Here is a 56,619-nt window from a genome sequence, read left to right on the forward strand (position 1 = left end):
CTGGGTCGCAAAGCCTGAAATTCAACCTCGACTCCCAAGGAAAACCAAGCATGTTGAAAAAGACTCTCGCCGCTCTGGCCATCGGTTCCGCCCTGCTGTCCGCCAACGTCATGGCCGCTGACTACGTTGTCGATAAACAAGGCCAGCACGCCTTCGTTGACTTCAAGATCAGCCACTTGGGTTACAGCTACATCACCGGTACTTTCAAGGACATCGACGGTACGTTCAGCTTTGACGCTGCCAAGCCTGAAGACAGCAAGATCGAGTTCAACGTGAACACCGCCAGCGTCTTCACCAACAACGCTGAGCGCGACAAGCACATCTCCAGCAAAGACTTCCTGAAAGTGGCTGATTTCCCCAAGGCTACGTTCAAGTCCACCAGCGTTAAATCCACCGGCAAAAATGCCGACGGTAAAGCCACTGCTGACGTGACCGGCGACCTGACGATTGCTGGCGTGACCAAGCCAGTCGTGGTCAAGGCCACTTTCCTGGGTGAAGGCAAGGATCCATGGGGCGGCTACCGTGCCGGCTTCGAAGGCACTACCAGCATCAAACGTACTGATTTCGGCAAGATGATGGACCTGGGTCCACAGTCCGACGCCGTTGAGCTGTACGTCACCTTTGAAGGTGTGAAAGCGAAATAATTTTTCGCCCCTGACACAAAAAACGCCCGCTGCTTTTCAGAGCACGGGCGTTTTTTATTGCCGGGCACACATCCATTGTGGGAGCGAGCCTGCTCGCGAAAAACCTATAGGCGCCGCTGGGCATCTGGTTTAACGCGTTATCGTTCACGACCATCGCGGGCAAGCCCGCTTCCACAGGGATTGTTTTTGTCCCATAAAAATTGCCCCGGCTCTTTCGAGTCGGGGCATTTTTATTTCGGCGATAAATCAGCGATTGCGGGTCAGCAATGCCGGTTTTTCTCCGCGAGGACGGCTTGGCAGTTGATCCAGTTGCTCAGGTGTCGGGAAGCGATCAGCCTTCGACTCCTTGTGCATGATCTTCGGCGCCGGGCCACGCGGGTTCTGCACGGCCGGCTCCGAACGAGGCTGGTCGTCGCGGGCCGGACGGCGGTTGCGCGAGTCTTCGCGACGGGCCTGGCCGTCACGAGGTGCACCATTGCGTGGGCCGCTGCGTTTGGCCGGTGGCGTGCCGGTGCTGGCGCCATCGCTGCTGCGCGGACCGTTCTGGCGACCTTGTGGCTTGCCGCCACGTGGTGCGCCCGAACCGGCTGCCGTGCCTTGTGCCGGAGCACCCGGACGGCGGCCACGGCCCTGGGCCGGCTTCTGCTGTGGCACGTAGTCGACGCGGTTACCGAAGTTATCGATATCGTCGTCCAGGAACTCGTCCGGGGCACGATCAGCAGCGGCACGTGGCGGCTGGCTTGGCTGACGCTGTTCGCGGGCCGGCGTGCCTTCGCGTGGCTTTTGCTCGCGGGCCGGGCGCTCGCCGCGACCGGAGGCCGCTGGTTTTTCCTTGCCTTTGTCCTTGCCCTTGTCCTTGCGGCCGCCACCGCCGCCGTTCGGGCCATCGCCGCGCGGGCCACGTGGATTGCGCGGGTTACGCACATCCGGACGCTCGCGAACTTCAGGCTTCTCGGCTTCCACGGCGCTCGAATCGAAGCCCATCAGATCGCCGTCGGCGATTTTCTGCTTGGTCATGCGTTCGATGCTTTTGAGCAGCTTCTCTTCGTCCGGTGCCACCAGCGAGATCGCTTCACCCGAACGACCGGCACGGCCAGTCCGGCCGATACGGTGCACGTAGTCTTCGTCGACGTTCGGCAGTTCGAAGTTGACCACGTGTGGCAATTGGTCGATGTCCAGGCCGCGGGCGGCGATGTCGGTGGCGACCAGGATGCGTACGTCACCGGCCTTGAAGTCGGCCAGGGCTTTGGTGCGGGCGTTCTGGCTCTTGTTGCCGTGGATCGCGACGGCGCTCAGGCCGTGTTTGTCCAGGTACTCGGCCAGACGGTTGGCACCGTGCTTGGTGCGGGTGAACACCAGCACTTGTTCCCAGGCACCGGCGGTAATCAGGTGCGCCAGCAGGGAACGTTTGTGATTGGCCGGCAGGCGGAACACGCGTTGCTCGATGCGCTCGACCGTGGTGTTCGGCGGCGTGACTTCGATGCGTTCCGGGTTATGCAGCAACTTGCCGGCGAGGTCGGTGATGTCCTTGGAGAAGGTTGCCGAGAACAGCAGGTTCTGCCGCTTGGCCGGCAGGCGGGCCAGGACCTTTTTCACGTCGTGGACGAAGCCCATGTCGAGCATGCGGTCGGCTTCGTCCAGCACGAGGATTTCCACGTGGGACAGATCGACGCTGCCTTGGCCGGCGAGGTCGAGCAGGCGGCCGGGGCAGGCCACCAGTACGTCTACACCGCGGGACATGGCCTGAACCTGCGGGTTCATGCCGACGCCGCCGAAGATGCAGGCGCTGACGAATTTCAGGTCACGTGCGTAGACCTTGAAACTTTCGTGCACTTGCGCGGCGAGCTCGCGAGTAGGGGTCAGGACCAGTACGCGCGGTTGACGCGGGCCATGACGCTGGGATTTGTCCGGATGACCGTTGGGGAACAACCGCTCCAGGATCGGAAGGGCGAAACCGCCGGTTTTACCCGTACCTGTCTGTGCCGCGACCATCAGGTCGCGACCTTGCAACACGGCGGGAATGGCCCGCTGTTGCACCGGAGTAGGCTCGGTATAGCCCGCTGCCTCGATGGCGCGGACTAAAGCCTCGGAGAGACCGAGGGAAGCAAAGGACATGAGTAATCCTGTTTTAGTTAGGGCTTGGCCCAATGGGAGTCTTGCCTGGCGCGAATGGCGTTTAAGAGGAACGCAATCCCGTCCGGTCCTACTGGGTTTCGAAAGCTCGTCAGGAGCGCTCGCGCGGGCCGCAAAGCTGCGCTGTAGCGGGGTCGAGATGCCTTGAACGATTCCGAGCGTCCGGGCGTGAGCCTGGCGGGAAGGCCGGAGTATAACAGAGCAATCACTGCGCGCCGCTTTCCTGCTGCTCAACGGTTTTTACCGTAGTGGCGGTGGGGCCCGGCGGGTTCACCACGGTGGCCGGGTCGGCACCGTATCGGGCGCTTAGCTCTGCGTAGGCCGGCTCACGCTTGAAGCGCTTGAGTTCAGCGCCGAAGCGTTGCACCAGCAAGTCCATGCCAGCATTGCGTCGCACTGCCAGGAATTGGCTCTGCTGGCTGATGACGGTCGGGTTTTCGGTGATTTGGTCGCGGATGTGCAGTTCGTCGAGCAGGTGCTGGCCGACCCGGCGATCGGTGATCAGCAGGTCGATGCGCCCGCGCACCAGTTTGCCGAAGTTGGCTTCATGACTCGGCGCCGGTTCACGGGTGAACAGTGTCGATTCCCTGAAGTCCTGGCTGTACAGGTAGCCCGGTGAGGTGCCGATGGTCAGGCCGCGCAGTTCGTCGAGCGTGCGAAAGGGGTGCGGTCGTTCGTTGGCGTAGAACATCACGAACTGCACTTCGGAGAGCGGTTCGCTGGGGTAGAGCAGGGTCGCGTCGCGTTCATCGCTGTGGAAAATGTCCAGCGCGCCATCGGCCTGGCCGGTTTCAAGCATCGACAGGCAGCGTTTCCACGGCAGGAATTGCCACTCGACTTCGATACCCAGGCGCTTGAAGACGATTGCCGTGGTTTCGTAGTCCAGCCCCAGGGATTTACCGTTCTCCTCATAGACGTAAGGAGCCCAGGGTTCCGTGACAATGCGCAATTTCTCGCCCCGGGCGGCAAAGCTCAGGCAAGTGAAAACAAGCACGGCGAATAACTGTGTGATCAAAGGCATAGGTTTGAGATTACGACGAGAAACGGGAAAGAGCCAGAAACTGGGTCCAGAAGCTCTATCTCCATGTGTTGCGCATCAACAAATGTGCTGTGAAAAGCAAAAAATCGCCGCCTGCGAAGGTGCCTGCAGAAACGTCGGTTTCCATGCAGGCGCCTTTGCGGGCGGCGATCTTTTGGTCTTGCTTTGATCGCTTTTAGCGCGGCAACTTCAGATTGTTCCACACCGCCAGGCTCGCTTCGGCCTGATTCAGTGTGTAGAAGTGCAGCCCTGGCGCACCACCTTGCAGCAGGCGTTCGCACATCTCGGTGATGACTTGCTCACCAAAGCGTTGAATGCTCTGGGTGTCATCGCCGTAGGCTTCCAGTTGCTTGCGGATCCAGCGCGGAATTTCCGCACCGCAGGCGTCGGAGAAGCGTGCGAGTTTGCTGTAGTTGGTGATCGGCATGATCCCCGGCACGATCGGGATGTTCACGCCCAGTGCCCGTACACGCTCGACAAAATAGAAGTAGCTGTCGGCGTTGAAGAAGTACTGGGTGATTGCGCTGTCGGCGCCGGCTTTGGCCTTGCGGACGAAGTTGGCGATATCGTCTTCGAAATTGCGCGCTTGCGGGTGCATCTCCGGGTAAGCGGCCACTTCGATGTGGAAGTGATCACCGGTCTCTTCACGAATGAATTCAACCAGGTCATTGGCATGGCGCAATTCGCCGCTGGCCATGCCCATGCCCGAAGGCAGGTCACCACGCAGGGCAACGATACGTTTGATGCCGGCAGCCTTGTACTGGCTCAACAGGCCGCGCAAGTCATCCTTGCTGTCGCCCACGCAAGACAGGTGCGGCGCGGCAGGTACTTTGACTTCGCTTTCGAGCTGCAGCACGGTGTTGAGGGTGCGATCACGGGTCGAACCGCCAGCGCCGTAGGTGCAGGAGAAGAAATCGGGGTTATAGGTTGCCAACTGGCGGGCAGTGGCGAGCAGCTTTTCATGCCCAGCGTCGGTCTTCGTAGGGAAGAACTCGAAGCTGTAGCGACGGTCTTGGGACATGGAGGGGGCCTCCAGCTGCAAGTTGCAAGTTGCAAGCTACAAGAGGGCGTAGCGCCGACTCTCGTCGTTGAAACCCGCAACTAACGGCTGCGTAATAGCGATGAAGAAGCGAGCAACAAGCCTCAAACCTCAAGTAAACGAACCGCTTTTACTTGCCGCTTGAAGCTTGCCACTTGCAGCTGCTGTCAGTAGCGATAAGCGTGTGGCTTGAACGGACCTTCGACGGTCACGCCGATGTAGTCGGCCTGGGTCTTGGTCAGTTGAGTCACCACGCCGCCGAAGCCACGGACCATTTCCAGGGCCACTTCTTCGTCGAGTTTCTTCGGCAGTACTTCAACGGTCAGGCGCTCGGCTTTCTGGGCTGGCGACAGGTCGGCGTACTTTTGACCGAACAGGAAGATCTGAGCCAGAACCTGGTTGGCGAACGAGCCGTCCATGATGCGGCTTGGGTGGCCAGTGGCGTTGCCCAGGTTAACCAGACGGCCTTCGGCCAGCAGGATCAGGTAGTCATCGTTCTGCGGATCGAAGCTGCCGGCACCGGTACGGTGGATCTTGTGTACCTGTGGCTTCACTTCTTCCCATGCCCAGTTCTTGCGCATGAAAGCGGTGTCGATTTCGTTGTCGAAGTGGCCGATGTTGCAGACAACAGCGCGCTTCTTCAGGGCTTTGAGCATGTTCGAGTCGCAAACATTAACGTTGCCGGTGGTGGTCACGATCAGGTCGATCTTGCCCAGCAGTGCCTTGTCGATGCTGGCTTCGGTGCCGTTGTTGATCCCGTCGATGAACGGCGAAACCACTTCGAAACCGTCCATGCAGGCTTGCATGGCGCAGATCGGGTCGACTTCGGATACTTTAACGATCATGCCTTCCTGACGCAGGGACTGAGCCGAGCCCTTGCCCACGTCACCGTAACCGATGACCAGCGCTTGCTTGCCGGACAGCAGGTGGTCGGTACCGCGCTTGATCGCATCGTTCAGGCTGTGACGGCAGCCGTACTTGTTGTCGTTCTTGCTCTTGGTGACCGAGTCGTTGACGTTGATGGCCGGGATTTTCAGCTCGCCCTTGGCCAGCATGTCCAGCAGGCGGTGTACGCCGGTGGTGGTTTCTTCGGTCACGCCGTGGACGCGATCCAGAACCTGCGGGTATTTCTTGTGCAGCAGCTCGGTCAGGTCGCCGCCGTCGTCGAGGATCATGTTGGCATCCCAAGGCGCGCCATCCTTGAGGATGGTTTGCTCCAGGCACCACTCGTACTCTTCTTCGGTTTCGCCTTTCCAGGCGAAAACCGGAATGCCGGCAGCGGCGATGGACGCAGCGGCCTGGTCTTGAGTCGAGAAAATGTTGCAGGACGACCAGCGTACTTCGGCACCCAGGGCAACCAGGGTTTCGATCAGCACGGCAGTCTGAATGGTCATGTGGATGCAGCCGAGGATCTTCGCGCCCTTGAGCGGTTGCTCTTCGGAGTACTTGCGGCGCAGACCCATCAGGGCTGGCATTTCGGATTCGGCGATGATGGTTTCGCGACGGCCCCAGGCTGCCAGGGACATGTCGGCCACTTTGTAATCGGTAAAATCTGCAGGCGTGATAACAGCGCTCATGAAGAGCCTCCATTCGTAATGTATGCGAATGGGCGCCGTTGTGCGTTTAGTGTCTGGCCGATGACAGCCAAGCAACGCCCCATCCGAGCCTGACAGGTTGAACCTGCTGCAGCGCCCCTCGGACAGGTGGCGGGAAAACGGTACCAGGTTGAGGTTACCGTTTTGAAACGGGGGCGATTATAGCGGGCTATGCTGATCTTCCAAAGTCTTTCTGTTGGTCAATGTCCGAACGGTAATCGAGACCATAGTCGATGGTTAATAGAGCTCTAGCCCGGGGTCTGCCAAGATAGCGCCCATCATTCGGCAAGACGCTCAGGAGTGAATATGAATTTCCACACCCGCAAATGGGTTAAACCAGAAGACCTCAACCCCAATGGCACCCTGTTCGGCGGTAGCCTGTTGCGCTGGATCGACGAAGAGGCGGCGATTTACGCCATCGTCCAGTTGGGCAACCAGCGCGTCGTCACCAAGTACATTTCAGAAATCAACTTCGTCAGCGCCTCGCGCCAGGGCGACATCATTGAACTGGGCATCACCGCCACCGAATTCGGTCGCACCTCGATTACCCTGACCTGTGAAGTGCGCAACAAGATCACCCGCAAAAGCATCCTCACCGTTGAAAAAATGGTGTTTGTGAACCTCGGTGAAGACGGTCTGCCGGCGCCCCACGGCCGCACCGAGATCAAGTACGTCAAAGACCAGTTCAAGGAAGATGAATTGGTTACGAAGTGACATCGGCGTTGGCTTCATCGCGAGCGGGCTCGCTCCCACAAGGCGCGTGTTGCACCTGTGGGCGCGAGCTTGCTCGCGAAAGCGGTTGTGCCGTCACCGAAGATTTACCCGCCTACTGAACAGCCGTGAGCCACGGGGGTCGTAGCTAAAAGCCCCCCACGGTGACCATGTCATGATCACGCCAACAGACGGCAAGACCCCCGACCTCTCGGCGAAAGAACAGCACGAGGTCGAAAAAAACCAGCCACCGCGCGCGGCGGTGCTGCACGAAATCATCCGCACCCAGGGCGATCAGGAGCTTGAGCGCAGCATCGCCGCGCTGTGGTGGTCGGCGCTGGCCGCCGGCCTGACCATGGGCCTTTCCCTGATGGGTATGGGCTTGCTCAATTCCCGGCTGCCAGAGGGTGAAGGCTTCAAGGTGATTGCCAGTTTCGGTTACTGCGCGGGTTTTCTCGCGGTGATCCTCGCCCGTCAACAGTTGTTCACGGAAAACACCCTGACCGCCGTATTGCCGATCATGAGCAAGCCCACGCTGGCCAACTTCGGTCGCTTGCTCAGGCTGTGGACGGTGGTGCTGGTCGGCAATCTGTGCGGCACCTTGCTGGTGGCCTACGTCATGCTGAAGCTGCCGATCTTCGACAGCAAAACCGATTTGGCCTTTCTCGACATCGGGCGCAAGGTCATGGAGAACGATGCCGGCCAGATGTTCGCCAAGGGCATCGTCTCCGGCTGGATGATCGCCACCATGGTCTGGATGATTCCATCCATGGAGAGCGCCAAGATGTGGATCATCATCCTCATCACCTACCTCATGGCGCTGGGGGATTTCACCCACATCGTGGTCGGTTCGGCCGAGGTTTCCTACCTGGTGTTCGCTGGTGAATTGCCGTGGAAGGATTTCTGGCTGGTGTTCGCCGGGCCGACGCTGGCGGGGAATATCATCGGTGGCAGCTTCATCTTCGCGCTGATCAGTCATGCGCAAATTCGTAGCGAAGGTGATGCACCAAAGGAAGCGGCGGACCGAGACCGGAAGTCCGATCCGCATGAGCTCGAAAAGTGATCAGCCCCGCAAGGCGTTGGTTTAGCCGGTTACGTTGACGGCGGCGGTATCGCGCCGTTGCAGATAGATGAAATACAGCGCTGTCAGTACGGTCAAGCCGCTGACCAGCGCGCCCGTCCAGGGCAGGTCGGCCAGGTCGGCACCGCTGGCCACCACCAGGCCGCCGATCCAGGCGCCCGCTGCGTTGCCGAGATTGAATGCGCTCTGATTCAGGGTCGAGCCCAGGTTTGGTGCCTCATGGGCCTGGTCGATGATCAGCAATTGCAGGATCGGGCACAGGGCGAAGGCAAAGATTCCCCACAGCACCAGCGTGATGGCGGCCGGGATCACCGAGTGGCTGGTCTGGCTGAATGCAGCCAATACCACCACCACGGCCAGCGCCATGCCGACCAGTGACGGCAGCAGGCGGCTGTCGGCCAGGCGCCCGCCGAGCATGCTGCCGGCGGTCAATCCTACGCCGAACAACAGCAGCATGATGGTCACGCCGTGGGGGCTGACGCCGGTGATGTCCTGCAGGATCGGCGCAATGTAGGTGAACACGCTGAACAGACTGGTCGATGCCAACACGCTCATGCCCAGCGCCAGCAGCACGTTGGTTTTGCCCAATACCTTGAATTCGCTGGCCAGGTTGGCTTTGTCCATGGCGATGTTCTTTGGCAGCCACACCCACTGAGCAATCGCGGCGATCACGCCGATCACCGACACCGCCCAGAAGGTCGATCGCCAGCCGGCATATTGACCGAGCGCCGTGCCCAGTGGCACGCCGAGCACGTTGGCCAGGGTCAGGCCGGTGAACATCATGGCAATCGCCTGGGCCCGTTTGTTCGGCGCCACCAGTCCGGCGGCCACCACTGAGCCGATGCCGAAGAATGCACCGTGACAGAGCGCCGTAATCACTCGCGCGGCCATCAGCGTGGCGTAGTTCGGCGCCAGCGCGCAAAGCATGTTGCCCAGAATGAACATCAGCGTCATGCCCAGCAGCGTGGCCTTGCGCGGCATGTTCGCCGTGCCGACGGCGAGGATTGGCGCACCGAACACTACGCCCAGTGCATAGCCGGTGATCAGCAATCCGGCATGAGGAATGCTCACGGCCAGATCGCGGGCGACGTCGGGCAACAGCCCCATGATGACGAATTCGGTGGTGCCGATGCCGAACGCGGCAACAGCGAGGGCCAGCAAAGCGAGTGGCATGCGCAAGGTCTCTGTCGGTAGTCTTGACGCTGTGATCAGGCATACGCGTGCCAACGTCCGTTCTCGACGAGAGCGGGCAGGGGCAGATTTTATTGGAATTGGTCTGTGCGCAACTGAGTGCGGCGTGGTCGCTTGCAGTATAAACAGCCGCTGACCTATGGCGAATCAATTATCCGCCCGAATACGGTAGGAGCGAACTTGCTCGCGAAGGACGTCAACGAAGACGCGTAGTCACTGGCTGGCTGCGTTGCCTTCACGCGTTTCGCGAGCAGGCTCGCTCCAACAGGTTGGGGTTCAACAAAAGGAGTGTGCCGTGCTTGCAACAGCACTGGTGTTGGTAGCGGCGCTGTTGCACGCGGCGTGGAATACCCTGATCAAATTCAGCGCCGAACGGCTGCTGGTGGTGGCCTGCATGGACAGCGTGGCGTTGCTCTTTGTCGCCATCATGCTGCCATTCGTGGCGTTACCGCCGCTGGACATCTGGCCGTGGATCCTGGCATCGGCGGCGTTCGAGTTGCTCTATCGCTACTTGCTGATCCAGGCCTATCGGGTCGGCGACCTGGGGTTGGTCTATCCCCTGATGCGAGGCTTGTCGCCGCTGGTGGTGCTGGCGCTGACCCTGATCTTTGCCGGCGAGTCGCTGACGGATCAGCAGATTTTCGGGATTCTGTTGATCCCGCTCGGCATGTTGTGCCTGCTTTGGCAGGGCGGCGGCGGTGCGCGTTTGCCGTGGTCGATGTTGCCGGTGGTGGCGCTGATTGGCTTGTGCATCGGTTGCTACACCTACATCGACGGCCAGGCGCTGCGGCGCTGGTCGCATCCGCTGGATTACCTGGTCTGGGTGACGTTGCTCAGTGCCTGGCCATTTCCGTTGCTGGCCTGGGTGAGCAAGCGGCCGGCGTTCAAGCTGTTTTGGCGTGAGCAGTGGAGATTGGGGCTGGCGGTCGGGTTCTGCGTATTGTTCAGCTACGCTCTGGTGCTGTGGGCCATGCAGTTGGGCTCTATTGCCGAAGCGGCGGCGTTGCGCGAGATCAGTGTGATTCTGGTGGTGCTGTTCGGCATGCGCTATCTGAAAGAACCTTTTGGCAGACCTCGGCTCTTAGCCTGTGGGCTGGTGTTGGTTGGCATGCTGGTCATGAAGTTCTGACCGGCCCGCGAGGGAGCCCGATTGTCTATAACCTGAAGAAAGGACTGCTCTATGACGGTTGCTCTATGGTGCATTTTGATTGCGATTTTCCTGCCCTATCTGTGCACGGGTATCGCCAAGGCCAGTGGCAGGTACAACCTGAAAGACAACCATGACCCCCGGGACTTTCTCGAGTCGCTCAATGGTTTTGGTCGTCGCGCACACGCGGCGCAACTGAACGGCTTCGAAGTGACCCCGGCGTTTGCGGCAGCCGTGATCGTGGCGCACCTGGTCGGCAATGCCGAACTGGTGACGATCAATGTGCTGTCGGTGTTGTTCATCACCAGTCGGCTGCTTTACATCATTTGCTATCTCGCGGACTGGGCGATTTTGCGGTCGCTGGTCTGGCTGGTGGGAATGGGCCTGATCGTGTCGTTTTTTGTTGTATCTGTTTGAATTTCCACTTCGCCAGCAGGCTCGCTCCCACAGGGGTATGCATTCCAATGTGGAAGCGAGTCTGCTCGCGAAAGCTTTCTAACGGGCAGCGCCGGTCTCAGGGTTTAGTCTTTTCTGCATCAGCCACCTGCGGTACTTGTGGCAGTGCCGCCCCTTTGGGCCACAGCATCCAGATCTGCCCCTGCTGCTTCATGTCCCCGGCCAATTGCCCGGCGGCCTCGCCCGTGCCCCAGAACAAGTCCGCACGCACTTCGCCGGCAATCGCGCCGCCGGTGTCCTGTGCCGCAACGGGGCGTACCAGTGCCGTACCGTCTGGTTTGGTGGTGGACAACCACAACAGGCTACCCAGCGGAATCACTTTGCGATCCACTGCTGCGCTGTAACCCGCCGTCAGCGGTACGTTCAGTGAGCCGCGAGGGCCTTCGTTGCTGTCGGGGTTACGGGTGAAAAACACGTAGCTGGGGTTGCTGCCCAGCAGTTCCGGAATGCGCGTCGGATTCGCCTTGGCCCATGTGCTGATCGCACCCATGGTCACGTCTTCTTTCTTCAATTCGCCTTGCTCGACCAGCCAGCGACCGATGGGCCGATACGGGTGGCCGTTCTGATCGGCATAGGCGATGCGCAACTGACGGCCACTGTCGAGCTGGATACGGCCCGATCCCTGGATTTGCAGGAATTGCAGATTCATCGGATCGGTCAACCAGGCCACCACCGGTGCCTTGACCCCCTTGCTCTCGATGGTGGCGGCATCGTCATAGGGTTTGAGCACGCGACCTTCGAGCCGGCCCCGCAGGCGTTTGCCTTTGAGTTCCGGATAAATGCTGTCCAGAGCGACGATGATCATGTCTTCAGGCACGCCATACACCGGGATGTTCGCCGTTGCGGTCTGGGTCAGGCTGCCGGGGTACACCGGTTCGTAGTAGCCGGTGATCAGGCCGTTGGGGTTATCGTTGGCGGCGCGCAGGCCGAAGACATCAAGGTTCTGCTTGAGAAAACCACGAATCTCGTTGGCGGTCTGCGGGACGTTGGCCGCCGCTGTGCAGGTCGTGCCCCAGACCGGGTCAGCCTTGAGTCGGTTGCAAGCGCTGCGCCACGAGCCGAAACCGGCGACAAGGTCGTTATCCGACACCGCCGGCAGCGCTTCCCACGTGGCACTGGAGTAGGTGGCCAGGGCGTGGGTTTTCGGTTTGTTGTTGTCACCACCGGTGCAGCCTGCGAGCAGGGCCACCATCGGCAGGGTCCAGGCCAGGCTGTGACGCCACGCCTTGAAACGGCTGTTCATGGAGTAATTTCCTTTGCCGGTTGCCTGAGTGCTCCATGCGCTCAGGCAACCCTTATTGATAATAGGGCTATTGGTGTTTGCTGTTGACGCGAGGATACTGGCCGCCGTTTCCAGTGACTTGAAGCCACCATGACTCTTAAAAGACTTTCTGTTGTATTGCTGGCCTGCCTGACGTTGACCGCTTGCGGCGGTGTCGATCCCAACTCGCCGCTCGGTCAGCGCAAGGCTATTTTCAAGCAGATGCTCAAGACCGGCGAAGACCTGGGCGGCATGTTGCGTGGCCGGATTCCGTTCGATGGCCAGAAATTCGCGGACGGTGCGGTGAAGCTCGACGCGTTGTCCCATGAGCCGTGGAAGCATTTTCCTCAAGTGCGCGAAGAAGATCACACCAGCGCCAAAAGCGATGTCTGGGAGCAGCAGGCACGCTTTCAGGGCATGGCCCGCGACCTTGAAACGGCGACCGGTGAACTGGTGATCGCCAGTCAGGTTCAGCCCTACAAGGCCGGCAACCTGGGGCCGGCGGTGCAGAAGGTCGAAGACGCCTGTAGCGCGTGTCATAAAGCGTTTCGGGATCATTGATCGGCGGTACCCGGTCTGACGTCTTCGCGAGCAGGCTCGCGAAGGCCGATTTGGCAACACCAGAGATTCCAGATCGTTATCCGTTCTTACTTATCCAGCTCATCCAGTGCGTCCTGCAACTCCTTGCGGGACTCGGCGAGTTTGTCCTTGCGCTTGTTGATCTTGTCGGCATCGCCTTTCTTCATGGCCTTGTCGAGGTCGGCCTGACGCTTGCTGACTTCATGCTTGGCGTCGAGGACCCGGTTTTCCCGTTCCTTTTTCAATGAGGCATCGGTGCAATGTTCGGTGACTTCGCTCAAGGCTTTTTCCAGGCCGGCCTGCTGGTCCGCATTGCCGTGGGATTTGGCCAGTTCGATCTGATTGATGATGCCTTGCTTCTTGGCGGCGCAACCGGTCAGCTCCGGTGCCTCTTCGGCGGCCATCAGCGGGGCGGCCAACACGCTGCAGAGGGTCAACAGGGCGAGCGGTGAAAGAAATTTCATAAAAGCTCCAGGTGAAAAGGCAATCGGGTCGACGCAGCGATGGCTTGTTTGAGCTCATCGGTACCACAGGGTTCCCGCACGGGCGGGTTTCTGCGGCCATTAAAAGCCGTCGATCCCCACCCCACGTAAAGTTTCACTCAGGGCCAGCACCTGCGGGTCGCGGAAAAATGCGCTCAATTGCGCCGCGCGTCCCGGGCCGATCCCGGCCTCGGCCTGCCATTGCTCGGTGTCTCGTTGAGCCAGTTCCTGCCAGGAACCGGCAAGGTTTGCCTGGCCTGTCGGCGGCAAGCCCAGTGCTTTCAGCCAGCGTACAAAAGGGCGTTGCCGGGCACTGTTGAAACTGTCCACGAGACGAGCGGCACTGCGCTCGCCGAAACCGTCAATGTTAGCAAGCTCTTGAGCATCGAGGGTCAACCAATCCAACAGGTTGTTCAGGCGGCCTGTTGCAAGCAGTCTTTCCCAGGTGCCGGGGCCGACTTGGGGCAAGGACAGGCCCTGCTTGCCACTGAGCCAGGACAGGCGCGCGAGAAACTGGCTTTCGCAGCCCGGCGTCGGTTGCCAGCAACTGAGTGGATGAAAGTCTTCTGCCGCCGGCACCCTCAATTCGGGTCGTACGGTGCTGCGCAACACAACACCATCCAGCCTCGGAATGGTCAAGCCCGCGAGGCTGATGGCTACCTGGTCGCCCGGGCGAATATCCAGGGTTTGCCAGCGTTGCAGGGAACCCACGCTGACGCGTTTGATTTGCCGGTCATCGAGTGTCACCGGTGTCAGTTCCAGCAGGGGAGTGATGCGCCCGGTCCGGCCAATCTTGAAGTGAACCTTGCGCACTTCGGCCAGGGCCTGGGCGAAGGGGTATTTCCAGGCGGCGATCCAATACGGCGGTTTGGCCTGCCAGCGTTCGGCAGGTGGGCGCTGCTCCTGACGCAGGACGATGCCATCACTGGCAAAGGGCAGGGGCGAGCGGTACCAGTGATCACGCCAGCGCTCGGCGTCGGCAAAACCACCAATCGGCTGGCTGTAGGCGGCGGTATCCGGGAAGCCCAGCGCATTCAGGGCCGCATGGCGGGCGAGCAATGTCGCGGGGCCCTGTGGCCAGTCCCAGACAAACAGGCCGATACCCGCCGCCTGTCCGGCATCCAGCACCTTGCGGGCCATCAGGCCGGCCACCGTGGTGCGGGCGTTGAGGCTGCCGGCTTGAGCTTGTACGTGGTCGGTCAGGCCCCAGTAGAGTTCGCCTTGCACCAGCAAATCCCGTGGTTGCGACAGTTGTCCGGGAATGGCCGGGATCTGGCGCGCCGTGCCCGTCCAGTCCTGGCCACTTACGCCGTCGCCGCGACTGATGGCCTTTACCAGCAGGCCATTGCGATACACCAGGGTGACCGCCACGCCGTCGACTTTGGGTTGAACCCAGACATCGGAGCGGCCGCGCAGCCAATGCTCGACGGCGCGGGCGTCGCGCAGTTTTTCCAGGCCAGTGTGGACGACGGGGTGGGGAACCGTGCCCCGCGCGGTGCGCAGTGGTTCTGTGGATGAACCGGGCTTGAAGCAGTGGCGCCACTCGGTGAGGCGTGCCAGGGACTGGTCATACAGCTCGTCGGCGACCAGCGAGCGACCCTGGCGGTGATAGTGATCGTCCCAGCTATCGATTTGCTTTTGCAGGGCGGTGACTTCGATCAAGGCCCGTTCAGCAGTCCAGTCGGGGCATTGCTCTGCATGGGCGTTCAGGCAGGAGAAAATCAGCAGACAGGTGAAAGACAGGCGCAGGTTGCGGAACATCGTGAGCGTCCTTGCTCATGGGGGTGTTTGAAAGCTAGGTCATTAATGGTGGGTGTGAGGAGCGGGAGTTTTTCCGGGTATTTCTGCTGGCGGTGCTGGCCTCTTCGCGGGCAAGTCCGCTCCCGCAGGGTTCGACGGTGTACGCAGAATATGCGCCCCCTAATCCTTGAGGGAGCAAGCGAGAAACCAAAAAAAGCCCCGCACGGCGAACCGTGCAGGGCTTTTGGGTACCGCGGGGGAAGGCTTACAGGCCGGCAGCAGAACGCAGTGCGTCGGCGCGGTCGGTTTTTTCCCAGGTGAATGTGGTGAAGGTGTCGTCGCCCACAGTCTTGGTCGCCGGGGTACGACCGAAGTGGCCGTATGCAGCGGTTTCCTGGTACATCGGGTGCAGCAGGTCGAGCATCTTGGTGATGGCGTATGGGCGCAGGTCGAAGACTTCGCGGACCAGTTTGACGATTTTTTCGTCGCTGATCTTGCCGGTGCCGAAGGTGTTCAACGAGATCGAAGTCGGCTGAGCGACGCCGATGGCGTAGGAAACCTGGATCTCGCAGCGCTCGGCCAGGCCGGCAGCGACGATATTCTTGGCGACATAACGGCCGGCGTAGGCTGCCGAACGGTCAACCTTCGATGGATCCTTGCCGGAGAACGCGCCACCGCCGTGACGGGCCATGCCGCCGTAGCTGTCAACGATGATCTTGCGACCGGTCAGGCCGCAGTCGCCCACCGGGCCACCGATGATGAACTGGCCAGTCGGGTTGATGTGGAACTGGGTGTCCTTGGACAGCAGTTCGGCAGGCAGCACGTGCTTGACGATCAGCTCCATCACGCCTTCGCGCAGGTCGTTGTACGACACTTCCGGGTTGTGCTGGGTCGACAGAACAACGGCGTCGATGCCGACCACCTTGCCGTTTTCGTAACGGCAGGTCACTTGCGACTTGGCGTCCGGGCGCAGCCAAGGCAGCAGGCCGGATTTACGGGCTTCAGCCTGACGCTGCACGAGTTGGTGCGAGAAGGTGATCGGTGCAGGCATCAGCACGTCGGTTTCGTTGCTGGCGTAGCCGAACATCAGGCCCTGGTCGCCGGCGCCTTGATCTTCAGGCTTGGCACGGTCAACGCCCTGGTTGATGTCAGGGGACTGCTTGCCGATGATGTTCATCACGCCGCAGGTCGCGCCGTCGAAGCCGACGTTGGAGCTGGTGTAGCCAATGTCGATGATCACGTCACGGACGATCTGCTCCAGGTCAACCCAGGCCGAAGTGGTGACTTCGCCGGCGATGATCGCCACGCCCGTTTTCACCAGAGTCTCGCACGCCACACGGGCGAACTTGTCTTCAGCAATGATGGCGTCCAGCACCGCATCAGAAATCTGGTCGGCGATTTTGTCCGGATGCCCTTCAGACACGGACTCGGAGGTGAAAAGGGAGTATTCGCTCATCTCGATGTTTTCCTGATATTTACCGATGGTGAGTGTTGCCAGCCGGTCGCTGAAAATGGCGGACCTGGATCTGGAAACCATTACGTAAGCCTACATAGAGGCTTTCCCCGGGAACGAGTCCCGCAGCGGTGGCCCAACGGGCCAGATCGTCCTGTTCAAACCCCAACCAGAGATCACCGCAGGCCTCCCTGGCCCAACTCTGGTTATGGCTACATAACTCTGTCACTAACAGGCTACCGCCTGGTTTCAGCAAGTCGGCCATGCGCTTGAGTGCTTCGGCCGGCGCGGCGAAATGGTGCAACACCATGTTCAATACAACGCAATTTGCCGTCAGGCTGACGCCGTTCAATGCATCGGCCAGTTGCAAGGTAACGTTAGCCAGCGCATCGCGTTCGCAAACCTGGCGAGCCAGTTCAAGCATCGCCGGGCTGTTGTCCAGCGCGGTGACCTGTGTGAAGCGGCGCGCCAGTTCCGGCAGAAACGCGCCGTCGCCGGGGCCGACTTCAATCGCCGAGGCGCCAGCGCCGAAGCTCAGTTTGTCGAGCAAGGCCACCACGCTTTCGCGGTACTGCGGCAGGCCGGCGATCAAATCTTGCTGGGCGCGAAATTTCTCCGCGACCCGTGAAAAAAAATCCTGGCTGGCCGCCGCCCGTTGCCCGTGGACCAGCGTGATCCGGGACTGCACATCGGCAGGCAAGGACAGGTTGTCCACTTCTTCGAGCAAGGCTGCGTGCAGCTTGCCACCCAGCAGTTCGGTATGGGGCAGGGCGCGACGGTAGAAAATCGCATTGCCTTCACGGCGGGTCGCCACCAGGTCGGCCTGGGCCAAGACCTTGAGGTGATGGCTCATGCCTGACTGGCCGATGCCGAAGATCTGCGCCAGTTCCAGTACGCCAAACGAGTCGTTGGCCAGGGCGCGCAATACATTCAACCGCAGAGGATCGCCGCCAGCCTTGCACAGGGCTGCCAGCTCATCGCAATCGTCATGTTGAATGGAAGGCACGCGTAAATTCATAAGGCCGGCAGTCTAGACACGCGTCGGAAACACCGCAAGGGCAATATCAAAAAGTTTTGATATTGCTCGATGGATGGCACTTCTTACGAGGTGGTTAACTCTACAAACGAGCAGCGGAAAGGTTTCATCAGGCGAAAGCGTCGCAATCCATGGGAAAAACGCCTCCAGATGACTATCTGTCATTGCCCCGAGGCGTCCGTGTGAGGGAAAATGCTCGCCTTTTTTCCGTTTCATTTTTATCACTCTCGATTCAGAACCCGCAGGAGATCAGCGATGCCCAGCCGTCGTGAGCGTGCCAACGCCATTCGTGCACTCAGCATGGATGCCGTGCAAAAAGCCAACAGCGGCCATCCCGGTGCCCCTATGGGTATGGCAGATATCGCCGAAGTGCTTTGGCGCGACTACCTCAAGCACAACCCGACCAATCCATCGTTCGCCGACCGTGACCGCTTCGTGCTGTCCAACGGTCATGGTTCGATGTTGATCTATTCGCTGCTGCACCTGACCGGCTACGACCTGTCGATCGACGACCTGAAGCAGTTCCGTCAACTGCACAGCCGCACCCCGGGCCACCCGGAATTCGGTTACACCCCGGGCGTCGAGACCACCACCGGTCCACTGGGCCAGGGCTTGGCCAACGCCGTGGGTTTTGCCCTGGCTGAAAAAGTCATGGCGGCCCAGTTCAACCGTCCAGGGCACAACATCGTCGACCACCACACCTACGTGTTCCTGGGTGATGGCTGCATGATGGAAGGCATTTCCCACGAAGTCGCTTCCCTGGCCGGTACCTTGGGCCTGGGCAAACTGATTGCCTTCTACGATGACAACGGCATTTCCATCGACGGCGAAGTCGAAGGCTGGTTCACCGACGACACGCCGAAGCGTTTCGAAGCCTACAACTGGCAAGTGATCCGCAATGTCGACGGTCACGACCCGGAAGAAATCAAGACCGCGATCGAGACGGCACGCAAGAGCCCGCTGCCGACCCTGATCTGCTGCAAGACCACCATCGGCTTCGGTTCGCCGAACAAGCAAGGCAAGGAAGACTGCCACGGCGCCCCGCTGGGTGACGCGGAAATCGCCCTGACCCGTGCGGCGCTGAAGTGGAACCACGGCCCGTTCGAAATCCCGGCCGACATCTACGCCGAGTGGGACGCCAAGGAAGCCGGCCGCGCCGTCGAAGCCGAGTGGGACCAGCGTTTCGCGGCCTATTCCGTTGCTTTCCCGACTGAAGCCAACGAACTGATCCGTCGCCTCAGCGGCGAACTGCCGGCAGACTTCAGCGAAAAGGCCGATGCCTACATCGCCGAAGTGGCCGCCAAAGGCGAAACCATCGCCAGCCGCAAGGCCAGCCAGAACGCGCTGAACGCTTTCGGTCCGCTGCTGCCTGAGTTCCTCGGCGGTTCGGCTGACCTGGCCGGTTCCAACCTGACCCTGTGGAAAGGCTGCAAGGGCGTCACGGCTGACGACGCCAGCGGCAACTACATGTACTACGGTGTGCGCGAATTCGGCATGACCGCCATCATGAACGGCGTTGCCCTGCATGGCGGCCTGGTGCCTTACGGCGCGACTTTCCTGATGTTCATGGAATATGCCCGCAATGCCGTGCGCATGTCGGCCCTGATGAAGCAGCGCGTGATCCATGTCTACACCCACGACTCCATCGGTCTGGGCGAAGACGGTCCGACTCACCAGCCAATCGAGCAACTGGCCAGCCTGCGCTGCACGCCGAACCTCGACACCTGGCGTCCAGCCGATGCCGTTGAATCGGCCGTGAGCTGGAAGTATGCGCTGGAGCGTAAAGACGGTCCTTCGGCCCTGATCTTCTCGCGTCAGAACCTGCAACACCAAACCCGTTCTGCCCTGCAGATCGCCGACATCAGCCGCGGTGGCTACGTGTTGAAAGATTGCGCGGGCGAGCCTGAGCTGATCCTGATCGCGACCGGTTCGGAAGTCGGCCTGGCCGTTCAGGCCTTCGACAAACTGACCGAGCAAGGCCGCAAGGTGCGTGTGGTTTCCATGCCGTGCACCAGCGTGTTCGATGCCCAGGATGCCGGTTACAAGCAGTCGGTTCTGCCATTGCAAGTCAGCGCCCGTATCGCCATCGAGGCCGCTCACGCGGACTACTGGTACAAATACGTCGGCCTGGAAGGTCGCGTGATCGGCATGACCACCTACGGCGAGTCGGCGCCTGCGCCGGCCTTGTTCGAAGAGTTCGGCTTCACCCTGGAAAACATCCTGGGTCAGGCTGAAGAGCTGCTGGAAGACTGATCCAGAAGTTGCGTCGTCTGAGCTGACGCCATCGCGGGCAAGCCCGCTCCCACATGGGCCGGGGTTGTGAACACTAATTTGTGTCACACCAAAAATCCCTGTGGGAGCGGGCTTGCCCGCGATAGCGGTCATTCAGGCAACGTCGCACTGACTGATTCACCACGGTAATCGAGAACCCCATGCCTCAACCGCGTCCCTACAAAGTTGCACTCAACGGCTACGGCCGGATTGGTCGTTGCGTCTTGCGTGCGTTGTTCGAGCGAGGCGAGAAGGCCGGGTTTGAAATTGTCGCGATCAACGATCTGGCCGACATGGCCAGCATCGAATACCTGACACGCTTCGACTCCACCCACGGGCGCTTTCCCGGCGAGGTGAAGGTCGACGGCGATTGTCTGCATATCAATGGCGACTGCGTGAAGGTCCTGCGCAGTGCCACCCCCGAAGGCATCGATTGGGCGTCCCTGGGCGTCGATCTGGTGCTGGAATGCTCCGGCGCCTACCACACCCGTGCAGACGGCCAGCGTTTCCTCGACGCCGGCGCCCCCCGGGTGCTGTTTTCCCAGCCGATGGCCAGCGAGTCGGATGTCGACGCCACCATCGTCTACGGCGTGAACCAGGATTGCCTGACCGGCGATGAGCTGCTGGTGTCCAACGCGTCCTGCACCACCAACTGCGGCGTGCCGTTGTTGCGCCTGCTGGATCAGGCCATTGGTCTGGAGTATGTGTCGATTACCACCATTCACTCGGCGATGAACGATCAGCCGGTGATCGATGCGTACCACCATGAAGACCTGCGTCGCACCCGTTCGGCGTTTCAGTCGGTGATTCCGGTGTCCACTGGTCTGGCGCGCGGCATCGAACGCCTGTTGCCGGAACTTGCCGGGCGAATTCAGGCCAAAGCCGTACGTGTGCCAACGGTTAACGTGTCTTGCCTCGACATTACGATGCAGACCGTCAGCGATACCGACGCCGTGGAGGTCAACCGGATCTTGCGTGAGGCGGCCACCAGTGGCCCGCTCAAAGGCCTGTTGGCCTACACCGAGCTCCCCCATGCAAGCTGTGATTTCAATCATGACCCACATTCGGCCATCGTCGATGCCAGTCAGACCCGTGTTTCCGGCCCCCGGCTGGTCAACATCCTGGCCTGGTTCGACAACGAATGGGGTTTTGCCAACCGAATGCTGGATGTAGCAGAGCATTATCTGCAAACAGCTACTTCACTTTCTGTCTCTACAAAACAGTAACTCAGGAAATGCGACCCATGACCGTGTTGAAGATGTCCGACCTCGATCTGCAAGGTAAGCGCGTATTGATCCGCGAAGACCTCAACGTCCCAGTCAAGGACGGAGTTGTCACCAGCGACGCGCGAATCCTGGCTTCGCTGCCGACCATCAAGCTGGCCCTGGAAAAAGGCGCGGCCGTGATGGTTTGTTCGCACCTTGGCCGTCCGACCGAAGGCGAGTTCTCGGCCGAGAACAGCCTCAAGCCAGTCGCCGACTACCTGAGCAAGGCCCTGGGCCGTGAAGTGCCGCTGGTGGCTGACTACCTGGGCGGCGTCGACGTCAAGGCCGGCGACATCGTGCTGTTCGAAAACGTGCGCTTCAACAAGGGCGAGAAAAAGAACGCTGACGAACTGGCCAAGCAATACGCCGCCCTGTGCGACGTGTTCGTGATGGACGCCTTCGGCACTGCTCACCGTGCCGAGGGTTCGACCCACGGCGTGGCCAAGTTCGCCAAGATCGCTGCGGCAGGTCCCCTGCTGGCCGCCGAGCTGGACGCACTGGGCAAAGCCCTTGGCGCTCCGGCCAAGCCAATGGCCGCCATCGTCGCTGGCTCCAAGGTGTCGACCAAACTCGACGTACTGAACAGCTTGAGCCAGATCTGCGACCAGTTGATCGTCGGCGGCGGCATCGCCAACACCTTCCTCGCGGCTGCCGGTCACCCGGTCGGCAAATCCCTGTATGAGCCTGACCTGCTCGACACCGCCCGCGCCATCGCCGCCAAGGTCAGCGTACCGCTGCCGGTGGACGTGGTGGTGGCCAAGGAGTTCGCCGAAAGCGCCGAAGCTACCGTCAAACTGATCGCCGACGTCGCTGCCGACGACATGATCCTGGACATCGGCCCACAGACCGCAGCGAATTTCGCCGAACTGCTGAAGTCATCGAAAACCATCCTGTGGAACGGCCCGGTCGGCGTGTTCGAGTTCGATCAGTTCGGTAACGGCACCAAAGTGCTGGCCCAGGCCATCGCGGACAGTGCGGCGTTCTCGATCGCTGGCGGCGGCGACACCCTGGCGGCTATCGATAAGTATGGCGTTGCCGACCAAATCTCCTACATTTCTACCGGTGGCGGCGCGTTCCTCGAATTCGTCGAAGGCAAAGTGCTGCCAGCCGTTGAAGTCCTGGAAAGCCGGGCCAAGGCCTGAGGGTCGCCCGTTTGACCCGGCAAGGGAGTGTTCACATGGTCAAGACGCTAGCGCTGTTGATCGTCGCGGGCTCACTGGCGGCTTGCGGGAGTAACCCGAAAGCCACGCCGGACCCTGCGCCGGTTGCACCCCACAACGGCTGCTACCAGGCCGAGTGGCAGGCGGAGACCAATCCGGTGATCAACAAGCGTTCCGGGCCTGATGGCCTGGACAAGTACGAGACACAGACGCCCGCCAAGGAACGTGGTTGCCCTTGACGGGTCTGACTGATTACTCAGGGCTGGCGGCGTGTGCTGTCAGTCGAGGAGCACGGATGAAAGGTTTTATCGCCGTTGCGGCGTTGGCGTTGTTGGCTGGTTGCGCTCAGTTGAACCTGTTCCAGTCCTCCGCTCCTGTGGATAACTGGACCACCTGGACCTGCGACAGCCAGGCCAAAGTGCTTTGGCGCTACACCGACGACAGCCGCAAGGAAGTCGACGTGCGCCTGGGCGGTGCCGATCAGGTTTACCGCTTGAAGCAGGAGCCGGGTGCGTCAGGTTCGCTGTATAGCGACAACATGCTGGCGTTTCACATAAAAGGTGAGGAAGGCCTGGTCTACTGGGTCGCCACCAATGATTTGATTGGCCGTGGCTGTAAGGCGCAATAAACGGACTACGCCGTACCTGTAGGAGCGAGCCTGCTCGCGATGGTCGTTAACGATGACGCTGGGCGCCTGAATGCCCGCGTTGTCTGGGCCACCATCGCGAGCAAGCTCGCTCCCACAGAGGGCCGATGTTCTGGGATTGATGCAACACCGAATTCGCAGCCCGGAATTAACCCCCGATCTGCAATAACTTGAATAGCCGCCGCCGCTACGGCAGGCTGGCACGATTAACGACCCAATCCGGGAGAGACACACACAATGGCACTTATCAGTATGCGCCAGATGCTGGACCACGCAGCCGAGTTCGGCTACGGCGTTCCAGCCTTCAACGTCAACAACCTTGAACAGATGCGCGCCATCATGGAAGCCGCTGACAAGACTGACTCCCCGGTGATCGTCCAGGCCTCGGCCGGTGCTCGCAAATACGCTGGCGCGCCGTTCCTGCGTCACCTGATCCTGGCGGCAATCGAAGAATTCCCGCACATCCCGGTGTGCATGCACCAGGACCACGGCACCAGCCCTGACGTCTGCCAGCGTTCCATCCAGCTGGGCTTCAGCTCGGTGATGATGGACGGTTCCCTGGGCGAAGACGGCAAGACCCCGACCGACTACGACTACAACGTCCGTGTGACCCAACAAACCGTGGCCATGGCTCACGCCTGCGGCGTTTCGGTAGAAGGCGAGCTGGGCTGCCTGGGTTCGCTGGAAACCGGCATGGCCGGTGAAGAAGACGGCATCGGCGCCGAAGGCGTTCTGGATCACAGCCAGATGCTGACCGACCCGGAAGAAGCCGCTGACTTCGTCAAGCGCACCCAGGTCGATGCCCTGGCCATCGCCATCGGCACCAGCCACGGCGCCTACAAGTTCACCAAGCCACCTACCGGCGACGTGCTGGCGATCGACCGTATCAAGGAAATCCACAAGCGCATCCCGAACACTCACCTGGTGATGCACGGTTCGTCTTCGGTACCGCAAGAGTGGCTGGCGATCATCAACCAGTACGGCGGCGACATTAAAGAAACCTACGGCGTACCGGTTGAAGAAATCGTCGAAGGCATCAAGCACGGCGTGCGCAAGGTCAACATCGACACCGACCTGCGTCTGGCATCCACTGGCGCAATGCGTCGCCTGATGGCTACCAACCCGAGCGAATTCGACCCGCGTAAATTCTTCGGCGCCACCGTGACGGCCATGCGCGACGTGTGCATCGCTCGCTACGAAGCCTTCGGCACCGCGGGCAACGCTTCGAAGATCAAGCCGATCTCTCTGGAAGCGATGTTCCAGCGTTACCTCAAAGGTGAGTTGAACGCCAAGGTCAACTAAGCCTTCAGCGTTTGAGTTGCATGAGAAACCCGCCGAAAGGCGGGTTTTTTATGGGCAGGTTAAAAGTCAAAACTTGAATCTATTAATTTTATTAGTTGTAGGAAGAGTTACTCGATGAACAGGCATTTTTCCATTTGTTTTGGTTGCCTTTGACAGGGTGCAAGGGGTGAGCTAAATGAGTTTATCGATGGCTGGAGCGCCATCGATTTTTTCATTCATGGAAGAGGAACTTGAGCATGTTTTCTGGAAGAAATATCAAGCAACCAGGCCTTTACGTTTTATCGATGTTGTTCCTGGGGGCCAACTCGGCCAGCGCCCATGCTGCCGACCACTATTTTACGGCCTCTATTGATAGCAAGGGTGCAGTGATAAGGCAGTCGCCCGAATGGATCCGTAGCGTGAAACATTATCCGCGGCCGGGGTATTTTTCTGAATATGAAATATCCCTCAAGGCTGGCGTATTTGAGCGAGCATCAGGGTTCTGCTCTGTATCTGTAACGGATGTTGAGTCATACGATGATTTGTTATTCGCTCAAGCCAAACTGGCCGGAACGCCGACGACACGCAAGTTGAAAGTGATCACCCAAGTATCAGGCAGTTCAGAAAAGGATGTGGGGACGTCCAAGAGTTTCATGCTGATGTGCGTTCGCTAGACTTCGGGACGAGCAAATGATCCGGTGAGACTTCGGTCGCGCCGGGTCACTCTTTGACAGCCCGTCAGGTGCTTCGGGACTTGAAAGAAAAATAGTTATTTATCGTGATCGATATCCAGCTTGCTGAACGTCACCATGCCGCCCTCGCTGGTGTATCCGGTGTTGTCCTGCACATACACCCCGGCCTTGAAGTACAACGGTTTGTTGCGCCACGTCGCGCTGATATTGCTATCCCACTGGTAACCGGCCGCGCTGATGCCCAGTGCGCCGCCGGGACTGAGGTGGATGAGGTAGGAGAACTGCTGATTGAGTTTCACCCCGGTGGCGATGGTGATCACCCGGCCTTCGTCGTCGTCAGGGTGCATGCGCACTTTGGCGACGATGTTGCCGCTCAAGGTCTTGGTCTTGTACTGGTACTCGACCTTCACCAAGGGTTTCTGGCTTTCATAGGCATGGATCTGGCCAATCACGATCTTGCCCGAACTGGGTACCTGGTTCACCGCCAGGGTGGCGCGCAGGGAGTTGTCGGCGTCCGGGTAGTACCAGTTTTTCAGCGTGCCATTGCTGTAGGTTTCCCGCAGCTCGGTGCGCGGGTAGATGGCGTTTTCAGTGCGCGAGCCGGTCACCGGGGACCAGAAGAACAGTGTGCCGGTGTCGGAATGGAAGTATTGATCCTTGAAGCCGTTCACCAGTTTGGAGGTTTCAACGGTGTACGGCGGGCTGCCAACGGGAACACTGAGGTTCCAGGTTGCGAGGTCGATCATAGTCAGAAACTTCCACGAATTTTGCTGCACGCGCGTGCCAATCGCTCTAGCACGCGCCTTTTGGGCGGCCTTTATAAGCGTAGAGGGCTTTTTTGTTAATGCCCGTCTGGCGGTTTGCTGGCGCCAACATCCTGTCGAAATGCCATCTATGCCGGTTTTAGCGGGCTACAGCGCCGACCGTTAGTCGGCAAATGTACGCTTCGGTTAAATGATGGCGCTCTGACACCTTCTGATTTCCCGGATCCGGGTCTAGAGTGAAGGCTTAGTATTTGTCCGGTTTTCAAAAGAACCCGGCCTGACGTCCCGAATATAGAGAAGCAGCATGGAATGCGCCCACCTCAAGCCAGCCGAAGGCAGCTCAACCTTATTAATCGTCGACGATTACCCTGAAAACCTGATCAGCCTGCGCGCGTTGTTGCAGCGCCAGGACTGGCAAGTCATCACAGCTGCATCGGGTTTCGAGGCCCTCGGCCTGTTGCTTGAACACGAAGTCGACCTGGTACTGCTGGATGTGCAGATGCCGGGCATGGATGGATTTGAAGTCGCGCGCCTGATGCGTGGCAGCCAACGAACCCGACTGACACCGATTATTTTTCTCACCGCCAACGAGCAGTCCCAGGATGCCGTGATCAAGGGCTATGCCAGTGGCGCGGTGGATTACCTGTTCAAGCCATTCGATCCGCAGATTCTCAAGCCCAAGGTTCAGGCGTTGCTGGAGCACCAGCGCAATCGCCGGGAGTTGCAGCGCCTGAGCCATGACCTGGAGGTCGCTCGCGCCTTCAATGCCTCGATATTGGATAACGCCGCCGAGGGCATTCTGGTGGTCGGCGACGATGGCCGGATCGGCTTTGCCAACCCGGCGATCTCGCGGCTGCTCAATGCACCGGTGCGAGAGCTGCAAGGCAGGGAGTTCCTGGATTTCCTGCAAAAACCGCATGTCCCGGTCTGGGCCGATTCGGATCTGTTGGCCGGGTATAAGCGCGGCGAAACGTTACGCCTGCACGATGCGCTGTTGCGTACTGCGCCCGGTCAGCAGGTGTCGGTGGCGCTGTCCTGTGCGCCGTTGCCCGCCGAACAGCGGGCGATGGTAGTGACGATTCAGGATATGTCGGTGGTGCGTCACCTGCATCAGCAACTGGAATCCCAGGCGGTCACCGATCCGTTGACCGGGCTGCTCAATCGGCGTGGTTTTTACCAGACCGTGGAAACCCTGCTGTTGCGCGGCGAACGCTCCGACAGTGCCTGGGTGCTGTTGTACCTGGACCTCGATGGCTTCAAGCGGGTCAACGATTTCCTTGGTCACGATGCCGGCGACCGGGTGCTGCGCTGGGTGTCCGAGCAACTGAAGGCCTGTCTGCGGCCCTTCGATATCCTGGCGCGCATGGGCGGCGACGAATTCACTGCCTTTCTGGACCTGGAGTTTCCGGAGCAAGCGGCCAAGATTGCGGAAAAACTGATTGAACGGGTTTCGATTTGCCAGCAAATCGATGGCCTGGATATCGCCCTGGGCGCGAGCATCGGTATCGCGACGTTCCCGGATTGCGGCGCCAATCTCGACGGTTTGTTGCGGGCCTCCGACATCGCCATGTACGAAGCCAAGCGCGCCGGACGTCAGCAGTATCGTTTTTACGATCATGAAATGAACGGCCGGGCACGCTCGCGGTTGATGCTCGAAGAAAGTGTGCGCACGGCCATCGAGAATCGCGATTTCAACCTGGTGTATCAACCCCAGGTGTCCATCGCCGACGGGCAGATTCGTGGCTTCGAGGCGTTGCTGCGCTGGCAGCACCCCAGCGTGGGCGATGTGCCGCCTGGACTGTTTTTGCCGTTGCTGGAAGAGGCGCGATTGATCAGCCGCCTGGGCAGCTGGATTTACCATCGCGGTGCCGGGCAGCGCAAAGCCTGGGAAGCGCTGTTTGCCGAGGATCTGGTGCTGGGCGTCAGTTTGAGCAGCACGCAATTCGCCATGCCTAACCTGGTCACCGAGCTGCGCCAGGTGCTGGATCGTCATGGCTTGCAGGCGCGTCATCTGGAAGTCGAGGTGACGGAAGCGGCCTTGATGCATCATCCCGAAGAGACCCGCAAACAGCTGCGGTTGCTGCGCAATCTTGGCGTCCGGGTCGCGCTGGATGATTTCGGTTCCGGCCCGTGTTCGCTGGCTCATTTGCGCGATCTGGAACTGGATACGCTCAAACTTGACCGCCATTTGATCGCGCGGCTACCGGACTCTTCGCGGGATGCGGCGCTGGTGCGCAGTGTCATCGAGTTGTGCAAGCAGTACGGGATGCTGGTGATTGCCGAAGGGGTGGAAACCATTGCGCATTACAACTGGCTGCAAGCCAATGGTTGCGAGTATGTGCAGGGTTTTCTGGTGTCGCGCCCGATGATGGCCGAAGACACCGGCCACTTTGTGCAGCCGTTTGACTGGAGCGCGCTGACTCATTGAATTCGCTACACTGGCGACCTTTTCGTCACTTGTGTTGCCGCACCGATGACCGCGTTGAAATACCTCCAGGCTTACCCCGCCACGCTGCAGGACCAGGTACGCCAGTTGATCGCTGACGGTCGACTGGGCGACTACCTGAGCCAGCGTTACCCGCAAAAGCATGACGTGCAGAGCGATAAGGCGCTGTACACCTACGCGCTCGACCTCAAGCAGGAATACCTGCGCAATGCCCCGGCCATCGACAAGGTGTTGTTCGACAACCGTCTGGACCTGACGCACCGCGCGCTCGGTCTGCACACCACGATTTCCCGGGTGCAGGGTGGCAAGCTCAAGGCCAAGAAAGAAATTCGCATCGCCTCGCTGTTCAAGGAAGCGCCTTCCGAATTTCTGAAAATGATCGTGGTGCATGAGTTGGCGCACTTCAAAGAGTCCGATCACAACAAGGCGTTCTACAAACTGTGCGAACACATGCTGCCGGGCTATCACCAGGTGGAGTTCGATGTGCGGGTCTACCTGACCTGGCGGGATCTGCAATAAAAGAAAAGGATCGTCAGATGGATGTCAGCAAGACCAAAAGCAGCTTCTACCGTCGCCTGTACGTGGCGTACTTGATCGACAGCGGGTTGGCCAGCAGCGTTCCTGCGTTGACCGAGGTGACCGGCATGCCTCGGCGTACGGCCCAGGACACCATCGCCGCATTGGCGGATCTGGATATCGTTTGCGAGTTCGAGCAGGAAGAAGGTGCACGCAACCACGCCGGGCGCTATCGGATTCGCGAGTGGGGAGCGATCGATCGGGGATGGATCGAGCGCAATTTGCGGCAGATCAAGGCCGTGCTGGAGTATCCCTGAGATATGTGGCGCCGGTGATGACGCCCTCGCGGGCAAGCCACGCTCCCACAAGGTTTGTGTCGTTTGCTAAAAACCTGTGGGAGCTGGCTTGCCAGCGATGGGGCCCTTACTGACGACGCATGCCGATATGTGGAATGCCATCCTCGACGTATTCCTCACCGGCCACCACAAACCCGTACCGCCCGTAATACCCCTGCAAATGCGCCTGGGCCGAGAGGTAGATCGGGACGTCGGGCCAGTACTTTTCGGCCTGTTTCAGCGCCTGGGCCATCAGCTCATGACCCAGCCCGGTGCCTCGTGCGGCGGGGGCAATGACCACTCGCCCGATCACCACGTCGCCGCCCTGTTGCTCGGGGTCCAGCAGTCGCAGATAGGCCACCAGGCGATCGCCGTCCCACGCCATCAAATGGCAGGTGTCACCTTCCAGGTCCTGGCCATCAATATCCTGATAGACGCATTTCTGTTCGACGACAAAGACCTCGTCACGCAGTTGCAGAATGGCGTACAGCTGTTCCTTGCCCAGATCGCTGTGGTGTTTGCAGACCCAATCGATTGTCATGTCCTGATTCCCTGAAAACGTCCTCGGGATACTAAGCGTCCTGACGCTGGATGTCTTTATGGCGGAGAAAACTGTGATAAAGACCAAAATGCCATCATTCATTTTTCGCGCCACTGTCATCTTTGTGTAATCTGGGCTCAAGCGATGTGCAGTGGCTTCAATGAGCTAATGTTTAGTGCCTGGGTGTGCCGGTACGGGGCTTGGAGTTTGGCTGAAAAACACGTCGGGCGGCCCGCCCGCTAAGGATTTTCTAGCATGCCGCGATTGCATCGAGCCTTTGCCTTGATTGGATTGTTGTTGCTGATTCAAAGTGCAGCAGCCGAAAAGCTGCGCCTGGTGGCAGATGTCTGGCCACCGTTTACCGACGCCACGCTGGTCAATGGTGGGTTGGCTACCGATATTGTCAGCACCGCCCTGGCGCGTGCCGGGTATGCCAGTGATTTCGAGCAGGTGCCTTGGGCGCGCGCACTGCTGGGCGTGGGCGAGGGTCGCTACGACGTGCTGGTCAACGCCTGGTACAACTACGAACGCACAAAGGTCGGCCAGTTCTCCGCCGGGTACCTGATCAATCGCATACGCTTCCTCAAGCGCAAGGACGCGCCAATCGAATTCAACGATCTGCAGCAACTGCACAGTTATCCGATTGCGGTCGTGCGTGGCTACGCCTATTCGGCGGCGTTCGATGAAGACGAATCACTGCAGAAGATCCCGGTGCACGGCTTTGCCATGGCCGTGCGCATGGTCGCCGCCGACAGGGTCAAGCTGACCCTGGAGGACGAGTACGTCGCCCGGTATTACCTGGCCCGTGAGTCGCCCAAGGTGCACAACGCCGTGGAGTTTCTGCCCAAGTCCCTGAGCGAGAACAGCCTGCATATTCTGGTCAGCCTGAAGAACCCGCAGCATGAACAGATCGTTGCCGGTTTCGACCGCGAGATCGCGGCGATGAAGGCGGATGGGAGTTATGAGCGGTTGATGAAGCAGCATGGGATGTAGATGGGGCTGATGGCCTCATCGCTGGCAAGCCAGCTCCCACAGTGTCCGGTGGGTTACACAGGATTTGTGTCCAACGCGATTCCCTGTGGGAGCTGGCTTGCCAGCGATGACGCCCGTCAGGACACCGCAGTCCTCAATTCTCGCTCGTATCCTTGATCAAATGGGCCGCCAGCGTCCGTAGTGGTCCCAGTTGCCGGCAGATCAATGCCAGTTGAGTCTGCACCAGCCGCTGGCCTTCATCGATTTCATCGGGCATCTGCTCAAGCTCATTGGCCAGCGCTTCTTCCTCATCGCTCTGAATGGCAATCGCCGATTTACTGGCAAGGCCCTGGGCGATTTCGTCGATGCTGGTGGCCAGTTTCACGCCGGCCCCTTCGATCAAATGCTCGCGCACATCTGCTGGCAACTGCGTTTCCCGGTGCGCCCCCAGGCCTGACAGATAGCTGAGCAAGGTGTGCGACAGCACCAGAAAACGGAAACCCACATCCGCTTCCTTACGGAAATACCCCGGTTCCATCAGCATGTTCGCCAGCGTGGTCGACAGCGCAGCGTCGGCGTTGTGCGCGTTTCGCCGGGCCAGGCGATACGACAGGTCGTCGCTTTTGCCGGCGGCGTATTGCTGCATGATCTGGCGCAGGTAAATGCTGTTGCAGGACAGGGTGTTGGCCAGCACTTTGTTCAGGCGCCGACCCTGCCAGTCCGGGAGGAACAGGAACACCGCGAGGCCGGCGATCAGGCCGCCGAGCAAGGTGTCGAACAGCCGTGGCAAAAACAATCCGTAGCCATCGCCCACCTGGTTGAAGCAGAACAGCACCATCAAGGTAATCGCCGCCGTGGCCACGGTGTAACGGGTGGTGCGATTGGTAAAGAACACCACTCCGGCGGCAATCGCGAAGCAGGACTGGATCAACGGATTGGGGAACAGGTCGAACAGCGCCCAGGCCAGGGTCAGGCCGATGGCGGTGCCGATGATCCGTTGACCGAGTTTGCGCCGGGTCGCGCCGTAGCTCTGTTGGCAGACAAAGAGTGTCGTCAGGATGATCCAGTAGCCCTGGGACGGGTGAATCAAATGCACCATCGCGTAGCCGATGCTCAAGGCCAGAGGCAAGCGCAGGGCGTGGCGGAACAGCAGGGACGTCGGGGTCAACTGTGTGCGCAGGCGTACCCAGACATCCTTGAGGTTACGTGGCGAGCGGTCGAGCAGGCTGCTGTCGGTGGCGTCGGCCAGGGCGTCGGGGTTGCTCGCATCGCTGAGCAAGCGGTCGAGGGTGCCGAGGTTGGCTGCCAGTGCCCGCAACGAGCGCAACAAACCGCGCCAGGCCGGATTGCTCTGGATGCGCAGATGTTCGAGGGAGGCATGCAGGTCGCTCAGGGCTTCGGCGAAGCTGGCGTCATAGATGAACGGCTGGCGCATCTGGATCGACTCGGCCAGCGCCCGGCAGGCCTTGCCTTGCTGGCGCAGCAGGCGTTGGCAGCGGAACAGCACGTCGCTATGGAAGAACGCCTCGGCCAGCGCGTTATACGGGTAGTGCGAGGAGCTGGCGCGTTCGTGGATGTCCTGAGCGAGAAAGTACAGCTTCAGGTAGCGGCTGACTTTCGAGCCCGGCCGGCCGTTGCCGACCCGGTGCAGGATGATTTCCTTGGCGGCGTTCAGCGCGGCGACCACGCGACCGTTCTGCTGGGCCAATTCCAGACGCCGTGCTTCCACGTCCATCTGACGGATCGGCTCGAACAGCGACGACTTCAACTTCAGGTAAAAACCCAATTCACGGAACAACCGCGCCAGACTTTGCTGCACCGGCTGGTTGGAAAACAGCGCCTGCCACAACACCGACAGAAAACCGTACCAGGCCGCGCCGGCTACCAGCAGCACGGGCTCGTGCCAGAAATCGGTCACCGCACCGCCGCGCTGGTCGACGCCAATCATGGTGTAGACCGACAGAATCAGCGTCGCCGAGGCAATTGCCCCGTAGCGTTCGCCCAGGGCACCAAGCATCGTCAGGCAGAACGCAGCCAGGGCGAAGGCAATGATGAAAATGATGGGGTAGGGGAACAGCAGTTCGACCGACAGCGCGGCGATCAGGAAACACACCAGCGTCACCGCCAGCGCGTTGAGACGGCCTTGCCAACTGTCGTCGGTTTCGGCCAGGGCGCTGGCAATAATCCCCAGGAACAGCGGGATCAGCAGCCCCATTTCATCCTGATACCAACACAGCGCCATGGTGCCGGTCAGGGCGATGAACACCCGCACGCTGTAACTGAATTTATCCAGCGCCCAAAGGCGACGCAGAGACTGACGAAACGAAGTCGATGACATGAAGTGCGAGGGCCTTCCGAGGCGATGACGCTAAATTGAGCCAGTAATGACGCCGATGCAATGGCGGCGATCACTTCTGATAGCAAAATCTGTTCCTTTGAGATCCTGTGCCGACCGCGATCTTTGAGATTGATAGAGAACCCTGTGGGCGCTGGCTTGCCAGCGATAGCGACCTGACAGTCAACAAAGATGTTGGATGTACCGGCCTAATCGCTGGCAAGCCAGCTCCCACAGGGATTGTATTGACATTGGTCAGACGTACTGCGCCGCCGCATAGCCCGACGCCCACGCCCACTGGAAGTTGAAACCGCCCAGGTGCCCGGTCACGTCGAGCACTTCACCGATGAAGTACAGGCCAGGGCTTTTCAGCGATTCCATGGTCTTGGAGGACACCTCGTTGGTATCGACGCCACCCAGGGTCACTTCAGCGGTGCGGTAGCCTTCGGTGCCGGCCGGGACGATTTTCCAGCTCGCCAGTTTCTCGGCGATGGCGGCGATTTCCCCGTGGGTGTACTGCTTCATCGGTTTGGAGACGAACCAGTTGTCCGCCAGCAGGTTGGCCATCTTCTTGGTGAAGATTTCACCTAGCAGGGTTTTCAGCTCGCTGTTGGGGCGTTCGGCTTGCTGCTGTTGCAGCCAGGACGGCACGTCATGGTCGGGCATCAGGTTGATCTCGACCGTGTCGCCGGACTCCCAGAACGAGGAAATCTGCAGAATCGCCGGGCCGCTCAGGCCGCGGTGAGTGAACAGGATGTTCTCGCGGAAGCTCTGGTCATTGCAGCTCACCAGGCAATCGACCGAAGTGCCAGACAGCTCGGTGCACAATTCCTTGAGCTGATCGGTGATGGTGAACGGCACCAGCCCGGCGCGGGTCGGCAGCAGTTCGTGGCCGAACTGCCTGGCCACCTGATAGCCGAAACCGGTGGCACCCAGGGTCGGAATCGACAGGCCGCCGGTGGCGATCACCAGGGATTCGCACGTCACCTGGCCCAGCGTAGTGTCCAGCAGGTAGCCCTTTTCGAGTTTCTCGATGGTCTGGATCGGGGTGTCCAGGTGCAGGCTGACGCCGACCTGGTCGCACTCGTTGAGCAGCATGTCGAGGATGTCGCTGGATTTGTTATCGCAGAACAACTGGCCGAGCTTTTTCTCGTGGTACGGCACACCGTGCTTGGCGACCATGCCGATGAAATCCCACTGGGTGTAGCGGGCCAGGGCGGATTTACAGAAATGCGCGTTCTGCGAAAGGAAATTGCCGGGTTCTGTGTACATGTTGGTGAAATTACAGCGGCCACCGCCCGACATCAGGATTTTCTTGCCGGCCTTGTTCGCGTGGTCGAGCAGCAACACCTTGCGCCCGCGCCCGGCGGCCGTCAGCGCGCACATCAACCCTGCGGCGCCAGCGCCAATGATCACGACTTCGGTAGAGCGCAAAACGGTGTCCTCACACAAATTTCATGTTCACCAGAAACCATTGTGGGAGCGGGCTTGCCCGCGATGGCGGACTGACAGGCAACATGAATGTTGAATGTACTGACCTCATCGCGGGCAAGCCCGCTCCCACAGGGTCGGTGGCGTTTTTTACAGGATGCGCACGCGCAGCGAACGGCCCTTGATCTTGCCGTCGTTCAGGCGCTGCAGGGCTTGCTTGGCGATACCGCGTTCAACCGCTACATAGGCCTGGAAATCGAAGATTGCGATCTTGCCCACCTGAGCGCCGGGAATACCGGCATCGCCGGTCAGTGCACCGAGAATGTCGCCCGGACGGACCTTGTCCTTGCGGCCGGCGCCGATGCACAGCGTGCTCATCTGCGGCAGCAGCGGACCACCGCCCTGCGAAGTCAGGTTGTCCACCTGGTCCCAGGTCAACGGCGATTTCTGCAACTGCTCGATGGCTTGGGCGCGCTGCGCTTCGGACGGTGCGACCAGGCTGATCGCCAGACCTTTCTCACCAGCGCGGCCGGTACGGCCAACACGGTGGATGTGGATTTCCGAGTCACGGGCCAGCTCGACGTTGATCACCATGTCCAGCGAGTCGATGTCCAGGCCGCGCGCGGCGACATCGGTGGCCACCAGTACCGAAGTACTGCGGTTGGCGAACATCGCCAGGACCTGGTCGCGATCACGCTGTTCCAGATCGCCGTGCAGGCCGACGGCGGAAATGCCTTTGGCGGTCAGGTGATCGACGGTTTCCTGAACCTGCTGCTTGGTGAAGCAGAACGCCACGCAGGACGCCGGCCGGAAGTGGCCCAGCACCTTGGTCACCGCGCTCATGCGCTCTTCCGGGGAGATTTCGTAGAAGCGCTGCTCGATCTGCGTGTCGTCGTGGAACGCCTCGGCCTTCACTTGCTGCGGGTTACGCATGAACTTGGCGGCCAACTGCTTGATGCCCACCGGATAGGTGGCGGAGAACAGCAGGGTCTGGCGACGTTCCGGAGCCTGCATGATGATTTCTTCGATGGAATCGTAGAAACCCATGTCGAGCATGCGGTCGGCTTCGTCGAGGATCAGGGTGTTCAGGCCGTGAAGCACCAGCGAACCTTTGCGCAGGTGCTGCTGAATGCGCCCCGGGGTGCCGACGATGATGTGCGCGCCGTGTTCCAGCGAAGCGATCTGCGGGCCGAGGGACACGCCACCGCACAGGGTCAGGACCTTGATGTTGTCTTCGGCACGGGCCAGGCGACGGATTTCCTTGGCGACCTGGTCAGCCAGCTCGCGGGTCGGGCACAGGATCAGTGCCTGGCAACCGAAGTAGCGCGGATTGATCGGGTTCAGCAGGCCGATACCGAAGGCTGCGGTCTTGCCGCTGCCGGTCTTGGCCTGGGCGATCAGGTCCATCCCCTTGAGGATCACCGGCAAGCTTTGTGCCTGGATCGGCGTCATCTGGGCATAACCGAGGGAGTCGAGGTTAGCCAGCATGGCGGCGGACAGCGGCAAAGTATTAAAAGCGGTGGCGATGGTGGTCACGGGACTGGCCTGCAAAACAAAATGTCGCGCAGTGTACCAGCCCAGTGGCCATTCGCCCTAAGGCTCTATGTGTTGTTCCGGACGTTTGACGCGCCGTCCGTCTTCCTTTGAGAGCTGCGAGAAGATGGTTGCAGCCAACATCGCCATGATGCCGACGGTCACAAAAGTCAGTTGGAACGCGCCGAGCACGGTTTCCACGCCATCATTTCCAACCTTCGCCGTGAACCCGCCAAGCAACGCACCGGCGCAGGCCACGCCCAGGCTCAGGGACAATTGCGCGACCACCGACAGCAGGCTGTTGCCGCTGCTGGCGCTGGCGTCATCTAGGTCGATCAGGGTCACGGTGTTCATGGCGGTGAACTGCAAGGAGTTGATCGCCCCCAGGATCGCCAGCAGGCACAGCAGCAGCCAGTACGGCGTCTGTTCGCTGACCAGGCCCATGCTCGCCAGCATGATGCCCAGGGCCAGGGTGTTGCCGGTCAGCACGATGCGGTAGCCCAGGCGCTCGATCAGCGGTCGCGCCACCCACTTGGCGATCATCGCCGCAGCCGCCAGCGGCAGCATGCTCATCCCGGCCTGGGACGGTGAATAGCCCAGCGCCACCTGCAGCAGCAATGGCACCAGAAACGGCAGGGCGCCGCTGCCCAGCCGGGCAAACAGGTTGCCGAGAATGCCGACCGCGAAGGTGCGGGTCTTGAACAGCGAAGGCGCGAACAGCGGGTTTTCGGTATGCCCGGCACGCAACCAGTACGCCGCCAGACACGCCAGGCCGCCGAACAGCAGCAACATCACCCGCAGGTGCGGCAGGTGCAGTTCCCCCAGGCCTTCCATGGCGATGGTGATCAGAATCATCGCCGCGCCGAACAGCAGGAAACCCAGGCTATCGAAACGGGTGCGCTCGGTGCCGCGCAGGTCCGGGATGAATTTCCAAACGGCGTAACAACCGATCAGCCCCACCGGCAGGTTGATCAGGAAGATCCAGTGCCACGTCAGGTATTCCACCATCCAGCCGCCCATGGTCGGGCCGATCAACGGGCCGAGCAGTCCGGGAATGGTGATGAAACCCATGATCCGCACCAGCTCCGAACGCGGATAGGCCCGCAGCACCACCAGCCGCCCGACCGGCAGCATCAGGGCACCGCCCAGGCCCTGGATGACCCGGGCGCCGATCAACAGGGTCAGGCTGGTCGACAGCGCGCACAGCAATGAGCCGATGCTGAACAGCAGGATCGCGCCGAAGAAGATTTTCCGGGTGCCGAAGCGATCGGCGATCCAGCCCGAAGCCGGGATCAGCAAGGCGACCGTGAGCATGTAGGCGATGATCACACCCTGCATGCGCAATGGGTCTTCCGCAAGGTCTGCGGCCATGGCCGGCAGGGCGGTGTTGAGGATCGTCCCGTCGAGGGACTGCATGAAGAAGGCAATGGCGACGACCCACGGCACCCAGCGGGCGGTGACAGGGTCGAGAGGCGGGCGGTTGGGCATGGGACCTCTTGTCAATGTGAGCTATCCACCATTCCTGTAGGAGCGAGCCTGCTCCAGGCGGCGTTCCGACGATGAACTCAAGGACGCCGCGGGGTATCAGGTTCCCCGCGCTATCGTTCGCCGACATCGCGAGCAGTCTCGCTCCTACAGGGTTTTGGGTGTTTACAGGGTCAAGGTAAGTTTGCTGACCAACGCCCCCGGCAACAACGCCGACGCCGTGGCCCGCTGGCTGTAGGTACTGGCCGATAACAGCATTTCGCGCTCCTGGGTCAGTGCCTCCAACTGCGAGCCGAGCAGGCTGAAGGCGCTGTCGTCGAAACGCATGGTGCTGACCGGCGCCTGAATCTCGCCGTTCTCGACCCAGAACGTCGCAAACCGGGTCATGCCGGTCAGGCGCGCTGCCGGTTGGTCCGAGTAGTTCAGGTACCACAGGTTGCTGATGTACAAGCCGGTGCCCAGTTGCTTGAGGATTTCAGCTTCGGGCAACGAACCGCCCTTCATGTTCAAGGCATTGGGCGATTCGCCGCCGCTGGCGCCGTTGGCGGTCAAGCCGTATTCGGCGGCACTGCGCGATCCCACCAATTGCGCGCCCGCCTTGCCCTCGACAATCAGTTTGAGGTCACTGCGCGGATAGCCTTCGTCGGAGAACGCCGGGCTCAGGGAGCCGCTGACTTTTTCGTCCAGCGAGACCAGCGGACTGAACGCGTGGTCGCCCCCGTAGAGTTTCTGCAACGGGCTGCTTTTGCTGGCGATCGACTGCGCCGAAAAACCGCCCCAGCACAGCATGCTCATGATCTCTTCCAATGCCGCTGGCGCGAGGTAGGCGCGGTACTGACCGGGCGCCAGCGTGCGTAACGGTCGGCCCAGAAACTCAAGCTGCTCGCGGGCCTGCCGGAAGCGTCTGGCAAAGTCTTCGCTGCTCCAGTCGTGCCCGGCGTAGCTGGCTTTCACCGCCTGGCCGTTTTCATGGAACAGGCTGAAATCGAAGTTGAAACTGTTGGCCTGATGCCAGCCGAAGGCACCAGCGGAACTGGCAAAGCCACGGCTGATGGGACCGGCGGCGTAGAAGCCGACCAGATCCAGGCCCTCAGCCGCTTGCGCGATTTCAGCGACCACTTGCTCGGTATCCGGCAGCGGATGCTCCTGCACGTTCTTGCTCTGCCAGCCGTTGTAGTTCAGCAACAGGTACGGATCCTGCGGCAGCAGCGGCAAGGTTTCGCGCAGCTGTTGCAGGCCTTCGGACAGACGCTGCAAGTCGACTTCCGGGTCGCCAGCCAGGGTGATGTGCAAATCCGCGTGTCGACCCTCGTTGATCAATTTCAAACCGATGCTCGCCTGCTGCACCTGACCGGACTGGCGCACCCGGGCGTGGTTGAAGCGCACGAAGGCCGACGACTCGGCGGCATAGCTGAGGGTGAACTGTTCCGGTTCGCGCAGGGCTTCACGCAAACCGGCGACCAATGCCTTGAACGACTCGGCCTGGGTTTTCGATGGACTCATCAGGCGTCTCCTCCAAACACATCCACATGGCTGAACACACAGGCCGGCGAAGCATGGCCGACGCGGATCACCTGATTCGGTTCGCCCTTGCCGCAGTTGGGGGTGCCGAGCACCTTGAAGGTACTGGCATCGCCGACGGCGCTGAGGCTCTTCCAGAACTGCGCGGAAATCGCCCGGTAATTCGGGTTTTTCACCACGCCCTTGAGTTCGCCATTTTCAATCAACTGGCCCCATTCGCAGCCGAATTGGAACTTGTTGCGCGCGTCGTCGATGGACCACGAGCGGTTGGTGCTCATCAAGATGCCGTGCTCGATGTTGCCGATCAGTTGCGCAAGCGACTGATCGCCAGGCTCGATGTTGAGGTTGGCCATGCGGTCGATCGGCGGGCGGTTCCAGCCGCAGGCGCGGCTGTTGGCGACGCCTTCCAGGCCGGTGCGGAACTGCGACAACGCACCACCCAATGGCCGCAGCAGCAGGCCTTCGCGGATCAGGAACTGTTTGCTGGCGGCGCTGCCGTCGTCGTCATGGCCGTAGCTGGCGAGCTGTTCGGGGATGTCCGGGTCGAAGGTCACGTTGAGCAGCTTCGAGCCGTATTGCAGGCTGCCGAAGTCTTCGGCTTTGACGAAGCTGGTGCCCGCGTAATTGCGTTCGTCACCGAGGATGCGATCCAGCTCCAGCGGGTGGCCGATGGATTCGTGGATCTGCAGCATCATTTGGTCAGGCATCAGCAACAGGTCGCGCGGGCCTTGCGGTGTGTTTGGCGCCAGCAGCAATTGCAGCGCCTGGTCCGCGACTGTCGGTCCGGCACCGACCAGGCCGCAACGGCTGATGACATCGGCGCCGCCCTGTTGGCCGAAGTTCTCGCGACCGAGGCTGCGGGTCTGGCTGTCGTTGCCGTCATAGGCCGTGACGTCGAGGCCGGGATAGACGAAACGTTGGGCCTGACGCAATTCGGCGCCGGCGCTGTTGAGGTAGATCTGCTCGACATGGGTGATGCCGATGCTCACCTGCCAGTTCACCAGGCGCTCGTCCTTGGGCACGGCGGCGGATTCGGCGCCGAGCAACTGATAACAGTCACTCAGGGACGGGAACGGCTGGTCGAGGTTCGGCGAGAAATAATCGGCGCGAGCCGTCGATACGGCATGGTCGCTCAAGTCCAGCAAGGCGTGGGGCTTGAGTCGGCGAGCTTGCTGTTCGGCGCGTTCGAGGGCGGCTTGCAGGCCTTGTTGCGACAGGTCGTTGGTGGCGGCATAGGCTTCGACACCGTTGACCCGCACCGTCAGCATCGCGCCTTCGTCACGGCTCAGGCTCGGCGGTTCGGCGACGTTCTTGCGCACCGACAGGTACTGGCCGGACTCGCGCACATAACGCAGGGAAAAGAATTCAGCGCCCGTGCGCAAGGCAGCAAAACGCTGCTTGAGCTGGGGATGGAAATCGAACATTCGGGAACCTCCTTGGTGTGGAGCATCGATGTTGCGAGGGGAGGGTGAAACGTTTGCGTGGCGCTAGAGTAGGCCTGTGCGGGGGGTAGGATCAAGGTTGGAGCGGTGTGGGAGGGGATTGCTGTGTCTGGCAGGAAAATTTGTACTGGTTTGCCCGGCCTCATTGCGGGCAAGCCCGCTCCCACAGGATTCGCGTGATTTCACTATCCACGCATGACCTTGTGGGAGCGGGCTTGCCCGCGATGGGAGCGACGTGGTTTTACGCCTTATGCAGTCTGGCTCACTTCCCGCATCGGCTTGCCCTTCACCGGCGCATCACCGGCCACGTAGTAGTCAGCCTTGCTGCGTGGCAGTGGCTTGCGACCACGGATCTTGTCGGCGATTTTCTCGGCGATCATGATCGTTGGCGCGTTGAGGTTGCCGGTGGTGATGATCGGCATGATCGAGGCGTCGACCACCCGCAGGCCCTGCATGCCATGTACGCGACCTTCGCCATCGACCACGGCCATCTCGTCGGTGCCCATCTTGCACGAGCAGGACGGGTGGAACGCGGTTTCGGCGTGCTCGCGGATGAACTTGTCCAGTTGCTCGTCGGTTTGCACGTCGATGCCGGGGCTGATTTCGCGGCCGCGGAAGGCGTCCAGTGCCGGCTGTTGCATGATTTCGCGGGTCAGGCGAATGCCGTCGCGGAATTCCTGCCAGTCCTGCTCGGTGGCCATGTAGTTGAACAGGATGCTCGGGTGCTGGCGCGGGTCCTTGGACTTGGCCTGGATGCGACCACGGCTCGGCGAACGCATGGAACCCATGTGCGCCTGGAAGCCGTGCTCTTTCACACCGTTGCTGCCGTTGTAGTTAATCGCTACCGGCAGGAAGTGGTACTGGATGTTCGGCCACTCGAATTCCGGACGGGTGCGGATGAAACCGCCGGCTTCGAACTGGTTGCTGGCGCCGATGCCGGTGCCGTTGAACAGCCATTCGGCACCGATGGCCGGTTGGTTCCACCACAGCAGCGATGGGTACAGCGAGACCGGTTGGGTGCACGCGTATTGCAGGTACAGTTCAAGGTGGTCCTGCAGGTTTTCACCGACGCCCGGCAGGTCGTGGACCACCGGAATATCGAGTTTTTTCAGCAGTTCGGCCGGGCCGACACCGGAGCGTTGCAGGATCTGCGGCGACGCGATGGCGCCGGAGCACAGCAGCACTTCCTTGCGTGCCTTGACCTCGACACGCTCTTCGGCGGCGCCGACCAGGTAACGCACGCCGACCGCACGCTTGCCTTCGAACAGGATCTTGTCGGTCAGGGCGTGGGTAACGATGGTCAGGGTCGAGCGCTTCTTGGCGATGTCCAGGTAGCCGCGCGCGGTACTGGAGCGACGGCCCTTGGGCGTCACGGTGCGGTCCATCGGGCCGAAGCCTTCCTGCTGGTAGCCGTTCAAGTCTTCGGTACGCGGGTAACCGGCCTGCACGCCGGCTTCAACCATGGCGTGGAACAGCGGGTTGTTGCCTGCCTTGGGCGTGGTCACGCTGACCGGGCCTTCGCCACCGTGGTAATCGTTCGGGCCGATGTCGCGTGTTTCGGCTTTGCGGAAATACGGCAGGCAGTCCAGGTAGGTCCAGTCTTCCAGGCCTGGCAGTTTGGCCCAGCCGTCGTAGTCCATGGCGTTGCCGCGGATGTAGCACATGCCGTTGATCAGCGAAGAGCCGCCCAGGCCCTTGCCGCGCCCGCACTCCATGCGACGACCGTCCATGTGCGGTTCCGGATCGGTTTCGTAGGCCCAGTTGTAGCGACGGCCTTGCAGCGGGAACGCCAGGGCGGCCGGCATCTGCGTGCGGAAGTCGGAACGGTAGTCCGGGCCGCCCGCTTCGAGCAGCAGGACGGTGACGCCTTCGTCTTCAGTCAGACGGGTCGCCAGGGTGTTACCGGCCGAGCCGGCACCGATGATGATGTAATCGAATTCTTGGGACATTGAATGCACCCTCTTTAGATGTGGTCAGGTCGGACCCAGGCGAGTGCTGCGCACTCGAATCGCTGGCAAGTCAGCTCCCTCAAGGATTGGGGGCCGCCACAGATTTGGTGGGCGACACCAAACCTGTGGGAGCTGGCTTGCCAGCGATGACGGCCCGGCAAGCAATACACGACTCGGGTCTTAGAACACCGAGGCGTAATCGCCCAGCTCGACCTGTACCGATTTGATGCGGGTGAAGTTGTTCAGCGAGCTGATGCCATTCTCACGACCCACACCCGACTGCTTGTAACCGCCGACCGGCATCTTGGCGTCGGATTCGCCCCAGGCGTTGATCCAGCAGATACCGGCTTCGAGTTGATGAATCACGCGGTGGGCGCGGTTCAGGTCGCGGGTGACGATACCGGCGGCCAGGCCGAAGTCGGTGTCGTTGGCGCGACGGATCACTTCTTCTTCGGTTTCGTAGGTGAGGATCGCCATCACCGGGCCAAAGATTTCTTCACGGACGATGGTCATGTCGTCAGTGCAGTCAGTGAACACGGTCGGGGCCACGAACGCGCCCTTGGCAAATTCGCCGTCGGTCAGACGTTCGCCGCCGCACAGCAGGCGGGCACCTTCTTCCTTGCCCTTGGCGATGTAGCCCAGCACGCTTTCCATGTGGGCGAAGCTGACCAGCGGGCCGAAGTTGGTGTTTTCGTCTTGCGGGTTGCCAACGCGAATGCGCGCAACGCGTTCAACGATCTTGGCTTCGAAAGCGGCTTTGAGGTGCTTCGGTACGAACACGCGAGTGCCGTTGGTGCAGACCTGACCGGAGCTGTAGAAGTTGGCCATCATCGCGGTGTCGGCAGCGCGATCGAGGTCGGCGTCGTCGCAGATGATCAGCGGGGATTTGCCGCCCAGCTCCATGGTCACGTCCTTGAGCGAAGAGCTCGAAGCGCTGGCCATGACTTTCTTGCCGGTGTCGGTGCCGCCGGTGAACGAAACTTTTTCGATGCGCGGGTGCTCGGTCAGCCAGGTGCCGACTTCGCGGCCGCTGCCGGTCAGAACGTTGAACACGCCAGCCGGCAGGCCTGCCTCGGTGTAGATCTCGGCCAGTTTCAGGGTCGTCAGGGAAGTGACTTCGCTTGGCTTGAAGATCATTGCGTTACCGGCCGCCAGGGCTGGAGCGGATTTCCACAGGGCGATCTGAATCGGGTAGTTCCACGCGCCGATACCGGCCACGACGCCCAGCGGCTCGCGACGGGTGTAGACGAACGAGGTGGTGCGCAGCGGGATTTGTTCGCCTTCGATGGCGGGCACCAGGCCTGCGTAGTACTCCAGCACATCAGCGCCGGTGACGATGTCGACGTAGCGGGTTTCGGAATATGCCTTGCCGGTGTCCAGGGTTTCCAGGGCGGCCAGTTCGTCATTGCGCTCACGCAGGATGTCCACGGCACGACGCAGGATGCGCGAACGCTCCATCGCGGTCATTGCCGCCCAGATTTTCTGACCCTTTTCAGCGCTGACCACGGCGCGCTCGACGTCTTCCTTGGTCGCACGCTGTACTTTTGCGAGGACTTCACCGTTAGCCGGGTTGATGGCTTCGAAAGTGGCGTCGCTGCTGGCGTCGGAGTACGCGCCATCGATGTAGAGTTTTTGCAGTTCGAAACGGGCCATATTGTCCTCGCAAGAGCATAAGTGGTTGGCGTTAACCACCGGGCGTGCCGTGCAGCCTTGGCATCGCGGGTCGGTGGCGGTTCAGGGGTCGAGCGGTTATGTGTGCTCTAACTCACCTGCTTGGCCAATTGGATATCCATGTATTCGTAAGCGATCTGCTGCGCCTGCCCGGTGTCGAAAGCGTCTCCCGACAGCGCGCCGCGCAACCACAACCCGTCAATGAGGGCTGCCAGGCCGCGGGCGGCGCTGCGCGCTTGATCGAGCGGCAACACGCGGCGGAACTGGCAGCACAGGTTGGAATACAGACGGTGATCGTTGATCCGCTGCAACCTGTGCAAAGACGGCTGGTGCATGCTGGTGGCCCAGAAGGCCAGCCAGGTTTTCATTGCCGGGCCATTGACCTGGCTGGCGTCGAAGTTGCCTTCGATGATCACCCGCAGATGCGCCCGGGGGCTGTCATCCGCCAGCGCCTGTCGGCGCAGGGTGACGCTCTCGCTCAGGACGCTCATCAGATACCGCATCGTGGCGGCGATCAGGCCGTTCTTGTCCTGAAAATAGTGACTGATGATGCCATTCGAGACACCGGCCAAACGGGCGATCAGCGCAATGCTGGCGTCCCCCATTCCGACCTGATCGACGGCCTGCAAAGTGGCTTCGATCAACTGCTGACGGCGGATGGGTTGCATACCGACCTTGGGCATCTTGCACATCTCCTTAGGCCTTCCGGCGGACGAAGAACGACCACCGGACTGAGGCCAGTCTATTTTGTTTTGATTGAACGTTCAATCAACAAAGAATAAGATCTGCGACAAATCGTCGCTGCTTGCAGATTTTTCCTACATGTAAATGGCGAAAAACCGACATCCGAAAACGCTCGAACCCTGTACGCGCTGGCGTCTGCGGGGCTTCGGGCTTTTTTCGGCGTGTCTTTATATCACCCACCGGTCGGCTGCCCACTAACCGATTGGTCGGGTACCACACTGCCTTGCGTTCTTCTCTCGCACTGCCTGGAGCATCTGTGCCATGAGTTCTGCCTCGCTAATAAAGACCCCACCAGAAAAGGTGACGGTCAACGGTTGGGTGTTCTACACCTCTACCGCGTTGATTCTGTTGTTGACCGCCATTCTGATCATCGCCCCGCAAGAGGCCGGCAGAATGCTCGGCACCGCTCAGGCCTGGTTATCCCGCAGCTTCGGCTGGTACTACATGGTGGTGATCGCCGCCTACCTGATTTTCGTCGTCGGCCTGGCGTTTTCGTCCTACGGCAAGCTCAAGCTCGGCAGCAAGGACGACACCCCGGACTTCAGCTACGGCGCCTGGGCGGGGATGCTGTTCTCGTCGGGTATCGGCATTTCGTTGCTGTACTTCGGTGCGTCCGAGCCGCTGGACCACTACTTCAATCCACCGGAAGGCGTGGCGGGCAGCAACCTGGCCGCCCGTCAGGCCGTTCAGCTGACGTTCCTGCACTGGGGCCTGCACGGCTGGGCGATCTATGCGCTGGTCGGCCTGGCCGTGGCGTACTTTGCCTATCGGCATAACCAGCCGCTGGCGTTGCGTTCGGCGTTGTACCCGCTGGTGGGCGAACGTTGGGTCAAAGGCGCGGCGGGTCATGCGGTGGACGGCTTCGGCATGTTCGTGACCCTGTTGGGTCTGGTGACCAACCTGGGGATTGGTTCGCTGCAAGTGTCGTCGGGCCTTGAAAACCTGTTCGGCATGCAGCACAGCAACACCAACCTGCTGATCGTCATCATCGTGATGAGCACCGTGGCGACCATCGCTGCGGTATCGGGTGTGGAAAACGGCATCCGTCGTCTGTCCAACCTGAACATCGTGCTGTTCAGCGGCCTGCTGATTTTCGTGCTGCTGTTCGGCCCGACCCTGCACCTGCTCAACGGCTTTGTGCAGAACGTCGGTGATTACCTCAACGGCGTGGTGCTGAAAACCTTCGACCTCTATGTGTACGAAGGCGACAGTGAGAAGTCCGACCGCTGGTTGGGCCTGTGGACTCTGTTCTACTGGGCCTGGTGGATTTCCTGGGCGCCATTCGTGGGCATGTTCGTCGCGCGTATCTCCCGTGGCCGCACGGTGCGTGAGATGGTGGCCGGCGTGCTGCTGATTCCGCTGGGTTTCACCCTGGCATGGCTGTCGATCTTCGGTAACTCGGCGCTGGACCTGGTGATGAACCATGGGGCGGTGGAGCTCGGCAAGACGGCGCTGGAGCAGCCGTCCATGGCGATCTACCAATTGCTGGAGCATTACCCGGCGTCGAAGGTTGTGATCGGCGTGTCGATCTTTGTCGGTTTCGTGCTGTTCCTGACCCCGGCGGATTCCGGCGCGGTGATGATGGCCAACCTTTCGTGCAAGGGCGGTAACGTCGATGAAGACGCCCCGCACTGGCTGCGGATCTTCTGGTCGGTGGTGATCACCCTGGTGACCATTGGCCTGCTGTTCGCCGGTAACTTCGAAGCGATGCAAACCATGGTGGTGCTGGCTGGTTTGCCGTTCTCGGTGGTGCTGGTGTTCTTCATGTTCGGCTTGCACAAGGCCATGCGCCAGGACGTGCAGATCGAACAGGAACAAGCCGAGTTGGCGGCGCGCGGTCGTCGTGGTTTCAGCGAGCGCTTGACGCAACTGGACCTGCAACCGAGCCAGTCGATCGTTCAGCGTTTCATGGACAAGCATGTGAGTCCGGCGTTGCAGGATGCGACGGCGCAAATGCGTGCTCAAGGCCTGGAAGTTCAGACGCTGCTGGGCAAGTCCAAGCGTTGCATGGGCGTGCGGGTCGAGATGGAAGAGGGCAACCCGTTTGTCTACGAAGTGAGCCTGGACGGCTACCTGGCCACGCCAACCGAATCGGCTCAGTCGGATGAAACGCGCCAGCGTTACTACCGCGCCGAGGTGTACCTGCACAACGGCAGCCAGGACTACGACTTGATGGGCTTCACCCAGGATCAGATCACCCGTGACGTGCTCGATCAGTTTGAAAGCCATCGGCAGCTCCTTGGCCGGGTGTACAGCTAAACAGCAAGTGCGCGGTGTTTGGGTCTGAAGCACCGCGTCAGCTTCATCGCCAGCAGGCTGGCGATGGGGGCATCAGATTCAACTCTGGATTGCCCTATATCCCGATAAACAAAAACGCCGCGATCCTCTCGCGGCGTTTTTGTGTGTGTTGCCTTACCCCAGGTTCTTGCCGAGCAGCGCGTGGTACAGCTCGCTGTCGCCGAGAATCCCGACCACGTGGTTGTTGTCGTGGAGCACCAGTTTGTTGCCGGTCTGATAACGAATCTGCAGCGCGTCGCGCATGCCGATATTCGAGTCCACCAGCGTTGGCCGACGACCCAAGCCTTCCACCGCCTGACCCGGTACCCAGTTCTGCAGGTCCAGGGCCGAGCCGTTCTGGCGCGCACCCTTGATGGTGTTGCCTTCCGCCAGGTCCAGCCAGGAGTCGCCGCCCGGATCAAGGCACACCGAACCGTTGATGCGCTTGCAGTTGTCCAGGGTGCGCATCAGGCTGCGACCGCACAGCACGTTCAGCGGGTTGGTGTGGGCCACGAAGGTCCGCACGTAGTCGTCCGCCGGGTTCAGCACGATCTCTTCCGGCACGCTGTACTGGATGATCCGGCCGTCTTTCATGATCGCGATACGGCTGCCGAGCTTGAGGGCTTCATCGAGGTCGTGGCTCACGAACACAATGGTTTTGCTCAGCTTGCGTTGCAGTTCCAGCAGTTCGTCCTGCAGGCCCTGGCGGATCAGCGGGTCGAGGGCCGAGAACGGTTCGTCCATCAGCAGAATGTCGGCGTCCATCGCCAGGGCGCGGGCCAGGCCCACACGTTGCTGCATACCACCGGACAGCTCGTTGGGTTTCTTGTTGCGCCACTGGGTCAGGCCCACCAGCTCAAGCTTGTCGTCCACCAGCTTGCGCCGTTCTTTCTCGGGACGGCCCTGCATTTCGAGGCCGAAGCTGATGTTCTCGCGCACCGTCAGCCAAGGCATCAAGGCGAACTTCTGGAACACCATCGCAATGCGCTTGGTGCGCATCATTTTCAGTTCTGCGGGGGTACAGGACGCAATGTCGATCTGCTTGCCTTCGTGCTCGACGAACAGCTTGCCGCGGCTGACGGTGTTGAGGCCGTTGATGCAGCGCAACAGGCTGGACTTGCCGGAACCAGACAGGCCCATCAGTACGCAGATTTCACCTTTTTCGATATCCAGGCTGGCCTTTTCGACCCCCACGATCTGCCCGGTCTTTTTCAGGATCTCGTTACGGGTCATGCCCTGATCCAGCAGCTTGAGCGCCTCGCGTGGATCCTTGGCGAAGATAACGTCGACGTTATCGAAGCGAATAATGCTCATGCGTCACCCCCTACTTTGGCGTCGGGTTGTTTGCAGATACGGTCGAGCATGATCGCCAGCAGTACGATCGCCAGGCCGGCTTCGAAGCCCAGGGCGATATCAGCGGTATTCAGTGCGTTGACCACCGGTTTGCCCAGGCCATCGGCGCCCACCAGTGCCGCGATCACCACCATCGACAACGACAGCATGATGCACTGGGTGATGCCGGCCGCGATGCTTGGCATGGCGTGGGGCAGTTCGATTCGCGAGAGCAACTGACGGCGCGAGCAGCCAAAGGCCTTGCCGGCGTCCATCAATTCTTCCGGAACATCGCGGATACCCAGGTAGGTCAGGCGGATGGGCGCGGCAATCGCGAACACCACCGTCGAAATCAGACCCGGGACCACACCCAGACCGAAGAGGGTCAGGGTAGGAATGAGGTACACGAACGTCGGTACGGTCTGCATCAGATCGAGTACCGGACGCATCAGCGTGTAGAACATCGGTTTGTGCGCGGCGACGATGCCCAGGGGGACGCCGATAACCACGCAGACCAGGGTGGCGAACATCACCTGGGCGAGGGTTTCCATGGTTTCCTGCCAGTACCCCAGATTGAGGATCAGCAGAAAGGAGGCAATGACGAATACGGTCAGGCCCCATTTGCGTTGGATGAAGTGTGCCAGTAGCGCGATGAGGCCGATCAATGCCAGCGGGTTGAACCAGGTCAGCGCAAACGTCACGCCGTGGATCATCGTTTCCAGTGTCACGGCGATTGCGTCGAAAGTGCTGGCGCCGTGTTGCGTCAACCATTCAACGAAGCCCGCGATGTACTGGCCTAGGGGGATTTTCTGATCAATCAGCATGGTAGTGAACGTCCGCATGCAAGGAAATAAACAGCCCGGACGGCGTGAGCCGCCCGGCGTAAGCGATGCTCCCTAATTCAAGGCTGGGCAAGCTTGGCTTTCACGGCCTCCAGGCCAGGTTTACCGTCAATGGTGGTCACGCCAGCGAGCCAGGTATCGAGCACCTGTGGATTCTTTTTCAGCCAGGCCTTGGCGGCCGCGTCAGGCTTCATCTTGTCGTCCAGGATGTTGCCCATGAGGGTGCTTTCCATGTCGACAGTGAACTCCAGATTCTTCAGCAACTGACCCACGTTGCTGCATTCCTGGGCGTACCCCTTGCGGGTATTGGTCAGGACGGTTGCTGCACCGAAATCCGGGCCGAAATAATCGTCGCCGCCGGTGAGGTATTGGATTTTGAAACGCTTGTTCATCGGGTGAGGGGCCCAGCCGAGGAACACCACGGCGGTGTCGCGCTTCTGCGCGCGGTCGACCTGGGAGAGCATGCCGGCTTCACTGGATTCAACCACTTTGAAACCGGCGTCTTTGAGGCCGAAGGCGTTCTTGTCGATCATACTCTGGATCAGGCGGTTACCGTCATTGCCCGGTTCGATCCCGTAGATCTTGCCGTCGAGCTCTTTCTTGAACTTGGCGATGTCGGCGAAATCGTGCAGGCCTTTGTCATACAGGGCCTGTGGGACCGCCAGGGTGTATTTGGCGCCTTTGAGGTTGGTGCGTACGGTGTCCACGGTGCCGGCATCGCGGTAGGCCTTGATGTCGTTTTCCATGGTCGGCATCCAGTTCCCCAGGAAGACATCCATGTTCTTGCCATCGGCCAGCGACTTGTAGGTCACCGGCACGGAAATCATGGTGGTCTTGGTCTTGTAGCCGAGGGCATCGAGTACGACGCTGGTGGTTGCGGTTGTCGCGGTGATGTCGGTCCAGCCGACATCGGAGAAGTTTACGGTACTGCATTGTGCCGGCTCGGCGGCTTGCGCCAGGAGCGGCAGACTAAGCATGGCGGCCAACAACAACGACGGGGAACCTTTCATGGATGGACTCCTTGGTGTTTTTTTTGGCAGTGTTCCGACTGGGACCACCGCACTTATGGGTTGCGGTTGGATGGCGTTTTGGAGACAGCTCTACCACGGCGCCTTGCAATCGAGTCGATACGATCATGTACCAGTGAAAATCTGACGCCTACAGGGTGCGTCGTAACCAGTACAGGGATGGTCGCATCCAGTGTCAGTGACGTCGTTTACAGCTTTTTTCAGCCCGATTTCCCCCTGCGCCTCGCGAAAAAACGGCGAAAACGCGACGTAAAAGACACGCGGCGTTGGTGGGCATGAGTGCGTCGGTGTGAGACGTCGAGCGACACATTAAAAGCCTGATGATGCGGCCATCCTGACGGATTGCAGCTTGAGCGTAGCAGCTCCGTCACCGGGCGCTTTTGCGCCTGGAATTGGCACATCCAGGAGTCCGGCAGTAATGGCTATCAGTGTTTTCGACCTGTTCAAAATCGGCATCGGCCCTTCCAGTTCGCACACCGTGGGGCCTATGCGGGCGGCGGCGCTGTTCGTGCAAGGCTTGCGTGAACGCGGGATGCTGGAGCAAGTACGGCGCGTCGAAGTTCGTCTTTACGGTTCGTTGTCGGCCACGGGCATCGGCCACGGCAGCGACAATGCGGTGATCATGGGCCTGATGGGCGAATGGCCGGATGCGATCGATCCGTCGCAAATCGGCATTCGCATCGCCACCCTGCGCGAAACCCACACGCTGTTGCTCGACGGTCGTTTGTCGGTACCGTTTATCTGGGACCGCGACATGCGCCTGATCGACGAGAACCTGCCGTTCCATCCCAACGCCATGACCCTGATTGTCGAAGACGACCAGGGTGAGTTGCATCGCGACACCTACTATTCAGTCGGTGGTGGTTTTGTCGTCGATGAAGCCCAGGCGTCCAGCGGTGTCGTCGACCTCGACAGCACCGTATTACCTTACGATTTCTCCAGCGCCGCCGAGCTGTTGGAACTGTGCAAAAAGCACGACTTGCGTGTGGCTGAATTAATGATGGCCAACGAGAAGGTTTGGCGCGGCGAAGACGAAATACGCAGCGGCCTGATGACGCTCTGGCGCGCCATGCAGGATTGCGTGGATCACGGCCTCAGGCACGAAGGCATCCTGCCCGGTGGCCTGAATGTGCGCCGGCGCGCGGCCAAGCTGCATCGCAGCCTGCAGGAGTTGAACAAGCCCAACGTGATCGGCTCGACGCTCAGCGCCATGGAGTGGGTCAACCTGTTCGCCCTGGCGGTCAACGAAGAGAATGCGGCCGGCGGGCGCATGGTCACGGCACCGACCAATGGCGCGGCGGGGATCATTCCGGCGGTGTTGCACTACTTTATGAAGTTCAGCGAAGACGTGACCGACGCCAACGTCGTCGACTACTTCCTCAGCGCGGCGGCCGTCGGGATTTTGTGCAAGAAGAACGCTTCGATTTCCGGTGCCGAAGTCGGTTGCCAGGGGGAGGTCGGTTCGGCCTGCGCCATGGCGGCGGCCGGGTTGGCGCAAATCCTCGGCGCCACGCCGGAGCAACTGTGCAACGCAGCGGAAATCGGACTCGAACATAACCTGGGCTTGACCTGCGACCCGGTGGGCGGACTGGTGCAGGTGCCGTGCATCGAGCGCAACGCGATTGCCGCCGTCAAAGCGATCAACGCGGCACAGATGGCCTTGCGCGGCGATGGTCAGCATTTCATCTCCCTGGATCGGGTGATCCGCACCATGCGCGATACGGGTGCCGACATGCATGACAAATATAAGGAGACATCGCGGGGTGGGTTGGCGGTCAGCGCTGTAGAGTGCTGAGACCGAGGTGGCCCCAATCGCTGGCAAGCCAGCTCCCACAGGTTCTTCGGTGTGTCTGATATCTGGATCACACCACACATCACTGTGGGAGCTGGCTGGCCAGCGATAGCGTCAGACCAGTCAAAACTGCGCGCTAAGTGAACATCCGATCTCAAGCGCGCCACCTTTTGGAGCGTCGCAAACAGATAAATCATGACCCCGAGGTCAGGGATCGCCAGGGACCCTGACCGCCTGTCACCTGTGCCTGCGGTGACACTCTTTTCCGTATCGTTTCAGCCCTGTTCCCACAAGTGCTACCGATTTGCTCACACGCAACGGGGCAGCGCACCAGTCCCGCCTCATGGCCGCCTTAACCCTACTCGCCGCGCGTCATATGCAGACTCATTCCGACGTCGTTTTTAGGAGTTATTGAACGCGCATTCAAATTTAGGCATGGCATTTGCTCTGTCATTACAAAGCCCGTCTCCCACGCGAGAACGATGGCAATAACAAGAGCCTCCGCCTGAGGCCATCACCCGCTTTGTGTGAGGAGATACCGCGATGACGTCGTTCAACTCCGGGGCCCAACCCCAGAACCGTGCGCCTCAATCCATCGGCTTTTTGCTGCTGGACAATTTCACGCTGATTTCCCTGGCTTCCGCTGTGGAGCCTCTGCGAATGGCCAACCAATTGTCCGGTCGCGAGCTGTATCGCTGGACCACCCTCACAGTCGACGGCGGTCAGGTCTGGGCCAGCGACGGTCTGCAGATCACCCCCGACGCCTCCATGCACAAAGCACCACCCCTGGACACCGTGATCGTCTGCGGCGGCATCGGTATTCAACGCACCGTTACCCGCGAACACGTGTCATGGCTGCAGAGCCAGGCGCGTCAGTCCCGTCGCCTTGGCGCGGTCTGCACCGGCAGTTGGGCCCTGGCGTGCGCCGGCCTGCTGGACGGTTTCGACTGCAGCGTGCACTGGGAATGCCTGGCCGCGATGCAGGAAGCTTTCCCGCGTGTAGCCATGAGTACCCGTCTGTTCACCCTCGACCGTAACCGCTTCACCAGCTCCGGTGGCACCGCGCCCCTGGACATGATGCTGCACCTGATCAGCCGCGATCACGGTCGCGAACTGTCGGCCGCGATTTCGGAGATGTTCGTCTACGAGCGCATCCGCAACGAACAGGATCATCAGCGCGTGCCGCTCAAGCACATGCTCGGTACCAACCAGCCGAAATTGCAGGAAATCGTCGCGCTGATGGAGGCCAACCTCGAAGAGCCGATCGACCTCGACGAACTGGCGGTGTATGTCGCCGTGTCCCGTCGTCAGCTGGAGCGGCTGTTCCAGAAGTACCTGCACTGCTCGCCGTCGCGTTACTACCTGAAACTGCGCCTGATCCGCGCACGGCAATTGCTCAAGCAAACGCCGATGTCGATCATCGAAGTGGCGTCGGTCTGTGGCTTCGTGTCCACGCCGCACTTCTCCAAGTGCTACCGCGAATACTTCGGCATTCCGCCGCGTGACGAGCGCGTGGGCTCCAATACCACCCAGCAAGTGGCGATGATGCCGCTGCCGCAAGCGCTGGTGCTGTCGCCGTTGTCCGGGCCGTTGTCGGCGCTGAGCCAGGCGCGCAACGAATCGACGTTTGCCAGCGTAAGGCTCTAAGCCGAGGGGACTTCATCGCGAGCAAGCTCGCTCCCACATGGTTTTTGGGTTGTTCACAGAGGGTGTGTTCAACGCCAATCCCATGTGGGAGCGAGCTTGCTCGCGATGGGATTTATCAGGCGCGATGGCTCTGCTGATACTCCGCCAACGCCGGCAGCAATTGCTTGTCGATGGCCTGACGCACGGCGGGCAGGATGGTCGCGCTGCTGGTGTACATCTGCTTGACCATCGTGCGCAGCACGATCGCCCGTTCGTTGTTCAAACCTCGTACCGCACATTCGCAAGCCTGCTCGGCCGTGGAGCCGTTCGGTACTTGAAAACCCAATGCCTTGAGCTGGCCCAACAGGTCTTCCTGGTCAATCAAATCGGCGTGCATCATGACGCAAATCCTTCTTCTGGGAACGGTGTCGTGGCTCGATTCTGGTGGGGGTGCAGGGTGGCGGCAAGGGCGATTTGTCGCGATGGCCGCAATGGCTATGAACAGGTCGTTTTCGGCTAACTTGCCGGTCAAGGGAGTGGGCACACTGGATTCAGCTTGCTTCACGAAGGTTTGGTCACCCTCGCGCGCAGCTCCTCAACAGTACCTTCTGCCTCGATCTTGTCACGGCTTGATCGGGGCTTTTTTTAGCCTGTCTGTAGGAGCCGGCTTGCTGGCGAATGGGGCGACGCGGTGTGACAGGTGCACCGCCATCGCTGGCAAGCCAGCTCCCACAGGGGAGGTGTGACGCGGTCTAGCGTTGCAATACCAGGATGCGCGACAACAACTCATCGCGGTCCACATAGCAACCCTGGAAATGCCGGGCACCGGTGGCGGGGTCGAAGGCGTTGCGGGCGTGCAGGGTGCGGCGGTTGTCGAAGCACCAGAGTTCGCCGGGATTGAGTCGTTGCATCAAGCGGAACCGTGGCTCGCGCGTCATCGCGATAAAGCGCCGATAGGCCCGATACAACCGGGGCATCTGTTCCACCGACGCATCGAACGGGCCACGCAGAAAGTTGGCCATGCGGATTTCCGACACCTGGCCGCAAGCGTTCAGGGCGATGATCGGCGCGAGGCAGCGGTAGTCGCTGTGACGGTCCTTGTTGCGGAACTCCACGGGGATTTCGCAGAGGCTTTGAAAGGCTTGCGGATCTTCCTGGCGCAACGCCTCGGCGATGGCAAAGCCGTCGACAAAAATACTCTCGCCACCCTCGGCGTCGTTGACCAGGCAATGCAGGAACTGCAGCCCCGGTTGCAGCTCACGGGTCGGCAAATCGCTGTGCAACGGCAGGTTGAAAGCGGTGTAGGCGTTGCTGTCGGCATCGGCCTTGGATTGCACGTTGAATAGCACGCCGAAATTGCTTTCGCGGATGAACGAAATCCGCTGGGCGATCAACTTCAATGAGCCGGGCTCGGTGGGCACGCCACGGACCTGGGTCAGGCCGACATCGCGCACCGCCAGCAGCCATTGCAGCAAGGCATCGTTGTCTTGCATCAGCGCCGGGTAGTCGAACACCGGCAATTGCAAATCGCTGTGCCAGCGTTTGGCTTTCGGCTTGCCAGCCTGGCGCTCGGCACGGGATTTGTCGTCATACGCGTGGGCGCGCAGCCAGCCTGGATCGAATCGACTGCCGTGGCCGTCTTGCCACTGTACGCTCAGGCAGCCTTCAGCTTCGACGCTGGCCGCTGCGGGCATCAGGTGCTCCGGAACGTCGACGATCTCCAGGACCTGCTCGCGGGTGACGGTGTAGACGCATTGCGGGCAGGGGCAGTTGTCTCGTAGCCACTGATGATGAAACGGGCTGACGCGGTTGTCGGCCCACTCCACCAGAACATGATCGTCCATGACCTGCACGCCCTTCAGCGCGCTGATCAACGGGTAAGTACGGAAGTCGGCAAAAGCGGCGGCGGTGTTCATGGCGATCTCCTTGTTATTTTTTTGGGGGTAACGCGATCACTCGGCCAATGTACTCGGGGGTGGGCAGGTCGGTCTGGTCGGCGACGATAGCTTGCAGTCGGCCCAGGGTGTCCTCGCTGAAGGGCGCGGAACGCGGCCCGGCGAGGTCGACGTGCAGCAGCATTTGCTCGTTGCCCGCCAGCGCCTTGTCATCTCCCACAAGATGCAGGCTGTGATAGAGGTGCAGGCGTTTGCTGTCGTGGCCGATGACCTGCGTGTGCACTTCAACCTCGGCGTCGAGTTTCACTTCATGCAGGTAGTTGAGGTGCAGCTCCAGGGTAAACAACGAGTGGCCGCTGGCTTCGCGGTTGTTGCTGTCCATGCCTAGCCGGTCCATCAGCGCATCGGTGGCATAGCTGAAAATCAGCAGATAAAACGCGTCGCGCAGGTGGCCGTTGTAGTCGACCCAATCGGGGATGATTGTGGTGCTGTAAGTGGTGAGGGTGGGCATGAGGACTTATCCAATAGGTGTAGTGACTGCGCCGCCCTCATCGCGGGCAAGCCCGCTCCCACAGTTCTTGCGCTGTTCACAAAACCTGTGGGAGCGGGCTTGCCCGCGATGGGGCCAGACCTGTTATTCGCTAAAGCTCATGCCATGCTTGGCTTTGGTGGTCTTCACCGCCTCCAGCACCGCCAGCAGGCAGTCATCACGATAGCGCTCCAGCGCCGAAATGCTGTGTTTGCCCAATTGCTCGCTAGTGCCATCGACCACGTCATCGATCAACTTGTCGGTCAGCTCCGGCGCCGGCAGGTAGGTCCACGGCAACTGCAACGCCGGGCCGAACTGTGCCATGAAGTGGCGCATGCCGGCATCGCCGCCGGCCAGGGTGTAGGTCAGGAAGGTGCCCATGAACGACCAGCGCAGGCCCGCGCCGAAACGAATCGCGTCGTCGATTTCACCGGTGGTCGCCACGCCGTCGTTGACCAGGTGCAGCGCCTCGCGCCACAACGCTTCGAGCAAGCGGTCGGCGATGAAGCCCGGCACTTCCTTGCGCACATGCAACGGGCGCATGCCGAGGGATTCATAGACTTTCATCGCCGCCTGCACCGCTTCAGGCGCGGTGTTTTTGCCGCCGACCACTTCGACCAATGGCAGCAGGTAAACCGGGTTGAACGGATGGCCAACCACGCAGCGTTCCGGGTGCGTGGCGCTCTCGTAGAACTCGCTCGGCAACAGGCC

Annotated in this window: 50 protein-coding genes and 1 riboswitch (2 of these 51 only partly in view); of the genes, 21 read left to right on the plus strand and 29 right to left on the minus strand. The window is 60.6% G+C overall.

The annotated features are described in order from the left end of the window. On the plus strand, nucleotides 1-18 hold the end of the coding sequence (locus ACX3YD_RS01090) for a cytochrome b (RefSeq protein WP_458959096.1). 534 nt of this gene lie to the left of the window's left edge; the window shows 18 of its 552 coding nt (coding positions 535-552); the start codon falls outside the window, past its left edge; its stop codon occupies nucleotides 16-18. A 32-nt stretch (nucleotides 19-50) separates the two neighbouring features. Continuing rightward, nucleotides 51-644 (plus strand): YceI family protein, encoded by a 594-nt coding sequence (locus ACX3YD_RS01095; protein WP_458959097.1) that lies wholly within the window; start codon nucleotides 51-53, stop codon nucleotides 642-644. A gap of 246 nt (nucleotides 645-890) precedes the next feature. On the opposite strand, the gene ACX3YD_RS01100 is transcribed toward ACX3YD_RS01095, so the two are convergent. The 4 genes from ACX3YD_RS01100 to ahcY all read right to left on the minus strand — a co-directional run bounded on the left by ACX3YD_RS01100 (nucleotide 891) and on the right by ahcY (nucleotide 6,432). After that, on the minus strand, nucleotides 891-2,759 hold the full coding sequence (locus ACX3YD_RS01100) for a DEAD/DEAH box helicase (protein WP_103402772.1): 1,869 nt from the start codon (nucleotides 2,757-2,759) through the stop codon (nucleotides 891-893). A gap of 223 nt (nucleotides 2,760-2,982) precedes the next feature. Then, nucleotides 2,983-3,798, minus strand: a complete 816-nt coding sequence (locus ACX3YD_RS01105; protein WP_458959098.1) for a substrate-binding periplasmic protein — start codon at nucleotides 3,796-3,798, stop codon at nucleotides 2,983-2,985. A gap of 193 nt (nucleotides 3,799-3,991) precedes the next feature. Further along, nucleotides 3,992-4,837 carry a methylenetetrahydrofolate reductase [NAD(P)H] gene (gene metF, locus ACX3YD_RS01110; RefSeq protein ID WP_047534440.1) on the minus strand — a complete coding sequence of 282 codons (846 nt, stop codon included), beginning with the start codon at nucleotides 4,835-4,837 and terminating at the stop codon, nucleotides 3,992-3,994. 185 nt (nucleotides 4,838-5,022) lie between these two features. After that, a complete protein-coding gene (gene ahcY / locus ACX3YD_RS01115) occupies nucleotides 5,023-6,432 on the minus strand; it encodes an adenosylhomocysteinase (RefSeq protein WP_047534438.1) in 1,410 nt (469 codons plus the stop codon). 23 nt (nucleotides 6,433-6,455) lie between these two features. Beyond that, a riboswitch (S-adenosyl-L-homocysteine riboswitch) is annotated at nucleotides 6,456-6,558 on the minus strand. 198 nt (nucleotides 6,559-6,756) lie between these two features. Here ahcY and ACX3YD_RS01120 point away from each other — a divergent pair. After that, nucleotides 6,757-7,164, plus strand: coding sequence for an acyl-CoA thioesterase (locus ACX3YD_RS01120; protein ID WP_003229043.1), 408 nt, complete (start codon nucleotides 6,757-6,759; stop codon nucleotides 7,162-7,164). Nucleotides 7,165-7,336: 172 nt separating this feature from the next. After that, nucleotides 7,337-8,224 (plus strand): formate/nitrite transporter family protein, encoded by an 888-nt coding sequence (locus ACX3YD_RS01125; RefSeq protein WP_458959099.1) that lies wholly within the window; start codon nucleotides 7,337-7,339, stop codon nucleotides 8,222-8,224. 21 nt (nucleotides 8,225-8,245) lie between these two features. Here the strand turns inward: ACX3YD_RS01125 and ACX3YD_RS01130 are convergent, their stop codons facing one another. Beyond that, the gene (locus tag ACX3YD_RS01130; protein WP_458959100.1) at nucleotides 8,246-9,415 is read right to left on the minus strand and encodes an MFS transporter; all 1,170 of its coding nucleotides are present in this window, start codon (nucleotides 9,413-9,415) and stop codon (nucleotides 8,246-8,248) included. 313 nt (nucleotides 9,416-9,728) lie between these two features. On the opposite strand from ACX3YD_RS01130, the gene ACX3YD_RS01135 reads away from it, so the two are divergent. Then, complete coding sequence (locus ACX3YD_RS01135) at nucleotides 9,729-10,562, plus strand: EamA family transporter (protein WP_047534429.1); 834 nt, start codon at nucleotides 9,729-9,731, stop codon at nucleotides 10,560-10,562. Between the two features lie 51 nt (nucleotides 10,563-10,613). Next, complete coding sequence (locus ACX3YD_RS01140; protein ID WP_103402767.1) at nucleotides 10,614-10,997, plus strand: MAPEG family protein; 384 nt, start codon at nucleotides 10,614-10,616, stop codon at nucleotides 10,995-10,997. Nucleotides 10,998-11,094: 97 nt separating this feature from the next. On the opposite strand, the gene mltA is transcribed toward ACX3YD_RS01140, so the two are convergent. Next, nucleotides 11,095-12,279 carry a murein transglycosylase A gene (gene mltA / locus ACX3YD_RS01145; RefSeq protein WP_458959101.1) on the minus strand — a complete coding sequence of 395 codons (1,185 nt, stop codon included), beginning with the start codon at nucleotides 12,277-12,279 and terminating at the stop codon, nucleotides 11,095-11,097. A gap of 129 nt (nucleotides 12,280-12,408) precedes the next feature. Here mltA and ACX3YD_RS01150 point away from each other — a divergent pair, with 129 nt between their 5' ends. After that, a complete protein-coding gene (locus ACX3YD_RS01150) occupies nucleotides 12,409-12,858 on the plus strand; it encodes a c-type cytochrome (RefSeq protein ID WP_130206589.1) in 450 nt (149 codons plus the stop codon). An 86-nt stretch (nucleotides 12,859-12,944) separates the two neighbouring features. On the opposite strand, the gene ACX3YD_RS01155 is transcribed toward ACX3YD_RS01150, so the two are convergent. From ACX3YD_RS01155 to ACX3YD_RS01175, 5 genes are all read right to left on the minus strand, one after another. After that, nucleotides 12,945-13,340, minus strand: a complete 396-nt coding sequence (locus tag ACX3YD_RS01155) for a DUF1090 domain-containing protein (RefSeq protein WP_090466632.1) — start codon at nucleotides 13,338-13,340, stop codon at nucleotides 12,945-12,947. 99 nt (nucleotides 13,341-13,439) lie between these two features. Next, entirely contained in the window at nucleotides 13,440-15,119 is a 1,680-nt protein-coding gene (gene ligB / locus ACX3YD_RS01160) for an NAD-dependent DNA ligase LigB (protein ID WP_458959102.1), read from the minus strand. A gap of 244 nt (nucleotides 15,120-15,363) precedes the next feature. Next, nucleotides 15,364-16,554 (minus strand): methionine adenosyltransferase, encoded by a 1,191-nt coding sequence (metK, locus tag ACX3YD_RS01165; protein WP_103402763.1) that lies wholly within the window; start codon nucleotides 16,552-16,554, stop codon nucleotides 15,364-15,366. A 19-nt stretch (nucleotides 16,555-16,573) separates the two neighbouring features. After that, nucleotides 16,574-17,569 carry an ArsR/SmtB family transcription factor gene (locus tag ACX3YD_RS01170; RefSeq protein WP_103402762.1) on the minus strand — a complete coding sequence of 332 codons (996 nt, stop codon included), beginning with the start codon at nucleotides 17,567-17,569 and terminating at the stop codon, nucleotides 16,574-16,576. 12 nt (nucleotides 17,570-17,581) lie between these two features. Further along, nucleotides 17,582-17,803 carry a hypothetical protein gene (locus tag ACX3YD_RS01175; RefSeq protein ID WP_458959103.1) on the minus strand — a complete coding sequence of 74 codons (222 nt, stop codon included), beginning with the start codon at nucleotides 17,801-17,803 and terminating at the stop codon, nucleotides 17,582-17,584. A 39-nt stretch (nucleotides 17,804-17,842) separates the two neighbouring features. Here ACX3YD_RS01175 and tkt point away from each other — a divergent pair, with 39 nt between their 5' ends. The 7 genes from tkt to ACX3YD_RS01210 all read left to right on the plus strand — a co-directional run bounded on the left by tkt (nucleotide 17,843) and on the right by ACX3YD_RS01210 (nucleotide 24,884). Then, nucleotides 17,843-19,840 (plus strand): transketolase, encoded by a 1,998-nt coding sequence (gene tkt / locus ACX3YD_RS01180; protein WP_047534409.1) that lies wholly within the window; start codon nucleotides 17,843-17,845, stop codon nucleotides 19,838-19,840. Between the two features lie 179 nt (nucleotides 19,841-20,019). Beyond that, nucleotides 20,020-21,084, plus strand: a complete 1,065-nt coding sequence (gene epd / locus ACX3YD_RS01185; RefSeq protein WP_090466638.1) for an erythrose-4-phosphate dehydrogenase — start codon at nucleotides 20,020-20,022, stop codon at nucleotides 21,082-21,084. Between the two features lie 17 nt (nucleotides 21,085-21,101). After that, nucleotides 21,102-22,265 carry a phosphoglycerate kinase gene (locus ACX3YD_RS01190; RefSeq protein WP_103402760.1) on the plus strand — a complete coding sequence of 388 codons (1,164 nt, stop codon included), beginning with the start codon at nucleotides 21,102-21,104 and terminating at the stop codon, nucleotides 22,263-22,265. 35 nt (nucleotides 22,266-22,300) lie between these two features. After that, nucleotides 22,301-22,522 carry a hypothetical protein gene (locus ACX3YD_RS01195; protein ID WP_103402759.1) on the plus strand — a complete coding sequence of 74 codons (222 nt, stop codon included), beginning with the start codon at nucleotides 22,301-22,303 and terminating at the stop codon, nucleotides 22,520-22,522. A gap of 56 nt (nucleotides 22,523-22,578) precedes the next feature. Beyond that, the gene (locus tag ACX3YD_RS01200; protein WP_047534398.1) at nucleotides 22,579-22,911 is read left to right on the plus strand and encodes an MliC family protein; all 333 of its coding nucleotides are present in this window, start codon (nucleotides 22,579-22,581) and stop codon (nucleotides 22,909-22,911) included. 255 nt (nucleotides 22,912-23,166) lie between these two features. Then, complete coding sequence (fba, locus tag ACX3YD_RS01205; protein ID WP_019694035.1) at nucleotides 23,167-24,231, plus strand: class II fructose-bisphosphate aldolase; 1,065 nt, start codon at nucleotides 23,167-23,169, stop codon at nucleotides 24,229-24,231. A gap of 230 nt (nucleotides 24,232-24,461) precedes the next feature. Beyond that, nucleotides 24,462-24,884, plus strand: a complete 423-nt coding sequence (locus ACX3YD_RS01210) for a hypothetical protein (RefSeq protein WP_458959104.1) — start codon at nucleotides 24,462-24,464, stop codon at nucleotides 24,882-24,884. Nucleotides 24,885-24,979: 95 nt separating this feature from the next. Here the strand turns inward: ACX3YD_RS01210 and ACX3YD_RS01215 are convergent, their stop codons facing one another. Next, nucleotides 24,980-25,648, minus strand: a complete 669-nt coding sequence (locus tag ACX3YD_RS01215; protein ID WP_103402757.1) for a polysaccharide lyase family 7 protein — start codon at nucleotides 25,646-25,648, stop codon at nucleotides 24,980-24,982. 322 nt (nucleotides 25,649-25,970) lie between these two features. Between ACX3YD_RS01215 and ACX3YD_RS01220 the strand changes: the two genes are divergently transcribed. Genes ACX3YD_RS01220 through ACX3YD_RS01230 form a run of 3 tightly spaced genes read left to right on the plus strand, consistent with a single transcriptional unit; the run spans nucleotide 25,971 to nucleotide 28,945 of the window. Beyond that, nucleotides 25,971-28,094, plus strand: a complete 2,124-nt coding sequence (locus tag ACX3YD_RS01220) for a putative bifunctional diguanylate cyclase/phosphodiesterase (protein ID WP_458959105.1) — start codon at nucleotides 25,971-25,973, stop codon at nucleotides 28,092-28,094. Between the two features lie 45 nt (nucleotides 28,095-28,139). Beyond that, entirely contained in the window at nucleotides 28,140-28,631 is a 492-nt protein-coding gene (locus ACX3YD_RS01225) for a M48 metallopeptidase family protein (protein ID WP_458959106.1), read from the plus strand. A 17-nt stretch (nucleotides 28,632-28,648) separates the two neighbouring features. Next, nucleotides 28,649-28,945 (plus strand): winged helix-turn-helix domain-containing protein, encoded by a 297-nt coding sequence (locus ACX3YD_RS01230; RefSeq protein WP_007894945.1) that lies wholly within the window; start codon nucleotides 28,649-28,651, stop codon nucleotides 28,943-28,945. Between the two features lie 106 nt (nucleotides 28,946-29,051). Here the strand turns inward: ACX3YD_RS01230 and ACX3YD_RS01235 are convergent, their stop codons facing one another. After that, a complete protein-coding gene (locus ACX3YD_RS01235) occupies nucleotides 29,052-29,504 on the minus strand; it encodes a GNAT family N-acetyltransferase (RefSeq protein ID WP_047534377.1) in 453 nt (150 codons plus the stop codon). Between the two features lie 255 nt (nucleotides 29,505-29,759). Between ACX3YD_RS01235 and ACX3YD_RS01240 the strand changes: the two genes are divergently transcribed. Next, nucleotides 29,760-30,497 carry a substrate-binding periplasmic protein gene (locus ACX3YD_RS01240; RefSeq protein ID WP_458959107.1) on the plus strand — a complete coding sequence of 246 codons (738 nt, stop codon included), beginning with the start codon at nucleotides 29,760-29,762 and terminating at the stop codon, nucleotides 30,495-30,497. 133 nt (nucleotides 30,498-30,630) lie between these two features. Here ACX3YD_RS01240 and yccS read toward each other — a convergent pair whose 3' ends face one another. The 9 genes from yccS to betI form a co-directional block, all read right to left on the minus strand. Next, nucleotides 30,631-32,814 (minus strand): YccS family putative transporter, encoded by a 2,184-nt coding sequence (gene yccS, locus ACX3YD_RS01245; protein WP_458959108.1) that lies wholly within the window; start codon nucleotides 32,812-32,814, stop codon nucleotides 30,631-30,633. A gap of 252 nt (nucleotides 32,815-33,066) precedes the next feature. Continuing rightward, the gene (locus ACX3YD_RS01250; protein ID WP_458959109.1) at nucleotides 33,067-34,245 is read right to left on the minus strand and encodes a BaiN/RdsA family NAD(P)/FAD-dependent oxidoreductase; all 1,179 of its coding nucleotides are present in this window, start codon (nucleotides 34,243-34,245) and stop codon (nucleotides 33,067-33,069) included. A gap of 147 nt (nucleotides 34,246-34,392) precedes the next feature. Next, nucleotides 34,393-35,730 carry an ATP-dependent RNA helicase DbpA gene (gene dbpA, locus ACX3YD_RS01255; protein WP_458960381.1) on the minus strand — a complete coding sequence of 446 codons (1,338 nt, stop codon included), beginning with the start codon at nucleotides 35,728-35,730 and terminating at the stop codon, nucleotides 34,393-34,395. Nucleotides 35,731-35,835: 105 nt separating this feature from the next. Then, the gene (gene mdtD, locus ACX3YD_RS01260; protein ID WP_458959110.1) at nucleotides 35,836-37,263 is read right to left on the minus strand and encodes a multidrug transporter subunit MdtD; all 1,428 of its coding nucleotides are present in this window, start codon (nucleotides 37,261-37,263) and stop codon (nucleotides 35,836-35,838) included. A 162-nt stretch (nucleotides 37,264-37,425) separates the two neighbouring features. Beyond that, nucleotides 37,426-38,763: a TldD/PmbA family protein gene (locus ACX3YD_RS01265; RefSeq protein WP_458959111.1), complete on the minus strand. Its 1,338-nt coding sequence runs from the start codon at nucleotides 38,761-38,763 to the stop codon at nucleotides 37,426-37,428. Further along, nucleotides 38,763-40,205, minus strand: a complete 1,443-nt coding sequence (locus ACX3YD_RS01270; RefSeq protein WP_458959112.1) for a TldD/PmbA family protein — start codon at nucleotides 40,203-40,205, stop codon at nucleotides 38,763-38,765. Before ACX3YD_RS01270 ends, ACX3YD_RS01265 begins: the two co-directional genes overlap by 1 nt. A 266-nt stretch (nucleotides 40,206-40,471) precedes the next feature. Next, on the minus strand, nucleotides 40,472-42,172 hold the full coding sequence (betA, locus tag ACX3YD_RS01275) for a choline dehydrogenase (RefSeq protein WP_458959113.1): 1,701 nt from the start codon (nucleotides 42,170-42,172) through the stop codon (nucleotides 40,472-40,474). 180 nt (nucleotides 42,173-42,352) lie between these two features. Then, the gene (gene betB, locus ACX3YD_RS01280; RefSeq protein ID WP_458959114.1) at nucleotides 42,353-43,825 is read right to left on the minus strand and encodes a betaine-aldehyde dehydrogenase; all 1,473 of its coding nucleotides are present in this window, start codon (nucleotides 43,823-43,825) and stop codon (nucleotides 42,353-42,355) included. A 107-nt stretch (nucleotides 43,826-43,932) separates the two neighbouring features. Continuing rightward, nucleotides 43,933-44,526 (minus strand): transcriptional regulator BetI, encoded by a 594-nt coding sequence (gene betI / locus ACX3YD_RS01285; RefSeq protein WP_047534344.1) that lies wholly within the window; start codon nucleotides 44,524-44,526, stop codon nucleotides 43,933-43,935. A gap of 379 nt (nucleotides 44,527-44,905) precedes the next feature. On the opposite strand from betI, the gene ACX3YD_RS01290 reads away from it, so the two are divergent. Beyond that, nucleotides 44,906-46,846, plus strand: coding sequence for a BCCT family transporter (locus ACX3YD_RS01290; RefSeq protein WP_236693156.1), 1,941 nt, complete (start codon nucleotides 44,906-44,908; stop codon nucleotides 46,844-46,846). Between the two features lie 153 nt (nucleotides 46,847-46,999). Here ACX3YD_RS01290 and choV read toward each other — a convergent pair whose 3' ends face one another. The 3 genes from choV to ACX3YD_RS01305 form a co-directional block, all read right to left on the minus strand. Then, the gene (gene choV, locus ACX3YD_RS01295; protein ID WP_103404188.1) at nucleotides 47,000-48,178 is read right to left on the minus strand and encodes a choline ABC transporter ATP-binding protein; all 1,179 of its coding nucleotides are present in this window, start codon (nucleotides 48,176-48,178) and stop codon (nucleotides 47,000-47,002) included. Continuing rightward, nucleotides 48,175-49,020 carry a choline ABC transporter permease subunit gene (gene choW, locus ACX3YD_RS01300; RefSeq protein ID WP_090466659.1) on the minus strand — a complete coding sequence of 282 codons (846 nt, stop codon included), beginning with the start codon at nucleotides 49,018-49,020 and terminating at the stop codon, nucleotides 48,175-48,177. The genes choV and choW overlap by 4 nt, the downstream gene beginning before the upstream one ends. Nucleotides 49,021-49,097: 77 nt before the next feature. Further along, nucleotides 49,098-50,048 (minus strand): choline ABC transporter substrate-binding protein, encoded by a 951-nt coding sequence (locus ACX3YD_RS01305; protein ID WP_103404187.1) that lies wholly within the window; start codon nucleotides 50,046-50,048, stop codon nucleotides 49,098-49,100. 436 nt (nucleotides 50,049-50,484) lie between these two features. Here ACX3YD_RS01305 and ACX3YD_RS01310 point away from each other — a divergent pair, with 436 nt between their 5' ends. Together ACX3YD_RS01310 and gbdR are read left to right on the plus strand one after the other, a co-directional pair. Further along, the gene (locus ACX3YD_RS01310; protein WP_458959115.1) at nucleotides 50,485-51,861 is read left to right on the plus strand and encodes an L-serine ammonia-lyase; all 1,377 of its coding nucleotides are present in this window, start codon (nucleotides 50,485-50,487) and stop codon (nucleotides 51,859-51,861) included. A 540-nt stretch (nucleotides 51,862-52,401) separates the two neighbouring features. Then, nucleotides 52,402-53,505 carry a choline metabolism transcriptional regulator GbdR gene (gene gbdR / locus ACX3YD_RS01315; protein ID WP_047534337.1) on the plus strand — a complete coding sequence of 368 codons (1,104 nt, stop codon included), beginning with the start codon at nucleotides 52,402-52,404 and terminating at the stop codon, nucleotides 53,503-53,505. A 115-nt stretch (nucleotides 53,506-53,620) separates the two neighbouring features. On the opposite strand, the gene ACX3YD_RS01320 is transcribed toward gbdR, so the two are convergent. The 4 genes from ACX3YD_RS01320 to ACX3YD_RS01335 form a co-directional block, all read right to left on the minus strand. Further along, nucleotides 53,621-53,884 carry a hypothetical protein gene (locus ACX3YD_RS01320; protein ID WP_103404192.1) on the minus strand — a complete coding sequence of 88 codons (264 nt, stop codon included), beginning with the start codon at nucleotides 53,882-53,884 and terminating at the stop codon, nucleotides 53,621-53,623. 352 nt (nucleotides 53,885-54,236) lie between these two features. After that, nucleotides 54,237-55,400 (minus strand): gamma-butyrobetaine dioxygenase, encoded by a 1,164-nt coding sequence (locus ACX3YD_RS01325; protein WP_458959116.1) that lies wholly within the window; start codon nucleotides 55,398-55,400, stop codon nucleotides 54,237-54,239. A gap of 13 nt (nucleotides 55,401-55,413) precedes the next feature. Further along, nucleotides 55,414-55,890 carry a thioesterase family protein gene (locus ACX3YD_RS01330; RefSeq protein ID WP_458959117.1) on the minus strand — a complete coding sequence of 159 codons (477 nt, stop codon included), beginning with the start codon at nucleotides 55,888-55,890 and terminating at the stop codon, nucleotides 55,414-55,416. Between the two features lie 123 nt (nucleotides 55,891-56,013). Next, nucleotides 56,014-56,619, minus strand: the 3' portion of a protein-coding gene (locus tag ACX3YD_RS01335; RefSeq protein WP_458959118.1) for an L-carnitine dehydrogenase. Its footprint extends 360 nt past the window's final position; 606 of the gene's 966 nt are visible here — the last part of the coding sequence; its start codon lies beyond the right edge, outside the window; it ends in the stop codon at nucleotides 56,014-56,016.

The organism is Pseudomonas fluorescens group sp. PF-1, from assembly GCF_054481335.1.

Bases quoted from the DNA above. Each gene is read 5' to 3' on its own strand.
- ACX3YD_RS01095 (WP_458959097.1), top strand. From the start codon at position 51: ATGTTGAAAAAGACTCTCGCCGCTCTGGCCATCGGTTCCGCCCTGCTG.
- ACX3YD_RS01100 (WP_103402772.1), bottom strand. From the start codon at position 2,759: ATGTCCTTTGCTTCCCTCGGTCTCTCCGAGGCTTTAGTCCGCGCCATC.
- ACX3YD_RS01105 (WP_458959098.1), bottom strand. From the start codon at position 3,798: ATGCCTTTGATCACACAGTTATTCGCCGTGCTTGTTTTCACTTGCCTG.
- metF (WP_047534440.1), bottom strand. From the start codon at position 4,837: ATGTCCCAAGACCGTCGCTACAGCTTCGAGTTCTTCCCTACGAAGACC.
- ahcY (WP_047534438.1), bottom strand. From the start codon at position 6,432: ATGAGCGCTGTTATCACGCCTGCAGATTTTACCGATTACAAAGTGGCC.
- ACX3YD_RS01120 (WP_003229043.1), top strand. From the start codon at position 6,757: ATGAATTTCCACACCCGCAAATGGGTTAAACCAGAAGACCTCAACCCC.
- ACX3YD_RS01125 (WP_458959099.1), top strand. From the start codon at position 7,337: ATGATCACGCCAACAGACGGCAAGACCCCCGACCTCTCGGCGAAAGAA.
- ACX3YD_RS01130 (WP_458959100.1), bottom strand. From the start codon at position 9,415: ATGCCACTCGCTTTGCTGGCCCTCGCTGTTGCCGCGTTCGGCATCGGC.
- ACX3YD_RS01140 (WP_103402767.1), top strand. From the start codon at position 10,614: ATGACGGTTGCTCTATGGTGCATTTTGATTGCGATTTTCCTGCCCTAT.
- mltA (WP_458959101.1), bottom strand. From the start codon at position 12,279: ATGAACAGCCGTTTCAAGGCGTGGCGTCACAGCCTGGCCTGGACCCTG.
- ACX3YD_RS01150 (WP_130206589.1), top strand. From the start codon at position 12,409: ATGACTCTTAAAAGACTTTCTGTTGTATTGCTGGCCTGCCTGACGTTG.
- ACX3YD_RS01155 (WP_090466632.1), bottom strand. From the start codon at position 13,340: ATGAAATTTCTTTCACCGCTCGCCCTGTTGACCCTCTGCAGCGTGTTG.
- ligB (WP_458959102.1), bottom strand. From the start codon at position 15,119: ATGTTCCGCAACCTGCGCCTGTCTTTCACCTGTCTGCTGATTTTCTCC.
- metK (WP_103402763.1), bottom strand. From the start codon at position 16,554: ATGAGCGAATACTCCCTTTTCACCTCCGAGTCCGTGTCTGAAGGGCAT.
- ACX3YD_RS01170 (WP_103402762.1), bottom strand. From the start codon at position 17,569: ATGAATTTACGCGTGCCTTCCATTCAACATGACGATTGCGATGAGCTG.
- ACX3YD_RS01175 (WP_458959103.1), bottom strand. From the start codon at position 17,803: ATGAAACGGAAAAAAGGCGAGCATTTTCCCTCACACGGACGCCTCGGG.
- tkt (WP_047534409.1), top strand. From the start codon at position 17,843: ATGCCCAGCCGTCGTGAGCGTGCCAACGCCATTCGTGCACTCAGCATG.
- epd (WP_090466638.1), top strand. From the start codon at position 20,020: ATGCCTCAACCGCGTCCCTACAAAGTTGCACTCAACGGCTACGGCCGG.
- ACX3YD_RS01190 (WP_103402760.1), top strand. From the start codon at position 21,102: ATGACCGTGTTGAAGATGTCCGACCTCGATCTGCAAGGTAAGCGCGTA.
- ACX3YD_RS01195 (WP_103402759.1), top strand. From the start codon at position 22,301: ATGGTCAAGACGCTAGCGCTGTTGATCGTCGCGGGCTCACTGGCGGCT.
- ACX3YD_RS01200 (WP_047534398.1), top strand. From the start codon at position 22,579: ATGAAAGGTTTTATCGCCGTTGCGGCGTTGGCGTTGTTGGCTGGTTGC.
- fba (WP_019694035.1), top strand. From the start codon at position 23,167: ATGGCACTTATCAGTATGCGCCAGATGCTGGACCACGCAGCCGAGTTC.
- ACX3YD_RS01215 (WP_103402757.1), bottom strand. From the start codon at position 25,648: ATGATCGACCTCGCAACCTGGAACCTCAGTGTTCCCGTTGGCAGCCCG.
- ACX3YD_RS01220 (WP_458959105.1), top strand. From the start codon at position 25,971: ATGGAATGCGCCCACCTCAAGCCAGCCGAAGGCAGCTCAACCTTATTA.
- ACX3YD_RS01225 (WP_458959106.1), top strand. From the start codon at position 28,140: ATGACCGCGTTGAAATACCTCCAGGCTTACCCCGCCACGCTGCAGGAC.
- ACX3YD_RS01230 (WP_007894945.1), top strand. From the start codon at position 28,649: ATGGATGTCAGCAAGACCAAAAGCAGCTTCTACCGTCGCCTGTACGTG.
- ACX3YD_RS01235 (WP_047534377.1), bottom strand. From the start codon at position 29,504: ATGACAATCGATTGGGTCTGCAAACACCACAGCGATCTGGGCAAGGAA.
- ACX3YD_RS01240 (WP_458959107.1), top strand. From the start codon at position 29,760: ATGCCGCGATTGCATCGAGCCTTTGCCTTGATTGGATTGTTGTTGCTG.
- yccS (WP_458959108.1), bottom strand. From the start codon at position 32,814: ATGTCATCGACTTCGTTTCGTCAGTCTCTGCGTCGCCTTTGGGCGCTG.
- dbpA (WP_458960381.1), bottom strand. From the start codon at position 35,730: ATGCTGGCTAACCTCGACTCCCTCGGTTATGCCCAGATGACGCCGATC.
- mdtD (WP_458959110.1), bottom strand. From the start codon at position 37,263: ATGCCCAACCGCCCGCCTCTCGACCCTGTCACCGCCCGCTGGGTGCCG.
- ACX3YD_RS01265 (WP_458959111.1), bottom strand. From the start codon at position 38,763: ATGAGTCCATCGAAAACCCAGGCCGAGTCGTTCAAGGCATTGGTCGCC.
- ACX3YD_RS01270 (WP_458959112.1), bottom strand. From the start codon at position 40,205: ATGTTCGATTTCCATCCCCAGCTCAAGCAGCGTTTTGCTGCCTTGCGC.
- betA (WP_458959113.1), bottom strand. From the start codon at position 42,172: ATGTCCCAAGAATTCGATTACATCATCATCGGTGCCGGCTCGGCCGGT.
- betB (WP_458959114.1), bottom strand. From the start codon at position 43,825: ATGGCCCGTTTCGAACTGCAAAAACTCTACATCGATGGCGCGTACTCC.
- betI (WP_047534344.1), bottom strand. From the start codon at position 44,526: ATGCCCAAGGTCGGTATGCAACCCATCCGCCGTCAGCAGTTGATCGAA.
- choV (WP_103404188.1), bottom strand. From the start codon at position 48,178: ATGAGCATTATTCGCTTCGATAACGTCGACGTTATCTTCGCCAAGGAT.
- choW (WP_090466659.1), bottom strand. From the start codon at position 49,020: ATGCTGATTGATCAGAAAATCCCCCTAGGCCAGTACATCGCGGGCTTC.
- ACX3YD_RS01305 (WP_103404187.1), bottom strand. From the start codon at position 50,048: ATGAAAGGTTCCCCGTCGTTGTTGTTGGCCGCCATGCTTAGTCTGCCG.
- ACX3YD_RS01310 (WP_458959115.1), top strand. From the start codon at position 50,485: ATGGCTATCAGTGTTTTCGACCTGTTCAAAATCGGCATCGGCCCTTCC.
- gbdR (WP_047534337.1), top strand. From the start codon at position 52,402: ATGACGTCGTTCAACTCCGGGGCCCAACCCCAGAACCGTGCGCCTCAA.
- ACX3YD_RS01320 (WP_103404192.1), bottom strand. From the start codon at position 53,884: ATGATGCACGCCGATTTGATTGACCAGGAAGACCTGTTGGGCCAGCTC.
- ACX3YD_RS01325 (WP_458959116.1), bottom strand. From the start codon at position 55,400: ATGAACACCGCCGCCGCTTTTGCCGACTTCCGTACTTACCCGTTGATC.
- ACX3YD_RS01330 (WP_458959117.1), bottom strand. From the start codon at position 55,890: ATGCCCACCCTCACCACTTACAGCACCACAATCATCCCCGATTGGGTC.